This window comes from Nocardia sienata NBRC 100364, from assembly GCF_001613205.1.
GTDB classification, from domain to species: Bacteria; Actinomycetota; Actinomycetes; order Mycobacteriales; family Mycobacteriaceae; genus Nocardia; species Nocardia sienata.
Genome location: NZ_BDBX01000017.1, coordinates 1 through 54895 on the forward strand (window position 1 = coordinate 1; position 54895 = coordinate 54895).

Genomic DNA, 54895 nt, shown 5'->3' on the forward strand with positions numbered 1-54895 from the left:
GGCGCAGGTTCGCGCTCGCGCTCTCCAGCGCCGGGCCGGCCGGGATTCCCAGCAGGGCGGCCAGTCGCGCGGGCGGTAGGCGGCGCAGCAGCGCGCTGGCGATGGGAGTGCGCGCGAGCCGGGAGCTGCCGTTCTGCAGGAAGGCCGGGGCCACCAGGACGACACCCGCGACGCGGTCGGGATGCGCAGTCGCGTATCGGAGGACCGGCACACAGCCCAGGGAATGGCCGACCAGTACCGGCCGGCCGGCTACCGGCGCCATGAGTTCGTCCGGCCACCGATCCGGCACGGCCGGGTGTGGGGCGGACCGGCCCAGGCCGGGGAGGTCGGCGGCGAGGGTGGGAGCGTCGAGCAATGCGCGGACCTCTCGCCAGGCTTCGCTGTCGGTGGGAAGTCCATGCAGCAGGACGTATTCCGGAGTATGTCGCTCGCCGGAGACCCAGAGCCCGTGGTCGAAGCCCGCGGCGGGATCGGCTTCGGTGGCCCCGAATCGGCTGCTCACCAGGTGATCCGCCCACTCCCGCAATACGGTCTCGGTCGGGGGGTGGGCGAGCCCGACGCGCGCGGCCACCGCGTCGGCGGCGGAGGTGTCGTAGCGGTCGGCGGCTATGAAGGCCAGGCGTTCGGCGTCCACCCCGGTCAACCGGCGGGGCAGGCGCGCCACCAGGCCCACGGGGATGGTGAGGCGCGGTGCGCGAACCTGCATATGCCGGGCCAGCAGCCCGATCAGTTCCGGGAGGGGAGGACTGGCCGGGTCGAGCACGGTATAGGAACGGCCGGCGGTATCGGGTTGCCGCGGGAGCAGAGTCAGGAAATCGACGAAGTAGTCCAGGTCCAGGATCGGGAGCAGGGTATCGGCGTCGCCGGGGAGCGCGGGCAGCGTGCCGTGCCACAGGTCGCGGACGAGTTCGGCCAGGCCGATGTACTGACCGGGTCCGATGACGGTGCCGGGATTGGCGACGGTCAGCGGGACCGCGGCAGTCGCGGCCTGTTCCCGCAATACCGCGTCGGCTTCGAATTTCGAGGCACCATAGGCGCCTACGGCGTAGTCGTGCTCGGCGGATTCCGGCACGGTGACCCGGTAACCGGTGATGTGGACGAGCCGGCGCAGCCGGGGGCGGCCGGCGGACCAGCGCAGTACATGGAGGGCGCCGTCGAGGTTCACCGCCCGTGCCTGCGTGGGATCGAGCCCGAAGGAGAAGCGCGCGGCGCAGTTGTACACATCGCGGACGTCGTCCAGTGGTGCCCCGCCCAGGCCGCCGAGGCCGGGATCGGTGATATCGCATTCGACTACGGTGAGTCGCTCCCGGTCGGCATTCCGGTTGTCCAGCCAGGACCGGAGCCGCGCTCCGGTACCGGGACGGACCGCCGCGGCGACGGTGTGGCCCTGCTGTAAGAGCCGGGCGACGAGCGCGCGGCCGATGAATCCCGCTGCCCCGAAGACGACGGTATCGGGAGTACTCATATCCACTTCCTAACTAGACTGGTCTACATATTTTGTGAACAGCGAAAAATGCACTCGATTCAACGGAGGCTCAGAGCAGGGTGCGGGCGACGCGCGCGGCCCGGTCCAGCGGATCGCGGCTGCGGTGGGTCCGGGCGAGGAGTAAGGCGCCCTCCACGAGGGCGAGCAGCGATACCGCGAGATCATCGGCATCGCGATGGCCGGCCGCCCGCAGGATGAGGCGCAGCGCCTCGGTCCAGCGCGTGTACACCTGGGCGCACGCCTGCTGGACGGCGTCGTTGGTGCCCGCGACCTCCAGTGCGACGGTGGCCACCGGGCACCCGTTCTCCCAGCCGGAAGCTTCGAGTCGCTCGCCGAGCAGCGTGATCAATCCGGCGACGGCCTCGGCCGGATCGGTGAGATCGGCCGCGTCGAGTGCTGCATCGATCAGGCCGGATGTCTGTGTGACGGCCGCGGCGACGAGTTCATCCTTGCCGCCCGGGAAGTGGAAATACAGCGAACCACGCGGAGTCCCACTCTCGGACAGGATCTGATTGAGTCCGGTGCCGAAGTAGCCCTGACGCTCGATCGAGGACCTGGTCGCCTCGATCATGCGCTGCCGGGTCTCGGCTCCTTTCGCTCCCATGGGCAAAAAGTAGACCGGTCGTCATAAAAATGTCAAGGCCTCCGGTGGGCGAGGAGTGGCGACGGCGCCGCCGCCGTGCGCCGGTCATCCGACTCCGGGAACGACTCCGTGCGGCTGGATGAGCGGCAGATCGTTGTAGGTGACGATGCCCGGCGCCGCGGCGACCACGGCGGGGATGGCATTGATCACCGGCATGGCGGTCATGATGTGGCCGAGAGTCATGAAATCGGCGATGGTCTCGGCCTGGAAATCCGAGGGCGGCGCGAAACTCACCACGTTCTTCACGGTCGGCCGCCCGTCCACCTGCAGGATCCAGCCGTCCTGGTCGATCTTCCAGTCGGGTTCGAGGGTCTGCCCCTTGCGCCACTGCACCGTCAGTTCCACCAGGGTGCGTCCGGCGACAATCCCTTTCCAGCTCGCGAACACTCCCGCCACGCAACCGGCAGGAATGGTCCACGAACCCAGATCGAGTTCTGTGGTCGTCTGTGCGAACTCCGCGTCGCAGCGCACCTCGTCGAGCTCCACTCCCAGGGCGTCGCCGATCATCCGCACGGCCTCGCCGAAAACCGCGGTGCCCTCGGCCGCCATCGCCGGTAGGCCGGGGCGGTCGATCGGCGCTCCGAAGCTCACCGGGCGTTCGGTCGCGGGGGAGTCGTAGAAGGTGGTGTCCGCGGCCTCGCTGACGGTCACCTTGTCGACGCGGTCGCAGATACCGGCCGACGCGATGGCCAGCAGGTCGATGAATCCGGGGCTGATCCCAGAGCCGAAGATCGTCGATCCGCCACGGCGACAGGCCTCGGCGAGCCGATCGCGACCCGGCCCCTGCCGGTGACCGGTGATGAAGGAGGCGGTGGTGACCACGTCGACGCCGGCCGACAGGATGCGCACCAGCTCTCGTCCACATCGATCCACATGGAGTTGTAGACCACGCGGTCCGGTTTCAGGGCGAGGAGCGCGTCCACATCGCCGGTCGCGGCGATACCCAAGGGTTCGATACCGCACAGTTCGCCGATATCGCGACCCACTTTCGCCGGTGCCCACGCATAGCAGCCGACGAGTTCGAGGGTGGGGTTCGCGACGATGGCGCGGACCGAGCTCTTTCCGACATTACCGGTCGTCCACTGGACGACCCGGTACCGATCACGCTGAGGCACTCGCTCAGGATAGATCCTCATTCTATAAAAAGGAAAGGATCACTCTGATTAACGAGAACTATACTCTCGTCGAGTCGGGTGTAGCAGGTGAGTCTTTCGTTCCCCGGGCGGGCCTCTTCCGTGGGTGGTCGGGGCCCGGTGTACCGGCTCGGGTTCGGCCGCAGGCGCCGAATGCGTAACAGCGAGGTCTCCGTCACAAGCGGATGTCACCGGCGTTGGTCGCGGTGAGGGTGCGTGCGTATCGGTCGCATCGTCGGTGACGGTGCATCCGGGAGTTCGTTCGCACGACGGAAAGTGTTGTCGAGCAATCGATTCGGCGATCCTCACTATCTCGGAACGGACGAGTGTTCCTACCGCCGGACGGGCCCGGACAGCCGGTCCGGTCGGTGCTGTTGTGCGGCTCACTTCGAGCGATGCGCTGTCATCCGATGGTCACGGCGCGGTAATATCGAAACGCTCGCCTACGGCGTGAGCGAGGCGAGTCCGCCCGATCGAAGGTTGGTGAAACCGCATATGTCGGTATCCATGTTCGACGAGACCCTGCCACGTGGCGAGCGGGACGGGGTCGGACTGCGGGTGGGCGCGATCATCGACCGGGGTGGGGAAATCCTGTTACTCGAACTGCCCAGTACCGGACCGATCAGTCCCACCTTGAAACTCCCCGGTGCCACCGTCGAGCCGGGAGAATCGGTGACCGGAGCACTCGTGCGCGGTGTGCAGGAGGAAACGGGGCTGACTGTCACGGATATCCGCCATCACATCGGCGATTTCGACTATCTGTCCCCCGCCGGGAAACCGGTGCGCCGATTGCACTTCGCCGTAGAGGTGGCGGCTACCGGACCGGTGGTGCTGAGTGCGCACGCCGGCTATGAATGGGCGCCGCTCAATGGCGAGTTGCATGTCACCTCCTCGATTCAGAAGATCCTGGACACCTATCGCGAACTGGTCTACCCCTGAGTGTTGTGCGGAGTCGCCGCTACGGTACGGCCGTGATCCGCGGACGGCCGACCTCAGCCGGTCTGTCATCGAAAACATCTGTGCGGTAACGATATTCGAACGCAGTCCGCAGGCTGTCGATTCGTTCCGGAGTCGACGGATCGTCGAAACCCGCCGCGCCGAGGCGGACTGCGAGACCGATACCGCTGGAATCCGCGCTCAGTAGAGATGGCGATATGCCGGTGTTCGACCGCCGTCGAAGGACTTGCTCCGGTCCTTCCGGCGCAGAGGTCGACAACCAGTGTTGCGCCCGCCGCGCGTGACACACAGGGGAGCATATGGGTCGTGCGTTCGGAATCGGGCAGCGCCCGATCGCGGTGGTCCACCGCGCCGGCGAGCACCGCCGTCCGGCAGGTGCCGCAGAAACCCTGGCGACACGAATAGGCGGCGTCCGGAACGACCCGGCCGATCGCGGCGAGCGCGGTCTCCCGTGCGCCCACCCGGACCGTGCGGCCCGTCCGTGCCAGGGTCAGGTCGAATTCCGCGCCGTCGAGCACGGCGGGCGCGGAGAACTGTTCGGTGTGCAGGGAACCGGTGGGATTGCGCTCGAACATGCCGCGCCGGGCCGCGGCCGGCATCGCATTCGTCGTCGGGGCGGACGCGGAGCGAGGCGCTACTCCTCCCGCTTCTCGTGCGGGACGAGTTCGAGCCCGATCACCGCGACCACGATCCCGCTCAGGCAGACGACCTTCGCGAGCGTGACCGCCTCGCCCCCCGTGATCATGGCGTACGACACGGTCAGGGCGGTGCCTACGCCGGTCCAGACGGCGTAGGCGCTGCCGATCGGAATATCACGTACCGCCCGGCCCAGTCCGAGCATGCTCGCCGCGAGTGCGACGAAGAATACGGTCGCGGCCACCGGTTCGGTCAGACCCGCGGATGCGCCGAGCGCGGTCGCCCAGACCGCCTCGCAGACAGCGCTGGCCAGCAGAATGATCCACGCCATGGTCAGCTCACCGCCTTCAGGCCCACCACGGACACGATGAGCAGGGAGAGCAGCAGCACGCGGGCGGTATCGGCGCGCTCGCGACCGGTGACGACGGCCCACCCGACGGTCAGCGTCGCGCCGGTGCCTACCCATACGGCGTAGGCGGTACCGGTCGGCAGGTCGATCATCGCCCAGGCGAGACCGGCCATACTCAGGACCAGCGCCACGGCGAACAGAACAGTGGGTTTCCACCGGCGGAAACCGTGCGAGGCCGACAGCGCGGCGGCCCAGACGGCCTCGAGCACCCCCGACAGCAGCAGGACGACCCAGGACATGACAAACCCTTCCGAGTCAGTCTTGTCGCGATGCGGGTACTGCTCCCTCGTCCGCGAGCCCGATCGCCGGGCTCCGTTGCGGTAACGAACGAGGCGTGCGAGGGATTCCCGGTGGTGACCGGAACCACCACGATCACCCGACGGCTCGCGCCGGCGCGGTCCTGCGCCGCTGTGCCGGGGAACCGTTATCGGCCGCCCGCTGCGCGGTGTTCGCCCGGGTGCGGACGGAAAGCGGTTTCGAGCCGGTACCGGCCGGCCCGGAGCCACGGCCGGTTCCGGGGCGTCCGAGCCGGGTCCGGACGGCGCTGCCGGCGCAGGCGATGACCGCGCCCGCTCCCAGCGCTGTCGTCCAGGTCACGGATTCTCCCAGCAGCAGTGCCGCCCAGCCGAGGGTCAGCACCGGCTGGACCAGTTGGATCTGGCTGACCTGCGCCATAGGGCCGTGCGCGAGCCCGCGATACCACGCCAGGAAGCCGAGGAACATGCTCACCACGCCGAGGTAGGCGAACGACGCCCACTGCGCCGGGGAGCCGGTCGGCGGCTGGGCGGCGATCGCGATACCGCTGAGCGTGACCATCGGCGGCGCGGACAGGACGAGTGCCCAGGAGATGGTCTGCCAGGGTCCGAGTTCGCGGGCCAGCAGTCCACCTTCGGCGTACCCGGCGGCGGCCGCGACGACCGCGCCGAACAGCAGCAGATCCGGCCAGTGCAGACCGCTGAATCCGCCTCCGCCGAACACCGCGAAGCCCACGGCCGCCACCGCTCCCGCGGCCGCGGCGCACCAGAACGCGCGCGGTGGCCGTTCGTCGGTGCGCAGTACTGCCAGAACGGCAGTGGCCGCCGGGAGCAGTGCGATCACCACCGCGCTGTGGCCCGCCGAGGTGGTGGTGAGCGCGAAGGTGGTGAGCAGCGGGAAGCCCGTGACCACACCGGCCGCGACGACGCCGAGCCGGAGCCATTGCCCGCCGCGGGGCAGCGGCGCACGCGTGACCAGCAGTGCCGTCGCGGCCAGGACACCTGCGACCACGGCGCGGGCGCAAGCGACGAACAGCGGGGACATGCCGCCCTCGGCCACGGTGATGCGGGTGAGCGGGACGGTCAGCGAAAATGCCGCGACCCCGAGTAGTCCCCAGGCCGGACCGACCCGATCCGGCGATAGCGGTCCACGGTGCCGATGAGTAGCGCTACTATGTTCCTTCATGTCCGACGATAGCAGCTCCCGGATCGCCGCGGACCTCCGCGCCTGGATCGCTACCGCCCCCGCCGGGGCCAAGCTGCCGTCCACCCGCACGCTCGTGACGCGGTATTCGGCGAGTCCGGTCACCGTCCAGAAAGCGCTGCGGACCCTGGTGGCCCAGGGGCTGGTGGAGAGCCGGCCGGGGGTCGGCACGTTCGTCCAGGCGGTGCGCCCGGCCCGTCCGGCCGACTACGGCTGGCAGACCGCGGCTCTCGGTGCCCCGCGCGCTCGACGCGCCCAGGTGTCCACCGTCCTGCGGACGGTGCCCAATGACCGGATCGCCCTGCATTCGGGTTACCCCGATCGAGAACTGCTGCCGGTCCGCCTGGTCCGTGCCGCGTTCACCCGCGCCGCGCGCAGCGACGCCGCGATCGGCCGCCCGCCGACCGCGGGTTCCCCAGAACTGCAGACCTGGTTCGCCACCGAACTGGCGACGGTGACCCCGGCCGGTGTGCTGCCACCGGCGGCCGGCGATGTGATCGTGTTCGGGGGCAGCCAGAGCGGCCTGAACACGACCTTCCAGTCGCTGGTCGGCCCCGGCCGGCCACTGCTGGTGGAATCACCGACCTACTGGGGTGCGCTGATGGCCGCGGAGCGGGCCGGGGTGCGGGTGGTGCCGGTGCCCAGCGGTCCGCACGGTCCGCGGCCTGCGGAACTGGCTAGCGCGTTCGAACAGACCGGGGCCCGCGCCTTCTACGCGCAACCCCATTTCGCCAATCCCACCGGTGCCCAGTGGGCTCCGGCGACTGCCACGCGGGTACTCGAGGTGGTGCGCGAGTACGGCGCCTTCCTGATCGAGGACGACTGGGCGCACGATTTCGGTATCGACTCGGTGCCGGTCCCGCTGGCCGCGCGCGACGACAGCGGGCATGTGATCTATCTGCGTTCGCTCACCAAGAGCGTCTCCCCGTCGGTCCGGATCGCCGCCGTGGTCGCGCGCGGGCCGGCGCGCGATCGGATCCTCTCCGATGCGCAGGCCGAGTCGATGTACGTGAGCGGGCTGCTGCAGGCGGTCGCCCTCGATGTGGTGTCTCATCCGGGGTGGCGGACACATCTGCGCGGTCTGGGGCAGCGTTTGGCGATCCGCCGCGATCTGTTGCTGACCGCGCTCCGGGAGCACGCCCCCGACGCGGTCCCGGAGGTGGTGCCGCGGGGCGGGCTCAACCTCTGGGTCCGGTTACCCGAACACACCGATCTGGCCCGGCTCGTGCGGGACTGCGAGGACGGGGGCGTGGTCGTGGCTCCGGGCGACGAATGGTTCCCCGCCGAGCCCACGGGCGCCTACCTGCGGATCAACTACTCCGGGCCGAATCCGGGAGCGTTCGCCGACGGTGCCCGCGTCATCGGCCGGGCGCTGGCCCGGCAGCATCCGGGCCGGCGCCCGGCCGGCGGCGCGGACCGGTAGCGGCGGGTAGGTCCGACGGGTTGTCAGGAGTCGGCGAGCTCGTATCCGGCGGCTTCGACTGCCACACGGACATCGGCGAGGTCGAGGTCGCCGGTGCTGGTCACCGTGACGGAGCCGGTGTCGACATCGACCGCGATCCCCGTGACCCCGGGCAGGGGTTCGAGCGCTCCGGCAACGAATGCGGCACAGTGGTCGCACGCCATCCCGAGGACTGTGTAGCGGTGCTCGCTCATGGCCGCACGTCCGGCCGAGGTCGGTCGCCGGTGGTCGCGGTCCGGGTGAGCATATGCGCTTGCCGCATCCGCCCGTCCGGTGCGAAGCGGCCGAAGAAGTAGACCTCGATGGCGAATTCTCTGCCGCGCTGCCGGACGTGGAGGGTGTAGCGGGCGGCGATCCGGTCGTTGTCGGCGACGGCCTCGTGTACGTCGATGTGGCTGTCGGGGCGGTTCTTTCGTATCGGGCGGGTGTGCGCGATCAGCTTGTCGCGATCCATCCGGTGGCCATCGGCGACCTGCACGATGTCGGGGGTGTGGAACCGGTCGACGACGGCTGCCGCGTCTTCGTCGCCGGCCAGCAGATGTTCGTTGAAGGAGGTGAAGAAGTCGGCGATGAATCGCGCGGGATCGGTGCCGGTGAAGGCGGGCATGAGTCTCCTGACGGGTGAGCCGCGTTAACTCTTACAGAGTGTAAGATATAAAGCCGTGATAAATTTGACAAGCTGTAAGAGATAGCGAGGGGATCGATGGCTCGTAAGCAGCGTGCCGACGCCCACCGCAGCAGGGTGGCCATCCTCGACGCGGCCGCGCGCATCCTGAACGAACAGCCCGAGGCAAGCGTCGAAACCATCGCCACGGGTGCGGGAGTGACCCGTCAGACGGTGTACGCCCACTTTCCCTCCCGTGACCGGCTACTGGTGGCGGTCCTCGACAGGCTCACCGAATTGACCGTCGCCGCGATGGACGCCGCCGAGCCGGACGAGGGCCCGGCCGCGGAGGCATTGCTCCGCGTATTCGACGCGGCATCCCGGGAATCCGGGCGCTATCCCACCCTGTTGCAACAAATCAACGGGTTGCCGACCGCCGCCGCGCAGGACCGTGCTCGGCATGCGCCGATCGCCGATCGCATCGAGCGGGTGATCGAGCGTGGACAGGCCACGGGCGAATTCGACAGCCGGCTTCCCGCCGGCTGGCTGGTCGTCGCCGCGATCCACCTCGCCCACGCCGCGAGCGAAGAGCGCGGCAGCGGCCGGATGACCGGCCCGGACGCCGAGTACGCATTCATCACCAGCCTGATGCGTATCTTTTCTCCGGTGATGGGCTCCGGCTCGGGAACGCCGGACGGTCAGGCCTCGGGAATCCGGGCGACATGAGAGCTTTTGCGGGCACTCCGCCATCGGTGGACGAGCGATTCGAGCGCGGGCCCGCTAGCGCGCTGTGCGGCCCGGTCGTGGGCCGGCATCCGGCCGCCCGCCTCCGTCGGGCGCTCACTGCTCGGGTTCGGGTTCCGTTCGGTCGTCCTCGGGATGCTCCCCGGACAGGACCTTCCCCAACCGGACTCTCTCCGGGGAGCGCGTGACGACCTCCTCCAGAATGGCCAGGACCTCCGCCTCGGTGCTGCGGCCGTGATTGTCCGCGCGGATCCGCAGGGCGCGATACACCGCGTCCGGTACATGTCGAACAGATAGCGTCACCATGGTGGGCGTCTTTCGTCGACAGTGGTCGGTGACCAGATTATATTTCGCGGTCCGGCAAACTGCCGATGCCGGTGGCGTCTCGTTCCGATATATGCCGTGCGACGTGCTCGCACGGGGCGGGCCGGGCCCATTCGGCTGGTCATCGTAAAGTATTCGGCCGAAACATGTTCCGGCACAGCGAATATGGCGCAAAATCGAAAATCGTCTGTGTGAAGAGAAAGTCCGGACCGGACGGTTCGGCACGGTGCGCGCTGTTTCACGCGCATCCGGAAAGTGAGGCGGATATGAATCACAAACTCTGGTTGCTCGGCCGGCTCGTCGCGGTGGGCGGGCATATCCTGGGCGAGAAGCTCACCGGGCACCGGGCCCGCACGATCGACGATGTGCCCGCCTCCGGCGCCGCGCTCACCCCCGAGTGGCTGACCGCGGTGCTCTGTCGGGAGACTCCCGGCGCCGAAGTGGTCGCCTTCGACACCACGGGTGGCAGCAGCGGCACCTCCACGCGGGTGGCGATCCGGGTGGAGTACAACGGGGCGGGCCGGGCGGCCGGGCTACCGGAGGCATTGTTCGCCAAGACCACGACCTCGTTGAGTCAGCGCATCCTGCTCGGCGGCGGCAAGATGATCGACGGCGAGACACGGTTCTTCCGCGATTTCCGGCCGAAACTGGAGATCCAGGCCCCGCTCGGCTATTGGGGGGCCTCGGATCCGGCCTCGTGGCGATCGATCGCGCTGATGGAGGATATCGCCGTGACGCGGGGAGCGGTGTTCAGCGAACCCACCGCGGCGATCGGCCGGGCCGAAATGGAGGATCTGGTCCGCAACCTCGCACGGTTGCACGGGACGTTCTGGGAGGATCCCGCCATCGAGGTCCTCAAGACCACCAACGAGGCGTTGCAGGCATATCTCGCGGCCATCGATATGAAGACCCGCTGCGCGGTGGGCCTGGACCGGGCGGCCGAAGTGGTGCCGGAAAGCCTGCACGGACAGGCGGACCGGCTGTGGTCCGGAGTCGAGCGTGCGGTGGATCTGGCCACGAGCGAACTCCCGCATACCCTGCTGCACGGCGACCCGCATATCGGCCAGACCTACCGGACCGCAGAGGGGCGGATGGGTTATGTGGACTGGCAGGTCGTGATGCGCGGCGGCTGGGGGCACGATTTCGCCTATACGGTCAATTCCGGTTGCGAACCGGAGGATCGCCGGGCCTGGGCCGAAGAGCTGCTGCGGGCATATCTGGAGGAATTGGCCGAGGCCGGCGGTGCGGCACCCGATTTCGATACCGCCTGGCTGATCTACCGGCAGCAGTCGATGTTCGCCTACGCGGCATGGGCATTCACCATCGGCCGGGCCGCGTATCAGCCCGAGATGCAATCGAAGGAGACCTGCCTCACACTTTTGCGGCGGATCACCTCGGCCATCGACGACAACCGATCACTGGAGGCGCTCGGCGTCTGATACCCGTTGCGCCGGCCGGGCTCCGGATTCGCCGAGCCCCGGCCGGGTCGCAGTGGTGGAAAAGCCGAGCGAAATCTTCGGACCGGACCGATCGAAAATGTGCGGACTAGTCCAACAAAATGCGAAAAAGTCAGCTGTACAACTTGTTTCGCAATCGATCCGATTCCGTGACCATGTCGTACCATCGCCTGGTTCCGGCTCGAGACAGGAGATTCCTGCAGGAGGAGCCTCGAACCGGGATCGGCCGGTGGAAAACCATCGGCTCCGCAACCGGACGGTATGGAGTTTCGTACTTGACTACCTCGGATTACCGAAGCCACGCCCAGACCCACGTGCACGGGTCGCCGATCGATTCCGATGATCCGCGGATACCGCTGTACCTGCCGGAATTCGCCGCCGATCCGCACCGGTTCTACCGCGAGATGCGGGCTCGGTACGGGTCGCTGGCGCCGGTGGAACTGGCCCCCGGAGTGCCCGCAACCCTGGTGATCGGTTACAACACCGCCCTGCGGGTGCTCAACGATCCGGACCGCTTCCCCGCCGACCCCCGGGTCTGGCAGAAGGATATTCCGGCCGAATGCCCGATCCTGCCGCTGCTGGAGTGGCGGCCGATGGCCAGCCGTTGTGCCGGGCAGGAATTCGTGCGCTATCGGCAGGCGATCACCGCGAGCATGGACGAAGTGGACATGTACGCGATCCACACGGTCGTCGAGAACATCGCGGGCCCGCTGATCAACTCGTTCTGTGAGGACGGCCGGGCGGAGTTGATCCAGCAGTATGTGTTCCCGCTGGCCTTCCAGGTGATCAACTATCTGCTCGGCTGCCCGCCGGAGATCGGTCAGCAGGTCGCGGCCGGGACGGCCGCGCTGCTCGAGGGGGTGGACGCCGAAGCCGGCAGTCGGATGCTGGGCGAGGCCCTGATGAACCTGGTGCTGCTCAAGCGCGAGCAGCCGGGTAGCGATATCACCTCGGTGCTGCTGCAGCATCCGGTGGAGCTGTCCGAGGAGGAGGTGTCCCACCACGTCTCGCAGGTGTACGGCACCGGGATCGAATTCGAGCTGAACCTCATCGTCAACACACTGCTGCTGATCCTCACCGACGAGCGTTTCGGCGGCAGCGTCCTCGGTGGGAACCTCACCTCCCGCGACGCCCTGGACGAGGTGCTGTTCAACGACCCGCCGCTGGCGAATCTGCTGATCACCTATCCGCGGATGCCGATCCTGCTCGACGATGTGTGGCTCCCCGCGCACCAGCCCGTGGTGATCAGCATGGCGGCCTGCAACAACGACCCCGCCATCCGCACCTCGGAGCTGACGGGCAATCGCGCCCACCTGGCATGGGGCCTGGGCCCACACGCCTGCCCCGCCCAGTCCCTGGCCTATATGGTCGCCGAGGGCGCGATCGATCAGTTGCTGGACGCGATACCGGAGATGCGCGCGGACTTCCCCGAGGGCGAGCCGGTCTGGCGGCCGGGCCCCTTCCATCGATCGCTGGCGGGCCTGCCGGTGACATTTCCCCCGCAGGCCCCCTTGCCTGGATACGGGGACACCGCCGCCCGGCCCGCCGTGCGCGCCTGAGCGCCGCGGCCGGCCGCCCTCACCAGGGCCCGAACCCCACGGGGTCCGGGCCCTGTGTCGTGCTCGTCCCGGGTTCACCGGTTCCACGGGCCGATGTACTTGAATCCGGATTCAAGTTTAGGCTACCGTCGGGAGGGCATCGAGCCGCGCCCCGACGATCGGAGTTCTCGTGGAACTGTTCACCTCGACCGAGCGTGCCCGGGAGTATCGGCGCACCCTGCTCGCGTTCATGGACGACAGCGTGTATCCGGCCGAGCCGATCTATGCCCAGCAGATGGCCGCGGCGGGCGATCCGCATCATCACCCGCAGATCCTGGAGGATCTCAAAGCCGAGGCCAAGCAGCGGGGCTTGTGGAATCTGTTCCACCCGCATCCGGAGTGGGGCCCGGGCCTGTCCAATCTGGAGTACGCGCCGCTGGCCGAGATCATGGGCCGCAGTCCGGCGCTGGCGCCCGAGGCGTGTAACTGTTCGGCGCCCGATACCGGCAATATGGAAGTCTTCACCCTCTTCGGCACCGAGGAGCACAAGCAGCGCTGGCTCGAACCGCTGCTGGCGGGCACCATCCGCTCGGCGTTCGCGATGACCGAGCCCGGGGTCGCCAGTTCCGATGCCACCAATGTGGAGATGCGGATGGAACGCGACGGCGACGAGTATGTGCTCAACGGCCGGAAATGGTTCGCCTCCAATGCCATGCACGCCAATTGCAAGGTGCTCATCGTGATGGGCAAGACCGATCCGGACGCTCCCAAGCACCGCCAGCAGTCGATGATGGTGGTGCCGATCGACGCGCCGGGCGTCACCGTCGTACGCAACCTGCCGGTGTTCGGCTATGTCGATCGGGAGGGGCACGCCGAGATCGAGTTCACCGATGTGCGGGTCCCGGTCACGGATGTGCTGAAGGGCGAGGGCGAGGGTTTCGCGATCAGCCAGGCCCGGCTGGGCCCCGGCCGCATCCATCACGCCATGCGCGCGATCGGAATGGCCGAACGCGCGCTGGAACTCATGTGCGCCCGGGCGGATTCGCGGACGACCTTCGGACGCAAGGTCAGCGAACGGGCCAATATCCGGGACTGGATCGCCGAGGCCCGCATCGATATCGAACAGGCACGGCTGCTCACCCTGAAAACCGCCTGGATGATGGATACGGTCGGCAACAAGGAGGCCCGCACCGAGATCGCCGCGATCAAGATCGCCGCGCCGGTGATGGCACTGCGGATCGTCGACCGCGCCATCCAGGTGTACGGCGCGGCGGGCGTGACCGAAGACTTCCCGCTCGCGAGTATGTACGCCCATCTGCGTACTCTGCGGATCGCCGATGGTCCCGACGAGGTGCACAAACTGACGATCGCCCGGGCCGAACTCGGTAAGGCCCGCGCGGCGGCCGAAGCCGCCGGCAGCTAGTGGTTGCCGCCCGGCTCGTGGACATAGCCCGGGCGCTGCGGCTCGTCGCCCGATACGTTGGACATGTCCGGTCGGCGCCCGGCCGTTCTCCCCGGCGCGATCCGGGCGGGCACGAGGAGGCAACCCATGACGGTCGAGACCGGAACCGCGCCGCGGCGGCAGCACATACTGCTGGAACTGGGCTTCGCGACCACGCGGGCCGGCGACGAGCTGCACGGGTCGGCGACGATCACCCCGCAGATGCATGTCCCCGGTACCGAGCGGCTGCGCACCTCGGTGCTGGCCACCTGGACCGATACGGTGACCGGGCTGCTGGCCGCGCTCACCCTGGGGCCGCGAGTGCCGGTCACTCTCGAACTCGATGTGCACCTGTACCGGCCGGCGCCGGGATCCGGCGAGGTCCGGGCAGTGGGGCGCAAGATCAAAGCGGGGCGGTCGGTGTTCGTCGCGGAGGTCGAATGGACCGTCGACGGCGAACCGTTCGCCTTCGGCGGCGGATCGTTCATGGTCTCGCCCGACGCGGACCTGCGCCTGCCCGCCGGGTTGAGCGTCGATATGCCGGTGTCGGACCGGCTGCTCGAGGTGCCGCTCGCCGAACGAGCGGGGTGTGTGCGCCGCGGCCCGGGCACCGCGGTGCTGCCGCGCACCGACGACGGCCTGAACGCCTCGCGCACCGTCAACGGTGGTCTGATCGCTCTCGCGGCGGAGGAGGCCATCCTGTCGCTGGCGCCCGGATCCACCCTGAGCACGCTCGGTCTGCGGTATCTGCAACCCGCCCGGGTGGGGCCGGTGGTCGCCGACGCGACACTGCGGGCCGAGGTCGGACGGGCGACGCTGCGCGATACCGGGAATTCCGATCGGATCACCACGCTGGCGACAAGCCGCCTGTTCCCGGCGTGAACGCGGTACCCGAGCCGATTCGCGCCCGCTGCTACCGGCTCCGGCCTGCCCGCCGGTCCGCGATGACGGCGAGTGCCCGGTGAACGGCCGGCCAGACAGCACCTCCGCGAGCCGGACAACCGGCCCGAAGGCGGCGCCGGACGCCGCGGCGGCCGGTCGACCGACCCGGCCCGCCCCGAAGAGCCGCCGGGGGATCCGCACGCGCGCGGCACTGATCGAGGCGGCTCGCGAGGTTTTCGAAGCCGACGGGTTCGTCGACGCCCGGATCAGCGATATCACCCGGACGGCCGGGGTGGCGTCGGGGTCGTTCTATACCCATTTCGACAGCAAAGAAGAGATTTTCGCCGCAGTCGCCGAGCAGGTCCGGGAGGAGATGCTGCATCCGCACGTCCGGGCGCGCGCCGGTAGCGAGGATCCACGCGACTGGATCGCCGCGGCGAACCGGGAGTACCTGAGATCCTATCGACGTAATGCGCGGCTGATGGCCGTGCTCGAGCAGGTGTCCCGGGTCGACCCGCATTTCGCCGCGCTGCGGGCCGAGCGGGCCTCGGCGTTCATCGATCGCAATGCGGCGTTGATCCGGGATCTGCAGGAGCGCGGTCTGATCACGGCGCGGTTGGACGCACGGGTGACGGCGCTGGCCTTGTCGAGCATGGTGAGCAAGGTGGCGTACCTGGTGTTCGTGGAGGGGGAGGAGATCGATTTCGACACCTTGCTGGAGACTCTCGATTGGATCTGGTGCAGCGCGCTGCAGCTGACCGGATCGGGCGGCGCGGCGACGTAATCCGGTCGAGCCCTGGCCGAAGACTCTGCGGGCCTGCATCATTGGCATGTTCTGCCGGTATACCGCGCAGACGAGCGACCCGGAACCGATAGGGGCAGAGAATGACCGAAACCGGCCGCAAAACGGCGCCCGTGAACCAGACCGTACCCAGCAGCGCCCGGATCTACGATTACGTTCTCGGCGGAAAAGACCATTACCCGGTGGACCGGGACGCCGCCGAGAAAGTGGTGGCGGCGTTTCCCACCGTCCGGGTCGCCGCTCGGCAGAACCGGAACTTCATGCACCGCGCGGTGAACGAGATCACCGCGGCCGGTGTCACCCAGTTCCTGGATATCGGTACCGGAATCCCCACCGAGCCGAATCTGCACCAGGTGGCGCAGGCCGCGCAGCCCGCGGCTCGGGTGGTCTATGTGGACAACGATCCGATCGTGCTCGCCCATGCCCGTGCGTTGCTGGTCGGCACACCCGAAGGTCGCACCACCTACATCGATGCCGACCTCACCGACCCCACGGCGATCCTGTCGGCGCCGCAATTGCGCGAAACGCTCGATCTGGAGCGCCCGGTGGCGCTGAGCCTGGTCGCCGTCCTGCATTTCCTGAACGCCGAACAGGACCCCTACGGTGTGGTCGCGACGCTGGTGGACGCCCTCGCACCCGGTTCGTTCGTGGTCGCCTCCCACATCACCGCCGACCTCGCTCCGGAGACCATGGCGCGTGCGCTCGAGGTGTACCGGCAGAGCGGGGTGTTCGCCCGGTCCCGGAACCGGGACGAATTCGCCCGGTTCTTCGACGGTCTGGAGTTGCTGGAGCCGGGGGTCGTCGTGGCCAACCAGTGGCGTCCGGCGGGTGAGTCACCGGAATGGCTGGATACGCAGGTGAACTGCTGGGCCGGGGTCGCGCGGAAGCGATAGCCCGCCCGGACATCGCGGATCGGCGACCGGACAGGGTCACCGGCACATATCCGGCGCAGGGCAGTCCGTGGTTACTCCGCTCGCGGGGTCGCGGAGAAACCACGGAACCGGCGCAGGTATCCGACGATGCGGCGTAGCGGCACCGCACGGGGCCAATCGTCCGGACGGAAATAGGCGTCGGTGCCGCCGTCCACGAAAACAACGCTGCCGCAGAGGAATTCGGCCGACGGAGACAGCATCATGTAGACCCAGTCGGCGATGTGTTCCGGTTTGCCGAAGCCGCCGGTGGGGACCGGGAACGCGTTGACCGCCTTGGCCTCGGTGGGGGAGGCGAGCTGGCGTTCGAGCAGCGGGGTGAGGATCGCGCCGGGGGCGATGACATTGAGCCGGATACCCGCCCCGGCCCATTCCGGCCGTACGGCACGACGGCGCACCCAGCGGCTGACCGCGATCTTGGAGCCCGCGTACACGAACGGCGCGGCGTGCTTGCCGAAGATCTTCACCGTCCGGACGGCGCGTTCGGTGTCGCCGGCCAGGAACGCCGCCACCGTCCGGCGCGGCACCGCCGGGACCGTGGTGGCGGAATTGCTGCCGAAGGCGACGACCCGTGCGGATCCGGTCGCCGCGAGCGCGGGCCGCCAGCCCTCCAGCAACTCGACCGTGCCGAGATAATTCACCGCGGCGATCACCGGCAAGCGGGCGGGATCGGGTACCGGCCCCAGCCCGGCCGCGAGTACAGCGCCGTCGAGCCGGCCGTCCGCGGCGGTCAGTACCGCGTCTATCGCGCTGCGCCGGCCCGCGGCGGTGGCGAGGTCGGCGACGATATCGGTCTCCTGGATATCCACACCGATCACGCGGTGACCCTCGGCGGTCAGTTTGTCGGCGACCGCCCTGCCCATCCCCGACGCCGCTCCCGTGACCGCGTAGACACCCATCCGAAATCCTCTCCTCCGCCCCGGGACTGCCGTCCCCGGGCCATTCGACGGAGTCTGTCAAAAGTACGGAGTCTGTCAAGCGGCCTGGAGTGATCGGGCGGCGATCGCGACCGGCCGGCGGTGCACGCCTGCGGGTCAGCCGGGCAGGCGCAGATACTCGGGCAGGGTGAGGCAGACGAGGCCGAAGTCGTATCCCTTCTGCACGTACACCTCGGTGCCCACACCGTCGGCCGATACCGAATGCCGACCGGACACCGTCGGCGCCCAATCCGCGGTGTACATGTCGGGGCCGGCCTGTTCGATCGGTCCGAATGTGCCGCCGGGCTGCCCGTTCACCAGGTCCTCCAGTGCGCTGACCCCGTCTCCGCGGATCGTGACCGTGTAGGTGCAGCCCGTGCCGTACTGGACGAAACCGAGACCGAAACCACCGGAAACGCTCACCCCCGACACCGCGGCCGAGGCGCCGGGGGCCGGCCCGAACGCGGTCACAGTTGCGAGAGCGCAGGTGGTGAGAAGAGTGCGTGCGGCGGTCGTCATGGCGCGTGCTCCAGTCGGATCGACGGTGGGTACACGGTGCAGCGTCCTGTAGGTAAGTGCAGCACCCCGCGGTCGCGCGGCACAGGCCCCGTCGATCACGAAGTAGTTCCGGTTGATGCCGGTGCGGGCCGGGAGGCGAGGTCGCCGGGCCCGGCCACCTCACCCACGACGACTGGCACATTCCGGCGGGTGTGTAACACCTGGAGGCCTTCCGGTGAATAACCGTGCGTAAAAGTTACGGCCACCCGGCGATTGCCGGCGGAATGCTGTCCGGGCCGGTGCTGGTGCCACGGTGATATCGCAGAATCGTATAACCGTTGAACGAGACGAGTATCGCGGAATTCTCGCCGTCCTGCACGGTTATTGATCAGCAATTTAAAGGATGGGTTTTCCGTTTAATTCCTGATATGCACGCGAACTCCGAATATCGGTATGGTCCTGTGCGCGAATGAAATCGCAGCCGCCCGGCCCAGGGTCGGTTCACGTGAGAAGGAATTGAACGTAATGAAGTTCGGCACTTTCGCCGCTACCGCACTTCTGTCCGTCGCCGCTGTAGGGATTTCCGCCGGCGTGGTGCACGCCGAACCCGCGGCCGGCGCTCCGGAGATCAAGAGCGAGGGCATCGACCAGGGCGTCGCCTACGAGACCAGCGTCGACCAGAAGACCCAGACGATCACCACCGAGGTACACGACGGGCGGTTCGAACTGACGCCGGACGGCGCCAAAGCTGTGCTCAAGGCCGTCAGCGGTGCCGTAGTGGCCGAAGTGCCGCTGCAGTACGAGATCTCCGGCAGCGAGATGGCGGTGGCCCACGAGATCAGCGCCGACGGCACCACTCTAGAGCTGACCCCGACGGTCACCGCCGAGAACATCGGCGAGATGCGGCCGGTCAGCTCGATGACCCGGCTGACCACCGAATTACAGGAGAACGTTGTCGGTGTCGCGGTGGGCGCGGTACTCGGCGGCCTGCTCGGCGCGCTCATCGGGCTCGGATTCCTCAGCATCATCACCGGTCCGATCGGTCTGGTCGTGGGCGCGGTGGCCGGCGGTTACATCACCGGCGGGCAGCCGTTCGTCGACGCGGTGATGGCCGTGCTGCGCGGCGAACCGTGACCCAGCCGGGCCCGGACGAGGACGGCGGGCGGCCGCCGCTCTCGCAGCAGGACAAACGCGCCCGGGTCGGCGCCACCGCCGCCGCGATAGCCATCGCGGCGGTGGTGACCTCGATTGTGCTGGGAATCGGCGTGGCCGCACTACTGGCCACCGCCGGCAGCGACGATACGGCCGAGGATGTCGCCGCGCCGACTGCCCCCGCGACGACCGCCCTCACCGGCGCTACCGAGACCTCGCCCGCCCCGGTGGCGCCACCGTCGGTGCTGGTGCCCTCGACGGTCCCGCCGACCACCACCGTCTCGGCGGTCGGTATCGCGGGATCGGCCAACAAAGAGGCCAAACAGGCCCCACCGAAGGTCGAGGTCGCGAGCGGGGAGTGCCTGAGCGCGCTGGGGGAGAAGGAGGTGAGCAAGGCCTCCTGCGGTAGCGGGGAATCCCGTTACAAGGTGGCCGCTGTCGGCCCGGCGGGGACCGTGTGTCCCTCGGACGCCGACGCGAGTCACACCATCGGCGAAACGACCCTGTGCCTCGATATCGACTGGGTCGTCGGCAGCTGTGTGGATGTCTCGGGCGACCAGCCGCAACGCACGGAATGCGGGCCGGGCGGGGTGCAGGTGATCAGCATCCTGCCGGATACGGTGAACCCCAACGCGTGCCCGTCGGCCGACCGCGGGTTCGTCTACGACGAACGCCGGTTCGTGGTCTGTATCGGCGATCGATAGACCGGTCCGGTCGCCCGGTGACGGCCGGGCGGCCGGGCTCGGCCGCGGCGATTCCGGCGCTCCGGGCCGGGTTAAGCTGATTCATGGCTCTGTCCCGGCGTCGTTTACTGCAGGCGGGCACCGCTGGTGCGGCCGCGCTCCTGGCCGGCGCGGGTCTCGCGAGCAGCGCTCCGTATCGGGCGCCGCGATGGCTCGGTGACCCCTTCACCCTGGGGGTGGCGTCCGGAGACCCGCTGCCCGACGGGGTCGTGCTGTGGACTCGGCTGGCACCGGACCCGTTCGCGCCCGATTCGCTCGGTGGCACCGCCCGAGCGCCGGTCACCGTCGAGTACGAGGTCGCCGAGGACGAGCATTTCCGCCGTATCGCCGCGCGCGGCAGCGCGCTGGCCACCCGGGCACTGGCCCACAGTGTGCATCCGGAGGTCCGGGGACTGGCCCCGGATCGCTGGTACTACTACCGCTTCCGCGCCGGCGCGGCGATATCCCCGGTGGGCCGTACCCGTACCGCCCCCGCCGCGGGCGCGCCGGTGGCGCGGTTGCGCTTCGCCTTCGCCTCCTGCCAGCACTGGAGTTCCGGCTACTACACCGCCTATCGGCATCTGTGCGAGGAAGACCTCGATTTCGTGGTGCACCTGGGCGATTACATCTACGAGAAGGAGTGGGCGCGCGGCCGCGCGGGCGTCGCGATCCCGGAGACGCTGCGCGCGGAGGCCGCCGATCTCACCGGCTACCGGCTGCGGTACGCGCAGTACAAGGCCGAACCCGAACTGCGTGCCGCGCACGCCGCGTACCCCTGGATCTGCACCTTCGACGATCACGAGATCGACAACAACTGGGCCGGTTTCGATCCGGGCGCCGGGATCGATATCCATCTGCTGCCGGCCCTGTTCCGGCGGCGCCGCGCGGCCGCGTTCCGGGCGATGTACGAACATCTGCCGCTGCGTATCGAACAGCTCCCCGCCGGACCCTACGTCCGGATGCACCGTCGCTACGCCTTCGGTGACCTCGCCGACCTCACCATGCTCGACACGCGCCAGCACCGGACGTCACTGGTCTGCGGTGACGGCGGCAACCTGGTGCTCGACTGCCCGGATCGCTTCGCGGCGGACCGCACCATCCTGGGTGCCCCGCAACGCGATTGGCTGATCGACGGCCTTACTCGCTCCCCGGCCCGCTGGCAGATCCTGGGCAATCAGGTCGCGATGGCGCAGTCCGACCACGACCCGGGCCCGGCGGTCGCGGTGGGCACCGACGCCTGGGACGGCTATGTCGCCGACCGCGATGCGGTACTCGCCGCGGCGGCGGCGCGCGGACGTGCGAACCTGGTGGTGCTCACCGGTGACCGGCACGAGAACTACGTGGTCGATCTGCGGGGGAACTATCGCGACCCGCACTCTCCGGTGGTGGCCACGGAGTTCACCGGGACTTCGATCACCACCGGACGCGACGGTGCCGACCTGCCTCCGCGGGGCCGGACGCTGCTGGCCGCCAACCCCGATATGAAGTTCTTCAACGGCCAGCGGGGTTATGTCCGGGTGGAGGTCGACGAGCGGCTGTGGCGCAGCGATTACCGGGTGGTGCCCTATGTCGGGCGGCCCGGGGCGCCGATCAGCACCCGGGCGACCTATGTCGTGGAGCACGGCAGACCCGGCGCGCAGGCCGGCTGGGACCCCGGGCCCGCCGTGCCCGAGGTATCGGTTCCGGGCCCGGCTCCGGCGGCGGAAGCAGGCCGGTGAGCGGGAAGGGGCCGCGTTCGGGCAGGTTGGCCGAAAGTACCGATTTCGTGTCCGCGGGTATGTGCCCCCGACGGTGATCCAGGCCATAGTCTCGGAAAGATGTCCAGTTCCGCAACGAGCACCGGCACCGGCGCCGGGCCCGGCCAGACCTTCGACTACGACGTCCTCGTCATCGGCTCCGGATTCGGGGGCAGCGTCAGCGCCCTGCGGTTGACCGAGAAGGGATACCGGGTCGGCGTCCTCGAGGCCGGCCGCCGCTTCGCCGACGACGAATTCGCCAAGACGTCCTGGCGTGCCAGGCAGTACCTGTGGGCGCCGTATCTCGGCTGCTTCGGTATCCAGCGGCTCGCGCTGCTGAAGAACACCCTGATCATGGCCGGGGCGGGGGTCGGCGGCGGCTCCCTGGTCTACGCCAACACCCTCTACGAGCCGCCGGAGAAGTTCTTCCGCGACGGCCAGTGGGCGGGTATCACGGACTGGAAAGACGAACTCACGCCCTACTACGACCAGGCCAAACGCATGCTGGGCGTGACCACGAATCCGGCGACCACGCCGACCGACCGGGTTTTCCTGGAGGTCGCCGAGGAGCTGGGCGTCGCCGATTCCTATCAGCGGACGCCGGTCGGCGTCTTCTTCGGCGGTCCTGGGAGCCGGCCCGGCGAAGATGTGCCGGATCCGTATTTCGGCGGCGCCGGGCCCGCCCGCCGCACCTGCACCCACTGCGGCGAATGTATGACGGGCTGTCGTCACAACGCCAAGAACACCCTGGTCAAAAACTATCTGTATCTGGCCGAGCAGGCCGGGGCCACGGTGCACGCGCTGCGCACCGTCACCGATGTGTTACCGCTGCCCGGCGGCGGCTACACGGTGTCGACGGTGACCACCGGGCGCTGGCTGCGCAAGAAACGCGCTACGTTCACCGCCGAGCAGGTGATCTTCTCCGCGGCCTCCCTGGGTACGCAGCGGCTGCTGCACAAACTGCGTGACTCCGGTTCGCTGCCCGATATCTCCGGTCGTCTGGGCTTCCTGTCCCGGACCAACTCCGAGGAACTGCTCGCGATCCGCAGCCGGGACAAGACCAGCGATTTCACCAAGGGGGTGGCGATCACCTCCTCGATCCATCCCGATCACGACACCCATATCGAACCGGTGCGCTACGGCAAGGGCAGCAATGTCATCTCGCTGATGGGCAGTGTCATGGTCGACGAGCAACCAGGTGTGTCCAAACGCCGGCTGTGGCTGCGCGAGATGTGGCGGCACCGTCGTGACCTCCCGCATCTGCACAACCCGCGGGGCTGGTCGGAACAGATGATCGGCCTGCTGGTGATGCAGTCGGTGGACAATTCGATCACGACCTATACCAAACGCGGGCTGTTCGGCCGCAGGATGACCACCCGGCAGGGCGAGGGCGCACCCAACCCGACCTGGATCCCGGCCGGGCACGAGGTGGGCCGCCGGGTCGCCGACAAGATCGACGGTATCGCCGGCGGCGCCACCAGCAGTGTGTTCAATATTCCGATGACCGGTCATTTCATCGGCGGCTGCGTGATCGGCGAGAGCCCGCAGACCGGTGTTGTGGACCCCTACCAGCGGCTCTACGGTTATCCGGGCCTGCACGTAATCGACGGTTCGACCATTTCGGCCAACCTCGGCGTCAATCCCTCCCTCACCATCACCGCGCAGTCCGAACGCGCGGTGGCGATGTGGCCGAACAAGGGCGAGGCCGATCCGCGGCCGCCGCTCGGCGCGCCCTATCGGCGGGTCGCCCCGGTCGCCCCGGCGTCGCCGGTGGTGCCGGAGTCGGCGCCCGCGGCGCTGCGGCTACCGCTGATCGAAGTGAACCATCGGCCCGATCCCGCTGCCGTGGGCGGTGAGGAGTCGCGCTGAGCAGCCGGAACACCGGCTCCTCGGACGGGCGTCGCGAGGGTCTCCGGGGCCGGTTTTCCCGCAGGTGTGAGCGCCTTCACATACGCTGGTGAGTAGCTGATGAGAGGTGCCCGGTGACCCCGTGCCGGTGCCGGCTGCGTTTACCCAGGGAGAATCCCGGGTAACGGATTGAGGTCGATACTCGCCGGAACCCGGTCGCCGGCGGGCGCGACGTCATGGGTCGGCCGGGCCGACACGGACGCGTGCGCCGGAGAGGACTGACCGTGACGGACCAGCAGTCGCAACCAGCACAGGTCGAACCACCGCAACTCAAGAGGTCGGTGGCGGCCTCGGCAATGGGCAATGCCACCGAATGGTTCGACTACGGCGTCTACGCCGCAACCGCCACCTACCTGACCGACGCTTTCTTCCCCGGGGAACTCGGCACCCTCGGCACCATGCTCGGCTTCGCCATCTCCTTCGTCCTGCGGCCGGTCGGTGGCATGGTCTGGGGTCCGCTGGGCGATCGGGTGGGCCGCAAAGTGGTGCTGGCCACCACCATCCTGCTCATGGCCGCCGCCACCGGTCTGATCGGTGTGCTGCCGACCCACGGCCAGGTCGGCGTGCTCGCCCCCATCCTGCTGATCCTGCTCCGCGTGGTGCAGGGTTTCTCGACCGGCGGTGAGTACGGTGGCGCGGCCACCTACCTGGCCGAATGCGCGAGCGACAAGAAGCGTGGCTTCTTCGGCAGCTTCCTGGAGTTCGGCACACTCGGTGGTTTCGTCGGCGGTTCGGCGGTCGTGCTGCTGTGCCAGCTGATCCTCGGTTCGGACGCCATGCATGATTGGGGCTGGCGGATCCCGTTCCTGATCGCCATCCCGCTGGGCGCGATCGGCTGGTACCTGCGGACCAAGCTCGACGAGTCGCCGGTGTTCACCGAGGTCAACGAACAGGAGCATCCCGAAGGCGGGCTGCGGGTGCTGATCACCACCTACAAGCGTGAGCTGCTGACCCTGTCCGGCCTGGTCATCGCGCTGAACGTGGCGAACTACACGCTGCTCACCTACCAGCCGACCTATCTGCAGAACACCATCGGCCTCGGCGAGTCCACCACCACCGCCATGATGCTCATCGGCCAGGTGGCGATGATGGCGTGCGTCCCCTTCTTCGGCCGGTTGTCCGACCGTACCGGGCGACGGCCGCTGTGGTTGTTCTCGCTGGTCGGCCTGGCGGTGCTGGCCGTGCCGATGTACTGGCTGATGGGCGTGGGCACCGGCTGGGCGATTGTGGGCTTCGTCGTGCTGGGCCTGCTGTACGTTCCGCAGCTGTCCACCATCAGCGCGACCTTCCCGGCCATCTTCCCGACCCATGTGCGCTACGCCGGGTTCGCCCTGGCCTACAACGTGTCCACGGCCGCGTTCGGTGGTACCGCTCCGCTGGTGAACGAGGCGGTGATCGAAGCCACCGGTTGGAGTCTGTTCCCCGCCCTCTATATGGTGGCCGCCGCGCTGATCGGTCTCGTGGCATGGTATTTCCTGCGGGAGACCGCCGGGACGTCGTTGCGCGGCACCGAAGTGCCCGATGCCGCCGAACCCGACCCGCCGGCCACCGAAGAGAAGCAAATCGTCGCGTGATCCATCGGAAGGGCCGACCCTGTTATGAGTGATGTCCGCAACCCGCCCATCGCCGAGGTCGTCAACTCGGCGCTGGAACAGACCATCCCGGTGGCGCACCGGATGGGGGTGCACGCCGAGGAGGTGCGCCGCGGGTACGCCGCCGCCACGGTGCCCGTCGAGGGCAACGGCAATCATTTCGGTGTCATGTACGCCGGGGTGCTGTTCACCGTGGGCGAGATCCTGGGCGGCGCCATCGCGGTGGCCAGTTTCGATACCACGCGGTTCTATCCGCTGGTGAAGGACCTGCGGATCGTGTTCCGGAAACCGGCGACCACGGCGGTCCGTGCCCAGGCCACTCTGGACGACGCGGAGATCGACCGGATCGCGGCGGAGGCCGCGGCCAACGGTAAAGCGGATTTCACGCTACGGGCGGTCCTCAGCGATACCGAGGGTGTGGTCGTCGCCGAAACCGAAGGGCTGTACCAGCTGCGCGCCCACCGGTGAGCGCGCCGCCGCGGCGCTTCGCGGCGATATCGGCCCGGCCTTCCCGTACGGGGGAGCCGGGCCGCGGCCGGTCCGACGTCAGTGGCCGGCCGAACCGGTCGGCGTCGGCGGGACCATCCGCCAGGGGCCGCAGTTCTCGGTTTTGAAACCCGCGTCGGTCGGTTTCACGGTGACCCGGATCGGGCCCAGCTTCGTGTAATTGTTCTCGATGATGTAATGCATATTCGTGTTGTCGCCCTCGACCAGCCGCAGCCGCCGCCAGTCGCAGCTCCGGGTGGGATCGGCGGGCCCGGACGATTCCCACGTTCCGGGCCGGATATCGACGCCGACCCGGTAGACGCCGTCGTGCGATATGTGATCCGCGGGCTCGGCCGCCGCGATACCGCCGCCCAGCACGGTCGCCGCCGACAACACCGCACCGGCGATCAGAAACGTGCCTGCACGCATTCGTTCTCCTCGGTATCTCTTTGTTTCTCGATACAGTGAGATCCTCCCGATCTCCCCCGGCACGTCTACCAGAGTCGCGCTATCGATTTCGAAGAATCGCGATATTCCCGGGAATTCGCGGGAAATACTTTTCGAAACAGGGGGCCTCGACCTCGTGCGCCGAAGGCGCGCCAATACTATTGCCCGGTGGCTGAGCGCATACCCGTGGTGATCGTGGCCGGATTCCTCGGCGCCGGAAAGACCACCCTGCTCAACGACCTGTTGCGCAACAACCGGGGCACCCGGATCGGGGTGGTGGTCAACGATTTCGGTGCGGTGAACATCGACGCGATGCTGGTGGCGGGCCAGGTCGACGCCATGGTGTCGCTGGGCAACGGTTGTGTGTGCTGCGCGGTGGATGTCTCCGAGCTCGACGAGCTGTTCACCCGGTTGACCGATCCCCGCGCCGGTATCGATGTGATCGTGGTGGAGGCCAGCGGACTGGCCGAACCGCGCAATCTGGTGCGCATGGTGGTGGGCAGCGAGAACTCCCGGATCCGCTACGGCGGACTGCTCGAGGTGGTGGACGCGGGGGAGTTCGCCGGGAGCCGGGCCCGGCATCCGGAACTGGCGAGTCATCTGCGCCTGGCCGATCTGGTGGTGGTGAACAAGGCCGACCGGATCGATGCGGCGCAACTGGACCGGTTGCGCGCCGAGATCATGGAACTGACCGGTGGCGCACCGGTGTACGCGACCACGCGCGGGCGGATCGATCCCGGATTGCTGTTCGATCCGCGCCGCCGTGGCGAACCCCGCATCGGCGAGCAGTTGAGTCTCGACGAACTGCTGCGCGAGGAGCACGCGCACGACGAGCACGACGGTGACCACCGGCATCTGCACGACGACTACACCAGTGTGACGTTCACCGAGACCGCGGCACTGCATCCGCGCAGGATGGTCGATTTCCTGGAGAAACCACCCGCCGGGCTGTTCCGGGCGAAAGGTTTCGTCACCTTCGCCACGCCGGGACCCGGCCGTTTCCTGTTGCACCTGGTCGGCCGGGCGATCACGCTGGAGCCGGCCGGCCGGACCACCCGCGGCGCCGGAACGGAACTGGTGCTCATCGGCACCGGTCTGGATACCGACGCGGTGCTGGAAGGGCTGCGGGCGACCGTCCACGGCGGACCCGGCACGCCGGCCGACCAGGAGATGCTGGCGGTCTGGCGCTACGTCCCCGATATCGCGTCCGCGGCGGCCGACGACGACTACCCGCAGGCGTTGACCCATTCGGAGAGCCCGTCGGCGAACAGCTGACGTTTCCAGATCGGCACTTCGTGTTTGATCCGGTCCACCAGTGTCGAGCACGCCGCGAATGCCTCGGCGCGATGCGGTGCGGCCACCGCCGTCACGATCGCCAGATCACCCACCACCAGATCGCCGACGCGGTGCACGGCAGCCACCGGCAGGCCGCTCGATCGGGCGACCGAGGCGCAGCACTCGCGCAGGAAGCGGAGCGCTTGCGGATGCGCCGAGTACTCCAGCGCCGAAACCGCCTGTCCGCCGTCGTGATCGCGGACCACGCCGGTGAACAACACGACCGCCCCATAGTGCGATCCGCGGACGGCCGCGTCGACCACCGCGGGATCCAAAGGCCGGTCGCTGATCTCGGCGAGCCGGACTGCGCCGAGGGCCGCGGGGTTCTCGCGGCCGGGGGTTCCCAGGGACAGATCAGGCATGCGCGCTCTCGTTTCCGCTATTCGTCTCCCGCGGCGCACCGGGGTGCTCCCGCGCCCTGTCGTGATCGTGCGCGCCGCCGCCGGCCACCTGCGCGAGCAGATGCGTGAGCAGCGGTTCCAGTACCGCGATACCGTCTTTCACCCCGCCCGGGGAACCGGGCAGATTCACCACCACCGAACGGCCGGCCAGACCCGCGACGCCGCGACTGAGCGCCGCGAGCGGGAACTTCGCCGTACCGCGCTGCCGGATCGCCTCGGCGACACCGGGCAGTTCCCGGTCCAGGACGGCCGCGGTCGCCTCAGGGGTGTGGTCGGTGGGGGAGGCGCCGGTACCGCCGGTGGTCACCACCAGGTCGGGGCTGGTGCGCAGCGCGTCGGCCAGACCGTCGGAGATGTCGGCGTCGGCGTAGACGAGGGGTCCGCGCACGGTGTATCCGAGATCGCGCAGCCACGACACCAGCCGCGGTCCGGTGGTGTCGGTACGGGTTCCGGCCGCCGCGCCGGTGGAGGCCACGAGCACCACCGCGGTGCCGCTGATATCGCTTCGGGGAGTGGCCGCATGCGTTTCCGGTTCGGAGTGCGGCACCGGACGTGGGGTGGCGCCGGTAGCGGCCGGTGCCTGCGCGCGGGTCCAGTGGCCGCGTTTTCCGCCCTCTTTGCTGAGCAGGCGCACGCCGTTCAGCTCTGCCGCCGGGTCCACCGCTTTCACCATGTCGTGCAGGGTGAGACCGGCCACGGCCACCGCGGTCAGCGCTTCCATCTCCACCCCGGTGGGGCCGGTGGTTTTGGCGGTGGCCTCGATGGTGATGGTGGAGTCGGTGAAACCGAATTCGACCTTCACCGAGGACAGCGCGAGCTGATGGCACAGCGGGATCAGTTCGGCGGTCTTCTTGGCGCCCGCGATCCCGGCCAGCCGGGCGGTCGCGAGAACATCGGCCTTCGGCATATCGTCGGCGCGCACCAGCGCCACCACCTCGGCGGTGGTGCGCAATTCGCCCCCGGCGACGGCGATCCGCGCGGTATCGGCCTTGGCGCTCACATCCACCATGCGGGCGCGGCCTTCGGCATCCACATGTGACAACTCGCTCATAGTTCCCACACTCGCACAGTCGCGCCGGGCGCGAGTTCGGTCACCGCGGCCGGAATATCGATCAGCACATCGGCCGCCGCCATACTCGCGACGAGATGGGAACCGGGTCCGGAAACCACCTCCACGGCGTGCGGCCGCGTCCCGTTACGGACCAGCCGCCCGCGCAGGAACTGGCGGCGGCCCTCGGGGGAACGGCGCACCGCGCCCAGCAGCGGAAGTTCGTATTCGGGTACCGGGTCCAGCCCGGAGAGGCGCCGCAGGATCGGCCGGGCCAGCACCTCGAACGACACCACCGCGCTCACCGGGTTCCCCGGGAAACTCAGCACCGGCACCCCGTCCACGACCGTGAGGCCCTGAGGGCCGCCCGGCTGCATCGCCACCGAGCCGAACTCGCCCCCGAGCGGGATGAGAACCTCCCGGACGACCTCGAAATCGCCCTTGGACACCCCGCCCGTGGTGATCACCAGATCGGCGGCGGCGGTCGCGGAGTACAGCAGCTGCCGGAACTCCGCGGGTTCGTCACCGCAGTGCTCGACACCGGCCACCGCGACACCGTTGGCGGTGAGCGCGGCCGCCAGTGCGATGCCGTTGGAGTTGTAGATCTGCCCCGGTCGCAGCTCGGCGCCGGCGGGCACCAACTCGTTCCCGGTGCTGATGACGACCGCCCGCAGCGGTGTGAAGACCGGGACCCCGCCCACGCCCGCCGCGGCCAGCGCCGCGATATGACGCGGGGCCAGCACGGTCGCGGCCGGGACCAGTTCGGCACCCGCCCGGATATCGCTGCCGGGCTCCCGGACGAATTCGCCGGCCGAGCGGCCGCGGGTGATCCGTACCGAGTGCTCGTCGGCGGTCGTATCCTCCACCGGGACCACGCTGTCGGCGCCGGCCGGGAGCGGCGCCCCGGTCATCACCTTGCGCGCGGTCCCCGGTGCCAGCGTGACACCGCCGGGATCACCGGCGGCGATCACGCCGGTCAGCGGCAGGGTCACCGGGGTGACCGCGACATCCTGCGAGCGCACGGCGTAGCCGTCCATGGCGGAGTTGCGGAAAACGGGCAGATCGATCGGCGCCTGCTGATCCCGGGCCAGCCGGCGACCGAGCGCCGCGGCCACCGGGACGTCCTCCACCGGCCGGGCGGCAAGCGGCCGCAACAGCTGTTCGATGGCGTCGCGGTAATCGTCCGCCGACCGGACCGGACGACTGGCGGGCCGAGAGATCATAGGCCCAGACTAGCCGCGCGCGCCGGACGGTCATCGCCTGTCGGGGCCTGCGGCGATGCTCGGCTCGGGCGCCCGAGACCGGCCGGATGACGCGGTGTCTCGATATCTCTGCGGACCCGGCGTACATAATGGAGGTGTGACGCTGGTCGAAATGGGGATTCCCACCGTGCGGTCCGGGCGCCCCTCTCTCGATGGACGTCCGGAAACGCCGCTGCTGGTGGATCGATTCGGCCGGATCGCGCGGGATCTGCGGGTGTCCATCACGGAGAAGTGCTCGCTGCGCTGTACCTACTGCATGCCCGAGGAAGGGCTGCCGGCCATCCCGCCCGCGGAATTGCTCACGGCGGCCGAGATCGTTCGCCTGGTCACGCTGGCCGTTCGCGAACTGGGTGTGCGCGAGGTGCGGTTCACCGGCGGCGAACCGCTGATGCGCCGCGATCTGGAGGAGATCGTGGCCGGTTGTCACGCGGCGGTACCGGAGGTGCCCCTGGCCATGACCTCCAACGGGGTCGGCCTGCAGCATCGCGCTGCCGGGCTGGCCGCCGCCGGGCTGAGTCGGGTCAATATCTCCCTCGATACCGTGGACCGGGCCGATTTCGCCCGGTTGACCCGCCGCGACCGGCTGGATTCGGCGATGTCGGGTATCCGTGCCGCCGTCGCGGCCGGGCTGGCGCCGGTGAAGCTGAACGCGGTCCTCATGCGGCAGACCCTGCACGGTGCCACGGATCTGCTGCGCTGGTGCCTGGACGAAGGGTGCGAACTGCGGTTCATCGAGGAGATGCCGCTGGACGCCGACCACGAGTGGGCGCGGGCCAATATGGTGACCGCCGCCGAACTGCTCGAGGTGCTGGGCGCCCGGTTCCGGCTCACCGCCGTCGGCCGCGAGGATCCGGCCGCACCCGCGGAGTCCTGGCTGGTCGACGGGGGCCCCGCGACCGTCGGCATCATCGCCTCGGTGACCCGTAAATTCTGCGATACCTGTGACCGCACCCGGCTCACCGCCGACGGTATGCTGCGGTCCTGCCTGTTCAGTGATCAGGAGTTCGATCTGCGCGCGAGTCTGCGGGCCGGGGCGAGCGATGAGGAACTCGCGCAGCTGTGGCGCGGTGCGATGTGGCAGAAATGGGCGGGTCACGGTATCGATGCCGAGGATTTCGTCCCCCCGGAACGCACGATGGGAGCAATAGGTGGTTGAGGTCCGCTACTTCGCCGCCGTCGCCGACGCGGTCGGTAAGGACGCCGAGACCCTGGACCTGCCGCCCGGCGCCACGATCGCCGACCTCCGTTCCCGGCTGAGCGCGGTCTACGGTCCGGATCTGGACAAGATGCTCGGTGTCTGCGCCTACCTGATGGGTGACGAGCTGACCCGCGACAGCGGTGCGACACTGACCTCGCGTGTCGATGTCATGCCACCCTTCGCGGGCGGCTGATCCGAGGCACGACAGGACGAAAGCTGTTTCGTGGTGCGGTGTTGCGGCCCGGACTCCCGGTCGTCGAATGGTCGCGCCGCGACGGTCCGACTCGGTGCCGGGGCGACTCGCCGCGCTCAGCGCCACCAATCGTCGAGCGGACTCACCGGCACCGTGCGCTTGTGCCGGGTGGTGCGGAAGATCGTTTCGATACGCTTCGCGACCTCGTCGGTGACGTCCTTGCCCTCGAGGTAGTCGTCGATCTCGCTGTAGCGCAGGCCGAGTGCTTCCTCGTCGGGCAGCGCCGGGCGATCGTCCTCCAGATCCGCGGTCGGCACCTTGGACGACAGTCGGGAGGGTGCGCCCAGTTCTTCGAGCAGTGCGGCACCCTGCCGTTTGGTCAAGCCGGCCAGGGGGGTCACGTCCACGCCGCCGTCACCGTATTTGGTGAAGAACCCGGTGACCGCTTCGGCGGCGTGATCGGTCCCGATCACCAGCAGGTTCTCCTGGCCTGCGATGGCGTACTGGATCACCATCCGCTCGCGGGCCTTGATGTTGCCGCGCACGAAATCCCGTAGTTTGCCGACCTTGAGCGCCGAGGCCACCTCCGCCGCCACGGCGTTGGCACCCGGCCGGACGTTCACGACCACCGATTCGTCGGGCGCGACGAAGGTCATGGCGACGCGGGCGTCGGCTTCGTCGGATTGAACGCCGTAGGGTAGCCGCACCGCGACGAATCGGACCTCGTGACCTTCGGCGCGCAGCTCTTCGGCGGCCAATTGGCACAGCCGTCCGGCGAGGGCGCTGTCCTGGCCCCCGCTGATGCCGAGTACGAAACCCTTCGCCGGTGTGGCGCGCAGATAGTCCTTCAGGAAATCGACGCGGCGCCGAACCTCGTCCTTCGGTTCGATGTTCGGCCGCACACCCAGTTCGGAGATGATCTGTTCACGCAGGTTTCCCATGCCGGACCACTCTACTGCTCGGTGGAAACGGCCACGCGACGAACAAGGGCTTCCCAGTTGTCGCCGATCTGCTCGCGTGTGTAACCGAGCGCGCGCAGCTGATGCAGGACCAGCGCGGCCCCGAGCCCGGCCAGCAGGGAGTCGGCCAGCAGTGCGGGATCGCCCGGGGTGCCCGCCTCGCGCAGCAGCATCGTCACATGGGTTTTCAGTACGAGGTAGGGCCGGCTGCCGAAATGGTCTTCGGAGGAGCCGAGTTCGGCCGCGCGATACAGTTCTCCCGCCACTTCGAGATCCCGTAGCCGGGCCCGCCCGAACGCGACGAGCCGCTCCACCGGGGGCGCGCCCGGCCCCAGCGGCGGTGGGCCGAAGATGAATGCCTCCTGCGCCTGGGTCTCGGAATGGTCCAGCAGCGCGTACATCAGGCCGGTGCGGTTGCCGAAGCGCCGGAAGACCGTGCCTTTGCCGACCCCGGCGCGCTTGGCGAGCGCGTCCATGGTGAGTGCGTCCACGCCGTGGTCGCGCACCAGTTCCTGTGCGGCGTCGAGCAGCCGGCGCCGGTTGCGCGCGGCATCGGCGCGTTCGGCGGGTTCGGCGGTACCGGGTAGTTCGGGTCCCACCGGCTGCGGGCGGGCGCGCGGCGCGAGCTGCTCGGCGGGCACCGGCGCGGTGGTGCGGTGCGGTTCACCCGGAGGTCCGGATTCGGTGGAGTCCGGACTGAGTGTGTCGTAGTTCACGGCGCGGTGGGTCCCTCCGGAGGAATGTAGCGGACCGTGGTCCGGTTGGGTCTGGGCAGTGGGATCGTCACACAACTAGTACCGCAGGAGTGAACATGAGCCAGACCCGTATCGTCGCCCTCGTCGGCAGCCTTCGCGACGCCTCGGTCAGCCGGCAGGTCGCCGAGGCGGCGGCCTCCACCGCGCCCGCGGGCGCCGAGGTCTCCATCTACGAAGGTATCGGTGATATCCCGTTCTACAACGAAGATATCGATATCGCGGGTTCGGTACCGGCCGCCGCCCAGGCGCTGCGCGACGCGGTCGCGGCGAGCGACGGTCTGCTGTTGGTCACCCCGGAATATAACGGCACCCTGCCGGCGGTACTGAAGAATGCGATCGATTGGCTGTCGCGGCCCTACGGCGCGGGCGCTATCAGCGGTAAGCCGGTGGCCGTGCTCAGCGGTTCGATCAGCCCCAACGCCGCCCGGTGGGCGCACGCCGACGCGGTCAAGTCCGTGGGTATCGCCGGTGGGAAGGTCGTCGAGGAAGCGCATCTGCACTATGCCGGTTGGGGTGAGCGCTTCGCTGCCGGGCATCCGCGTGAGGATGCCGAGGCGCAGCGCGAACTGACCGAGTCGGTGAAGGTTCTGGTCACCGCGGCCAGCGGGGAACTCGTCTCCGCCTGATAACGACGCATCGAGGGCCGCTCCGTCCGAGGACGGGGCGGCCCTCGCGTTTCCGATCGGTCGGTTTCCTACGGGACTCGAGGGCCTGCTGGGACTCGTAGCGACTGGTGTGGCGGGCGTAGTCTCCTGGGTTTGCTGAAAGAGAGCTGGTCCGGTCGGTTTGTGATCTGGACCACGGTGAATGCGGCGTGTCGAGTTGTTGTCCTGCGGCTTACAGCGGTGAAATCACATGGTTGTGACTCGCAACATCTCGTGTTGTTTCTTTCTGTCGGCCACTAGGTGTAGTGTCATCGATGCCTGGAGGCGGCGGCGCAATCGGCCCGCCGGCACCGGGTGGAACCGGCCCGGACATGGCGTTTCAGGGTCGGTCCTCGGAGTTTGCGCAGATCATCCGATCGTGCCGACACACCGCACAACACAGACGGGTCACCGGCTGGATAAGGCATGCGGTGGGCTCGGCCCGGAGGGCGGCGGACCGTCACCACGAAGGACCGCGAACACCGCACAGAGGCACAGGAGAGAGGGACTCGAATGATCACCGTGTACACCAAGCCCGCTTGCGTGCAGTGCAACGCCACCTACAAGGCCCTCGACAAGGCCGGGGTGGAATACGAGGTCGTCGATATCTCCACCGATGCCGATGCCCGCGACTACGTGATGGCCCTCGGTTACCTGCAGGCCCCCGTCGTCGTCTCCGGTGACGAGCACTGGTCCGGTTTCCGGCCCGACCGCATCAAGGCGCTGGCCACCGTCGCCGCCTGAGTGCGTCAGCCCGGCGGCGGCAGCGCAGCGTGACCACAAAGGGCCCGCGCTCCGGCGTGACGGACACAGCCTGAGTGTGTCAGGCCCGGTGAGCGGCAGCGCAGTGTAACCACAAAGGGCCCGCGCTCAGGTGCGATGGGCACAGCCCGAGCCGGCAGCGCGCCCGACCAGGTCGGGGGAACAGGGGAGGTGAGATGTCCGAATCGCATACGCTGGTCTATTTCTCCAGTGCGTCGGAGAACACCCACCGGTTCGTCGAGAAGCTGGATATCCCGGCACTCCGGATCCCCCTGCACACCACCGGCTCGTTGCGGGTCGACGAACCCTACGTGCTGATCGTCCCCACCTACGGGGGCGGTCGGCACGTACTCGGTTCGACACGTTCCGACAAGGAATTCGTCCCGCGCCAGGTCGCCAAGTTCCTCAACGATCCGCACAACCGCGCCCTGTTGCGCGGCGTAATCGCGGCCGGGAACACGAACTTCGGCGACACCTTCTGCTTCGCAGGTGATGTCATCTCGCGTAAATGCGGGGTGCCCTACCTGTACCGCTTCGAACTCATGGGAACCGCCGAGGACGTCGACCGCGTCCGTGAGGGATTGGGATTGTTTTGGCAGCAACAACGACAGCACCAGCAGGTATGACCGCCCGCCTGGAGCAGCCCCCGCAGCGCGCCGGCGAACCCGGTGAGGTCCTGGACTACCACGCCCTCAACGCGATGCTGAACCTGTACGGTCCGAACGGCGAGATCCAGTTCGACAAGGATCGCGAGGCCGCGCACCAGTACTTCCTGCAGCACGTCAACCAGAACACCGTCTTCTTCCACAACCTCGACGAGAAGCTCGACTACCTCGTCGAGGAGAACTACTACGAGTCCGAGGTGCTCGAGCAGTACAGCCGGGCCTTCGTGAAGAAGCTGTTCCAGCAGGCCTACGCCAAGAAGTTCCGGTTCCCCACCTTCCTCGGCGCGTTCAAGTACTACACCTCCTACACGCTGAAAACCTTCGACGGAAAGCGTTACCTGGAGCGATTCGAGGACCGGGTGTGCATGGTCGCGCTGACCCTGGCCGCGGGCGACGAGGTACTCGCGAGCAAGCTGGTCGAAGAGATCATCGACGGCCGTTTCCAGCCGGCCACCCCGACCTTCCTCAACTCCGGGAAAAAGCAGCGCGGCGAGCCCGTGTCGTGCTTTCTTCTTCGCATAGAGGACAATATGGAGTCCATCGGGCGCTCCATCAACTCCGCGCTGCAGCTGTCCAAGCGCGGCGGCGGGGTCGCGCTGCTGCTCAGCAATATCCGTGAGCACGGGGCCCCGATCAAGAAGATCGAGAACCAGTCCTCGGGCGTCATCCCGATCATGAAACTGCTCGAGGATTCCTTCTCCTACGCCAACCAGCTCGGTGCGCGCCAGGGCGCGGGCGCGGTGTACCTGCACGCCCACCACCCCGATATCTACCGCTTCCTCGACACCAAGCGGGAGAACGCGGACGAGAAGATTCGCATCAAAACGCTCTCGCTGGGCGTGGTGATCCCGGACATCACCTTCGAACTGGCCAAGAAGAACGAGGACATGTACCTGTTCTCGCCCTATGACGTAGAACGTATCTACGGCAAGCCGTTCGCCGATGTCGACGTCACCGAGAAGTACTACGAGATGGTCGACGACAAGCGGATCCGCAAGTCCAAGATCAAGGCGCGCGAGTTCTTCCAGACCATCGCCGAGCTGCAGTTCGAATCCGGTTACCCCTACATCATGTTCGAGGACACGGTGAACCGGGCCAACCCGATCGCCGGCAAGATCACCCACTCCAACCTGTGCTCGGAGATCCTGCAGGTCTCCACCCCGTCGATCTACAACGACGACCTCACCTACGCGCAGGTGGGCAAGGACATCTCCTGCAACCTGGGATCGCTCAATATCGCCAAGGCGATGGATTCCCCGGATTTCGCGCGCACCATCGAGGTCGCCATCCGGGCCCTGACCGCCGTCTCCGATCAGACCCATATCCACTCGGTGCCCTCGATCGAACAGGGCAACAACTCCTCGCATGCCATCGGCCTCGGCCAGATGAACCTGCACGGCTACCTGGCCCGCGAGCACATCTACTACGGGTCCGACGAAGGCCTGGATTTCACGAACATCTACTTCTACACCGTCGTCTACCACGCCCTGCGGGCCTCGAATCTGCTCGCGCGGGAACGGGGTACGTACTTCGGCGGGTTCCCCGAATCCAAGTACGCCTCCGGGGAGTACTTCGACAAGTACACCGACCAGGTGTGGGAACCGAAGACCGAACGGGTGGCCCGGTTGTTCGCCGACGCCGGTATCCGCATCCCCACCCAGGACGACTGGCGGGAACTGAAGGCCGCGGTCATGGAACACGGCCTCTACAACCAGAACCTGCAGGCCGTCCCGCCGACCGGGTCGATCTCCTACATCAACCACTCCACCAGTTCCATCCATCCGGTGGCGTCGAAGATCGAGATCCGCAAGGAAGGCAAGATCGGCCGCGTCTACTACCCGGCCCCGTACATGACCAACGAGAACCTGGACTATTACCAGGACGCGTACGAGATCGGCTACGAGAAGATCATCGACACCTACGCCGCGGCCACCCAGCACGTGGACCAGGGCCTGTCGCTGACGCTGTTCTTCAAGGACACGGCCACCACCCGCGACCTGAACAAGGCCCAGATCTACGCCTGGCGCAAGGGCATCAAAACCCTCTACTACATCCGCCTGCGGCAGATGGCGCTGGAGGGCACCGAGGTCGAGGGCTGCGTGAGCTGCATGCTCTGAGAGCCTGGGTCACCCATCCTGCGGTCGCGACATCGGTACCACCTTCGTAGCGGAAGCGTGGTGCCGATGGTCGTTATCGCATGTGGTTGCCGCCACAGCCGTAACACTGTTGGGATAGAGCGGCGGTATCCGGGTGTACCGAGATATGGACGGCACACCCGGAGCGAAGGCGCGGGTGCGGCTCAGTCGGTCAGTGCCGGGAGGACTTCGCGCTCGAAAAGTTCGATACCGCTGGTGTCGTAGGCCGCTTCGGGGAAGTTGAAGATGGCGTAGCCCAGCCCGCGATCACGGACGGCGGACAATTTCTCCACGATCTGTTCCGGGGTGCCGACCGCCGCACCGCCGTTGTTCAGGTTGTCGACGTAGGCGCGGGCCTTCTCCGCGCCCAGGACCGGGGCGATCCGGGCGACATGCTCGGACTTGCGCTGTTCGACCTCGGCCTCGGTGGCGCCGATGGCGACATTGAAGTTGGCGCTGCGCACGATGGCGTCGAAATCGGTGCCGACATCGGCGCAGTGCGCCCGCAGAATCTCCGATTTGTGGGTGAACTCCTCGGGGCTGTTACCGGCGAAGTTCGTGTAGTTCGCGTATTTCGCGGCGATACGCAGGGTTTTCTTCTCGCCGCCGCCCGCGATCCACAGCGGCAGGCCACCCTCCTGGGCGGGTAGCGGGCGCACGATCGCGCCGTCCACCTGGTAGTAGCGGCCGTCGAGGGTGGCCGTGCCGGTTCGCCAGGCCTGACGGAGGGTCTGGACCCCTTCGTCGAGCCGGCCGAGGCGTTCGCCGGCGGTGGGGAAACCGTATCCGTAGGCACGCCATTCGTGTTCGTACCAGCCGCCGCCGATACCCATTTCGGTGCGGCCGCCGGAGATCAGGTCCACCGTCGCCGCGACCTTGGCGAGGTAGGCGGGGTTGCGGTAACTGATCGCCGTACACATCTGGCCCAGCCGCACGCGGGTGGTGGTGGCGGCGAAGGCGGACATGAGGGTCCAGGCCTCGTGGGTGGCTTCCTCGCTCGGCTCCGGAACGGTGTGGAAATGGTCGTACACCCACAGCGACTCCCACACCGGATTCGCATCGGCGCGGGCCGCCAGGCCCCGCATCACCTCCCAGTGGGTAGCGGGATCGAGACCGACCAGGTCGAGACGCCACCCCTGCGGGATGAAGATTCCGAAGCGCACAGCACTCTCCTCCGATGTCGGGCCCGGGGGCCACCGTGAGATATCTCGGGTTCCACTCTGGCGAGATCTCGGCAACCGGGCAACGTTTGTACGCTGCCCGCGTCGAATCGCCGGCGGATGCGGCATCGCCTACGCAGAAAATCCGCGCGCAGAGGGCGTTCGGTCCCGATTCCGGTGCTTGACTGCGACGTAGCGTCACACCGGAAGCTGGTGCCATGAGGATCAGCGAAATGGCTGCGGCCGCCGGAACGACTCCCCGCGCCGTCCGTCACTATCACCGGCTCGGCCTGCTTCCCGAACCGGTCCGCCCCGACAACGGCTACCGCGACTACGGACTGGCGGAGCTGGCGCGACTCATGCGTATCCGCTGGCTCGCCGACAACGGGTTGCCGCTGGGCGCGGTGGCCGCCGTGCTCGAGGCCGAGCGCGGCGCATCGGATACCGATGATCTCCGGGCCGATCTGGCGGCCCTGCACGACGAGATCTCCCACCGCATCGCCCAGCTCGTCCGCAAGAAGGAAGGGCTCGGCCGGATGCTGGCCGCCGTCGACGCGGGCCGGACGCTCACCGCGCTACCCGCGGAACTCGCCGACGCGCTCGACGCCGCCCGCGAGCGAGCCGACGACCTGGAACGCGCCGCACTCGACCGGGAGCGGGATCTGCTGGAGATCATCGCCATCTCCGGCGACACCCCGGACGAGATGTTCGGCTGGTTCGCGCGCGCGTTCTCCGATACCTCGGCCAGGGAGAGCTACCGCCGGATGCTGCGCGGCTGGGAGCGGTTGAGCGGCCGGGCGGTGGAACAGGCCGGGGAGTTGATCGAACAGGTGGCGCATGAGCTCGTCGTCGGACTGCGTGCCGCCGACTTCGAATCACTGCGGGCTTCCGTAGCTCACGGTGGCACCGGCGCGCCCGATCTGTCGCTGCCGGCACTCGTGCCCGATCCAGCCCAGCGCCGGGCGGTACTGCGGGCGATCGAACTGCTCACCGGCGCGGACGATCGACCATGACCGGGCGCACAACCAGGTTCCTGCGGAACCAGGGCCGGGCCTACCGCGCGGTCTGGTTGTGGATGCGCCGGCGCACCGATTGCGACGGCCGAGAACGCGCGCCGTTGGCCGGTACGCAGGGCGCGCTGGCGATGCCACTGGCCTTTCTGGCGGCGACCTTGCTGGAGATGACGGTGCTGCACATCCTGATCCCGTGGGCATGGTTGAGTGTTCTGCTGGGCGTGCTGTCGCTGTGGTCGTTGCTGCTGCTGTTCGCGATGTTCGTCGCGGATATCGCCTACCCGCACTACGCCACCGACCGGGCGCTGGTGCTGCGCCGCGGCGGCCGTGAGATCGCGACCATCGCGTTCGACCGGATCGCGGCCGTCGCCGCACATCGCCGCTACAACCACACCGGAACAGCCCTCGACGGCGACCGCCTGTTCCTCGCCGGACCGGACGGCACCACCGTCGATATGACGCTTTTCGAGCCGGTCGATATCCGCGTGGACTCACCGCTGCCCAGCGGCCGGATCTCCGCCGCGGTGACCCGGATCAGCCTGTTTCTCGACGATCCTGAGCAACTTTCCGGCGTTCGGACACGCCCGGGAGTGTGAAACGCCGTGTGACGAACCTTTCGATGCGGACTTCCCGTGGTCAGGATGTATTCTGATCAAGAATGCGTTCGCATTCATAGACTGTTTTCCGGATCGGGCGTGTACCCACGCGCGCGGCGGCGACCTAAGAGGAGGTGGTGTTGCAATGCGCAGCGAACCTCCCAGTCGAAGGCCGCGCGGCGTCGTCCGCCCGCGTTTCCGCTTGCAGTAACTGTCGGCGGAGCGGCCCGGCTCGGCGCCTCGCGGTGTGACTTTCCTTCGAAATCACTCGCAACTCACTGCTGTGCCGAGGACTTCTCATGTCGCAGACCGATCTCATCGAAGTGCCGACGACGCTGTCGGAATCCCTCCAGGACGTGGTCGAGAGCCACCGCGTCGATGCCGCGCTGCACTGGCTGGACAATCATCCGCCGCACGTCATCGCCGACGAACTCGCCCGGATGAATGCCGTCGAGGCCGGGGTCGCGTTCCGTTTGCTGGACAAGGACCTGGCGCTGGCGGTGTTCGAGGAACTCGAACCCGTCGACCAGCAGCAGATCCTGCAGGGTTTGCGGGAGAAGAGTTTTCGCGAACTCGTCGAGGGTATGGCGCCCGACGACCGGGCCCGCATGCTGCGCGAGGCGCCGGCGAAGGTGGCGAAGAAAGCCCTCGCCGGGCTGAGCCCCCGCGAACGCCGGATGACCGCCGCGCTGCTCGGCTACCCCGAGGGGTCGGTCGGCCGGTACATGACGCCCGAGGTCGTCGCCATCCCCGGCACCCTCACCGTCGCCGACGCCCTGCGCACGGTCCGGCTCAAGGGCGGTAACGCCGAAACGGTCTACACCCTGCCCGTGGTCGACGCGGGCCGCCGCCTGCAGGGCATCGTGGAGCTGCGCGAACTCGTGCTCACCGGCCCCGACACCATGGTCGCCGATCTCGTTGTCACCGAACCGGCGTTCGTCCGCGCCACCGATTCGGCAGAGAAGGCCGCGCGGCTCATGCGCGAGACCAACGACATCAACCTTCCCGTGGTGGACAGCGAGGACCGGCTCGTCGGACTGCTCACCATCGACGACGCAGTCGAGGTCATCGAGGCCGCCGACAGCGAGGACGTCGCCAAACAGGCCGGTTCGGCACCCTGGGAAGGCCACTACATGGCCGCCGGGGTGTTCCAGCTCGCCCGTTACCGGGCGCTGTGGCTGATGCTGCTGCTGGTCGCGGCCACACTGACCGTGAGTGTGACCGGTTTCTTCGAGGCCACCCTCGAACAGGCCGCGCAGCTGGCGCTGTTCATTCCGCTGCTCATCGGAGCCGGCGGCAATGCAGGAGCCCAGGCCGCGACAGCGTGTGTGCGTGCGGTCGCGGTCGGCGAGGTGCGCGGCAGTGACCTGTTCAAGGTCATCTGGCGGGAGTGCCGGGTGGGCCTGGTCCTCGGGACCATGCTCGCCGTGGTCGGTGTGATCATCGGCGGACTGTTCGTCGGCCCCCGGGTCGCGGTGGTCGTCGGGGTCACGCTGGTGCTCATCTGTGCCTGGGCCGCCACGATCGGCGGCACCATGCCGTTGCTGGCCAAACGGCTGCGGATCGACCCGGCGGTGGTGTCGGCGCCCATGGTCACGACGCTGGTCGACGCGACCGGGCTGATCATCTACTTCACCACCGCGAAACTGGTGCTGGGAATCTGAGCGGGGCAGCGTCGGGTCGAGTTCGGCGCTCGGCGCGGCCCGGCCTGTGCCATGGGAGTGATGGTTCGCGGTGTGCTTGTTCGTCGGCGGCGCGGTCGAGGCTCGTGCGGAGAATCGAAGGCCTATTCGCCGCAGAATCTGCGGCGAATAAGCGTAGTATCGCCAGCTGGCGGCGCTCTGACGCCCGGCGGACGCGGGTGGGTATGGGCTCATCGGACAGGGTGACGCGGCTCGCTGAAGCGGTGAGTGCGTGGGCAACCCTCAAACCAACTCGGTGACCGGCCGGATGAGCAGTTCGGTGATTCGAGTCGGGCCACACTCCGAAATCTCTGTCACGGTAGGCGGTCGCCGGCGTGAGCCGCCCCAGGAAGAACCCGGCTCCGCCGCAGGTGGCGCTGCCCCCGTCACCACCACAGACGACGGCCGCTGGATGCCGGGTGGGTCAACAAGCATTGGACCCAGTTCTGGCATGACGAGGAGATCGGTCGGCGGCGCGGAACCCAGGTCACGGTGCGTCCGGCCACCCCGGCCGAGTTCACCCGCCATTTCGGCAGCCGACCGGATCTGGCCTGGGGCCGGTTTGCGCAGGAGCGCGCCGAGGCCTGGTGAGCGTGGGCTTCGGTGCAGGCGGAGGTGGGTTGCGCTCATAGCCCGGTCCGTTCGCGCGGGTTCGTGATCCGCAGCGTCAGCAGATGCGGATGGTTGGCGTCGTCGAGGGCGAGAGCGGCGGTCCACAGGGACGCGTCGATGGATTCGGGTAGGCGCCAATCCCGGGGTGCGACAGCGGGGTATCGCAGGAGTATCGGGTCGGTGCCGCAGTGGCGGGGGCGGACCGCCCACCATTGACGGCCGGTGGCATCGATGGTGGCGGCGGCGAGGACATCCGCCCCGGCGGGCAGTCGCGCGGCGGCGGTACGGACAGGTGCCGGGATATGCCGGGCGGCGGCACGGGCATCCAGTTGGTCGGCGAAGACGAGGAAGACGAAACCGAGTCCGAACATGCCGGGGCCGAGGGCGGCGCGCACCCGGGCGGCCGCCACATGGATCGGATTCGGATCCGTGGCGCCTCGGCTCGGATCGACCTCGGCGCATTCGGCGTGGATCGTCGCGCCGTCGAAGCGGAATCCGAACAGTACGGGCAGCGATCCGGCGGGTACGGTCGGCAGGAAGTGCGCGGTGATCTCGGCGACCGACTCGTCGTCGGGGTAGCGGATAGCGCTCATCCGAGCAGTCCCCTCGCGACGGTATGTGTCCAGAACTGGTGGCGGATCGCATCCCACAGGCGGGTGTATTCGGGGAACCGTTCCCGCATATCCGCGAGGTCGGCGCAGGCGCGGGCGGGCAGCGGTACGGCCGCGCCCGCCGTATTGCGCACCTCCAGGATCTGGATCGCCCCGCGATCGAGCCGCCACGCGGCCAGCCGGCCGTCGCATTCGGTGTGGTGCGTCGGTGCGTGCGTCTCGGCGGTGCCGAAGGACGCGGGGAAAGCGTCTTTGCGACAACGACTTCCGTATCTCTCGGACATGCGACTATGTTGCTGCAGGTCACAGACCCGGCGTAGGTCGGCGCGAGGCCGTCACGGGATCGATCGGAAGTCGCAGCACGTTTCCCGGTGCCTGCCTACGATTGTTCTCGTACTGAGAAACGCCGGGCGATTCGTTGAGAAACAGGGGAGGCACGATGCCGAGCAAGGCGGATCTCAGCGGCACCACACTGCCGCGGCGGCAACTGGGGAGAGCGTTGCGCGACGCGCGCCACGCACGCGGTTCGACGCTGGAACAGGTGGCCCGGGAGACCGAGTTCAGCCGGGCGACCTTGAGCCGGATCGAGCTGGGACAGTACGAGCGGATCAAGGTCCGGGAGGTCGAATACCTCTGCCGTTACTTCGATCTGCCGGAAGACCGCACTCAGTATCTGATGGCCATTGCCGCGGAATCGAATACCAAGGTCTGGTGGCAGCACTATCGACATTTCCTGCACGAAGGATTCAGCTCCTACCTCGAACTGGAGTCCTATGCAATAGAATTCCGGTTCTTCCAACCACTTGTTATCCCCGGCCTGCTCCAGACTGCGGACTATGCCAGAGCCGTCTATCGGGCGTCCGCACCGGACGATCCGGATTCGGAGGTCGACAGCTGGGTCGAAATGCGCATGCAGCGTCGTACTCGAATCATGCAGCGGCGTTGGAAGGCTCGACTCGAGTTCATATTGCACGAGAGTGTGCTGCACACGGTGGTCGGGTCCAAACCGAAGATGGCTGCTCAGTGCCGCTGCATTGCCGATGTGAGCACCCAGGAGAACATTGCGATCCGGGTGGTCCCATTCGAGGCCGGTCTTCCCACCGGCCACGTCGTTCCGCCATTTATCGTCCTTGACTTTCCGGATACCGAGCCGTCCGTAGTCCACTCCGAGGGTGCGATCGGCTCGATGACTTTCGAGGACACCGTTGATGTGGATCGATTTCGGTCCCTGTACGAAACGATTCGGTCCGCAACGTATGACGAAGTCGTCTCGCGGGACCGAATCCGGAAAATAGCAAGGAGATACGAGCAATCATGATCGGGTATGCCGGGGATGAGTGGTTCAAGTCCTCCCATAGCGGGACCCAGGGTGACTGTGTCGAAGTCGCTTGGCTGGGCTCGGGGCGGGTCGGCGTGCGGGATTCCAAGAACCCGGCCGGTCCCGCGCTGGACTTCGCACCGGAGGACTGGGATGCCTTCATTGCCCGCATGAGTGGAGCCTGAAATGATCCCCGGCGTCTCAGGATGCCGGGAACCGGGCGTCGACATGAGCGCACCTGGCAGTGTGCTTGTACGCGTGCGCCCACCTCGCATCGGTGGCTAACGGCTCGTGGTGTGGCACCGCGGAATAGTCGTGCGACGTTGTCAGATGTTCTCGATCCGGAACAACACACAGCGGCCCGCCAGGGCGGCGAACTCATCGGGGTCGTCGCCGGTCACCACCCCGGATTTGATCATGACCGGTACGCCGGTGGGTACGAGTCGCGGGAACTCCCGGAGCACCGGCTCGCTCTCCACCGCCGGAACCTCTACCAGGCGCACGGTCCGCGTCTTCCGTTTCGTCTTCAATTCGACGGTCTCCGCGGCCTGCACATTCTTCACCCAATCGGCACCGGGAATACCACCCAGAACGTATTCGGCGCCGTTGAATTCGAACGGGGTCACCGGTGTGGTGCGTGGCTTTCCCGAGGTCCGCCCGGGCACCGTGAGCAGAGTCACGGGTAGGGAAACTCCGACCCGGCCGACGGCGACCATCAATTGATTCATCGGCTTCAGCCAGCGGGGGATCTGGACACGGTTGTCATCTGCCATTCGCACACCTCTTTGTACCCGTGGTTCGATGAGCACGTCACCTTCCCGGTGACGACGAGCCGTCCGGCGCCGGCTCCCTGCCGCGGCGTGCAGCTGCTCGGAAGCCGGGGAGAGTGGGTCAGATCGTGTGGGTGCTCAGGCCGCCGGAGATGGTGAGGGCTTCACCGTTGTAGCGGCCGCCGGAGTCGGAGACCAGTAGCAGGATCAATTCGGAGACCTCCTCCGGCTGGATCAGCCCGCCCCCGGCCTCGAACATCGCCATGGCGTCCTCGCGGGTGGGGTTCTCGTGGTCGGGCATCAGTTCGCGGTAGGTGGCGGGGTTCATGATCATGTCGGTCTGCACTCCCGAGGGCAGTACCGCGTTCACGGTGATGCCGTGTTCGGCGACCTCTTCGGCCAGTGATTTCACCAGGCCGACCACACCCCATTTCGCGGCGGCGTAGTGGCCGGATCTGCGGGCGCCCATGCGGGCGACGATGGAGGCGGTGGCGACGATGCGACCGGAGCCGCGCTCGATCATATGCGGGACTACGGCACGGAAGCTGTGGTAGACGCCGGTCAGGTTGACGTCGATCATGTCCTGCCAGGTCTGTTCGGACATTTCGGCGATCAGGGCGTTGGATGCGATGCCCGCGTTGGCCAGCAGGATGTCGATCCGGCCGAATTCGTCGAGGGCGCGGTCGGCGACGGCGTAGAGCTGTTCCTGATCACGAACATCGGCGGTGACCGGGACGCAGCGGCGGCCGGTGTCGCCGACGAGTTTCACCGTTTCGGCGAGGTCGTCTTCGGAACCGAGCGCGTAGGGCACGCTCGCGATCGGCGCGGCGATATCGCACAGCACGATATCGGCGCCGGCCGCGGCCAGTGCCACCGCATGCGAACGGCCTTGTCCCCGCGCGCCGCCGGTGACGACAGCGACCTGTCCGTCCAACTTCCCCATGCTTGCTCCCTCCTCGGCTCCTCGCACCCATCCTCACATTGCCGGTCCGCGTTACGGGCCGGTTCGGGCCGCCGCCACCCCGTCATGTCCAGCGCTACCGACGTCGGACGCACCCCGAACGACCGGTAGATGTGTCCGGGGGATCGTCCTCGGCGGCGATACCCGGCCCGAATTCGGAATGGTCCTCGATCTGTAGGCCGACCGGCCCGCCGCACCGATCGACGACACGGCGCGGCGGGTGCGCTCAACGGTCAGCGGCTTTCGGGCCGGCTGCGTCCGAGGAAGGCGGCCAGGCGTTCCGTCGGCCCGGCCGCGGCGGGCGGCTCGACGCGCGGGCCGAACGGTGAGCCGGGGCCGCGGAAGGCGTCGCTCAGCGCCCGCTCGGCGATGGCCTGCGCCTTGGCCACGAGTGCCGGATCGGCTTCGGCGGGCCGGCCGATTGATACGGCCAGGTCCCAGCCGTGCGCGACGGTTTCCATGAGGTACCCGCCGACGGCGAGCCCGCCGGGGGCCTCGCCCCAGGGCGCGATGAGCGTGCGGGTCAGCAGCGCGTCGTCGGACCACCGGTCGAGAGCGGCGCTCGACCGTTTCAGGTAGTCCTCCCCGGGCCGGTTCCCATCGATATCGGCTCGGGCGGGGAGCAGGCGCGGGTCGGCGCCGGTAGCGGTCGCCACCAATTTGGCCGGGTGACAGGAGAGGTGCTCGAGCAGCGCGCGGACATCGAAGTCCGGGCAGGGGGTGGGGGCGTTCCACTGGTCGGGGCGGACCGCGGCCATGAGACCGGCCACCCACTCCTGCGCGGCGGCGAGGTCCGATCGGAAATCCGGTATCTGGGTCATGGGAGTAGTCTCGGGCATACAAGGTGACATCTGGTGTCACCTTTTCGTGGGATTCTGAAGAAGTGCGCGCGGACCGGTTGCTCCAGATCGTTCAACTGCTACGGCGGTACGGGCGGATGAGTGCCGCCGAACTGGCCCAACGCCTCGAAGTCACCAAACGGACGGTGCTGCGCGATATGGAGTCGCTGTCCGCCGCCGGGATCCCGGTGTACGCCGAACGCGGCCGCGGTGGTGGATTCGCGCTGGTGCCCGGGTTCGAACCGGACGCCGAGCAACTCACCGCCGAAGAGGCGCGGGCGCTCTTCGTCGCGGGCGGGCGGGGTACGGCCGAGGCGCTCGGCCTGGGGAACTCGTTCTGTCGTGCCCTGCACAAGCTGTCCACCGCTCTTCCCGACGATCAGCACCGCCTGGTCACGCATGTGCGGGATCGGATCGTCCTCGACACCGGCGGATGGCACCGCGACCCGGCGGTGCTGGACGCCCTGGCCGCGGTGCAGGCCGCGGTGCTCGACGATGAGCGGATCCGGATCCGCTACCAGTCGAGAAAGGCCGATGCTCCGGGCGACCGGACCGTCGATCCATGGGGGCTGCTCCAAGTCGGCACGACCTGGTATCTCGTCGCCGCCCATCGCGGCCGGCCGCGCAGCTACCGGGTCTCCCGGATCAGTGCCGTACGCCGGCTCGGTGAGCCCGCCCGGCGTCCGCCGGATCTCGATCTACACCAGGTGTGGCGGCAGATGCGCGACGACTTCCGTGGGGCGCCCGCCACCGAGATCGTGCTGCGCGTGCACCGGCCGCGATTACCGCTGGTGTTGCGGTCGCTGGCGGTGACCGCGCTCGGCGACCCCGAACCCGTCCCCGACGAGCCGGATGCGCACCGACTGCGGGTACGCAGTGTGGAAGGGGCCGCGGCCATGCTGGTGGGTTTCGGTGCCGAGGTCGATGTCCTGGCCCCGGCGCAGTTGCGGGATCGGATCATCGCGATCGCGCAGGCCGCGAGCGAGCACCACCGGGCGGCGTCGCGGCGGTCGGATCCGGCCGAAGCGGAACTTCTGTGATGCGGGCAAAAATGTCGTTGACTCTCCATCTACTGGAAGGTTCAGGCTGGTTCCCGTGAGTGACCACGATGCACTGTTCACCATCGGTGAGTTGGCACGCCGCACCGGACTTTCGGTGCGGACCATCCGGTTCTGGTCGGACTCCGGAGTCGTGCCGGCGACCGTCCGGTCGCCGTCGGGCTACCGGCTCTACGACACCGAGGCGGTGGCCCGGCTCGACCTGGTGCGTACGCTGCGCGAACTGGGTCTGGACCTACCGACTGTGCAGAAGGTGTTGCGGCGGCAGGCCACCGTGGCCGAGGTCGCCGCATCGCATGCCCGCGCCTTGGACGCCGAGATCCGCACCCTGCGAATCCGGCGCGCGGTGCTGCGTTCGGTCGCTCATCGGGGAAGCACGACCGAGGAGATGAGAATTATGCACAAGATGGCCGAACTGTCCGCTGCCGAACGCCAACGGCTGATCGACGACTTCGTGGACGCCATGTTCGACGGGATAGCCGACGATGCGCCGGGAGCGGATATCGCGCACGGGATGCGGATGCTGCCTGCCGAACTCCCCGACGACCCGAGCCCGGAACAGGTGGATGCCTGGATCGAATTGGCCGAACTGGTCACTGACGTCGACTTCCAGGCGCGCTGCCGCCGGATGGCGGTGACCGGCGCGACCGGCGACGCCGGACCCGAGACCGCGGTCGACCCGGGCCGGGTGTCCGAGCATGCCCTGCGCGCGCTCGCCGAAGGCGTAGCGCCCGGATCCGGCCGTGGCAGAGAGGTGCTGGAACAGATCGTCGACGCCGGTCTGCCTGCGGCGGAACGCCGGCGGCTGGCCGATCGGACGGAGGTGTTCACCGACCGCCGGGTCGAACGGTACTGGGAACTGCTGGGCATCCTCAACGGCTGGCCGCGCCGGGAACCCCTGGTACCGGCCTGGGAGTGGTTCATCGAGGCGCTGCGCGCCCACGCCTGATCCGCGTCTCCGGTGCGGCGCCACCCGCGCCGCACCGGAGACGCCTTCTGCCACAGGCCACCATGAGATCGCCGAATCCACGCGCGGGCGCGGCGCGCCTCCGTCTCCGCCTCGGTGGCGTCCGCCGGTTCATTCCGCTTCGAGCCTGGCCCGAACCTTCTCGATATGGTCGGCCAACTCGGCCTCGTCGATGATCCTCCGGGCGATCAACGAATGCGCCAGTGCGACGAGCTGATTCTCCGGAAAGGGCAGCGCCGGATAGACCTCCCCGGTGAGACGGTCCTCCTCGTCCCGCCGAGCGAGCAGCGGTAGCGCCGCTCCTTCTCGGTCGAGGGCGTCGCATATCCCGTCCAGACTCGATTTCCACGGTGGAGACGGATTCTCGACGCCGTATTTGCCGGCCATCCGTGACCACACCTGCCCCCGGGCGATCATCTCTTCCAGCAACTGCACTCTGACCCGCGTGACGTCGTTGTCCACTGGCATCTGTTGTCCTCCGGTCGGTCAATAGTTCTGCGCCGGGTGCACCGCGGTGTGCACAGGGCGTTCCACGTCCGCGGTTCGTCCGGGCTTGGGAAGGGCGACACCGATCAAGCAGTCACGCGTCACGATCTGCGTGAGCTGCTCCTCGGTCCATCCTTCCGTGCCGTCCGGGCGTACCGGCAGCACCATGAACCGATGCTTGGAATTGGAGTCCTCGACTCGGATCCGGACGTCTTCGGTGAGGTAGAGGCCGAATTCGGCGAGAACCTGGCGCGGCCAGCGGACGAGCCGGCGGCGGTAGTTCGGCGTCCGATACCACTCGGGCGAATTGCCGAGCAGCGGCCGGGGATAGCAGGAACACAGGCTGCAGCAGATCACGTGATGCAGGGTCGGCGTGTCCTCGAGTACGTGCAGCGCGGTGAAATCGCTGGGCGTTCCGAAGCCGGTCGGTTTCAGCCAATCGATACCGACCTCATGGCATGCCGTGACGGCGTCATCCAAGGCGAGCTGCTTGAAATCTGGGTCGGACCACGCCTTGGCGACGAACCGGGCACCCGGCGCCGGGCCGAGTTGCTCGAAATACTCGGTGTAGCGGCGGTGGTCCTCGGCGGTGAACAGCCCCTTCTCGATCGCGAGCTCGCGGAGTGCGATCTCGAGCACCTCGAAATCGGTGACCTCCTCCACCATCGGCGCGGCGTGCCGGGGAGCTTCGGTGTCCTCGCCTTCGTTCGATATCCCGCTCATCGCGTTCCTCTCGCTGAGGTGTAACCCGGTCTAGGAGATCGCCTGGAGCCAGGGCTCCGATATTTCCGCCTGCAAGGTGTCGCCGGGGGGCCCCTGGTACGGATCCCACAGATCTGTCATATCGAAGCGCACGATGTAGAACCATTCCGGGCGCCGGTCCTCACGGTCGAACGCCTCGTCCTCCGGTATCGGGCTCTCATAGGACACTTTGACGACCGTTCCCGGTTTGCCGCGCAAATACTCCTGGGTGCGGGTGTAGAAGATGGTCGGAAGGTCACGCACCAGTACCCGGTCGCCGACCCCGAATCGGGGAGTGTCCGCCTGCCCGGCAAAACATTGGGGATCGCCTTGGCCGACTGCGTCACGGTGATGAATATTGCGCGCCACCTCGGTACCTTCTCCGGTGCTGCGGGGCGCGGCCTCCAAGGGGCCGGAGCCGCCCGCGCTGCGCTCCCGGACCTCATGGCTTCGTTCGAGCAGTTCACGCAGCGTGATATGCCGTTTGTCGATGAGGCAGCGAGCGACGGCCAGCACCCAGCGGCCGTAGTAGGGAAAACCGAGATACTGCATACGTCCGACGTCGACATTTCCCAGCCTGCGGCGTTCCTCGGAAGTCCAGATGCCCCGCCAGCCCAGCACCTCGCAGGTGATGAACGTATTGAGCTCCCAGACCTCCTCTTCCTTTTCTTCGAAAACAGCCGGCGCATCCGGTTCCCCGCCCACATCGTGCGGGGTTTTCATGAATGCCCGGAAAAGCCCGTGATCGATCTGATCGGGGTAGGGCCAGTCGCGGAGCTGGTGTAGCGCGACGCGCAGCTGACTGACGTAGTCGTCCATGACCGAATTTGCCATGTTCGCCATCTCCCTGGAGTGGGTTGGTCGCCATCAACCCTAACGGGGGTCGGTCGGACACTCCGGTTTCGAAACCATCAAATCTGTGACTCGGTTCCGGTGGCGCCGCCCTGCCGATACTCCGGTTCGATATACGAAATCGGGCCGGTGCCGACAAGACGGGCGGTCCGGTTCCTGGTGTCCGGTGCGGTGGGCCCCGGCTGCGGTGGGCCCCGCGCGGGGCGGTTTCGGAAGGAGCTCCGCCCGGACCCGTGCCGGTGGGTCACGTATGACACATCCCGCCGGCCGCCGGGCGTGGAGCCGAAGGACGACGGTGGCTCGCGGCGGCGTCATCGCCCCGGCGGAATTGCGCCGCGGGATAGTCCTGATCGGTGTCCATTGTTGTCGGCATTGCTCCGTATCGAGTCGTCGGCGCGCAATGATTCGCGTATCGTCGGATGCCGGGGTGGGCACTGCGCATCGAAAGACAGGATGCGGATGCTCTCGGTGGAGGGGGGGATACGTGCCCTTTTGGTCCAGGTGGCGCGGTGAGTAGCATTTCTTCGCTTTTCGGTCGGCTGGCCGAACGGCTCATTCGCGCGAAAAAAACCGGGGCCGAGGTGCTGTCCCAGCCGCCTGCTGATGTGGCGACTGTCCTCCGTAAGGGCGCCAATCGCATCGAACAGGCGAGTGGAACACCCGTGAACGTCGCCGCGTCCTCGCCCGGCCCGCCGATTCCGCCTCCGCCGGCGTATCCGCCGCCACCGCCCTTCCCTCCCGGACACGCGGATCCTCCTGTGCGGGGGAGTGCACCGGTGAATGCGCCCGAGCAGGGAAAGCCGCCCGGGCAGGCGGCGCCGGACCCGGATGTCCCGGCTACGCCTGCGGCGGCCGACCATATGGACACCCCGATGCCTCCGTGGGCCGTCGAGAACGCGCTGACCAACCTCTCGCCCGGCAGCGGGGACAGATTGAACAATTTCGGCGAAGGGACCGGCTTCAGCGGCGTGTACAACCCACCGACGGGCAGAATCCTCGCCTATCCGAGCGGTGACGCGCGAAGGCTCGACAGCGACGGACGCCCGGCCAATCTCGTGTCCAGGTACGGCGGGCACGGTGATGTCGAAGACATACTCTGCGATCTCACCGGCGCGCGTCGAGGGGAGAATCTCGGATTCGTCGCCCTGCTCCGTAGCGACGGTTCACTGGGTTGCCGTTGGACTTCCGGGTCTGTCAACGGCGAGAATCCGAGCTTCGAAGGTTCCAAGGTGCCGGAGCGCATGCGGCCGGCAGTGATGAAAGCGCTACGTGAAGCAACCGGCCGGAAAGTGGAGTCCGACGTATGAACGAGATGACGATCAATGGATTGCCGTTGCCGGCCGCGCTGTCCGCGGCGATCACGGAGCAGCGGTGGATTGTCCCGGCGGATGCGGCGGCGCTCGAGCGCGTATTCACCGAAAGACCGGAAGAGCCCAACTTCTACACATTCGAGTACATGCAATTCGAGAACAGCAAATGGCCGGCACTCGCCGCGCGCAGTCCCCGGCTGTGCGGGACCCCGGACGAGTCGACCCCGCCGGGGGATATCGACCCGGAGCTTTCGGTCCTCATCGGCGACCTCGGGTACGACATGCCCTTCGCCCTGGACTACCGGACATCCATGACCGAGCCACGGGTGCTGTATGCCTCCCCGGAGTCCGGACGCTGGGTCACCGTCGCCACCCGCATCGAGGAATTGCTCGCCGAACTCGGACTGTGAAAAGCGTTCGTCGGTCACCCGAGAAGATGCGACGGCTCGACACGGATACCGGTTCGGTTCGCTGAGCCGTCCGGCGTGGCCGGCGCTCGACCACAGGTCAGAACTCCCAGTCCTCGTCTTCGGTATTGACCGCCTTGCCGATGACATAGCTGGAGCCCGAACCCGAGAAGAAGTCGTGGTTCTCGTCGGCATTGGGGGACAGGGCCGACAGAATGGCCGGGTTGACCTCGGTCTCGTCCTTCGGGAACAGGCCCTCGTAGCCCAGGTTCATCAGGGCTTTGTTGGCGTTGTAGCGGAGGAACTTCTTGACGTCCTCGGTCAGGCCGACCTCGTCGTAGAGGTCCTGGGTGTAGTCGACCTCGTTGTCGTAGAGCTCGAACAGCAGCTCGAAGGTGTAGTTCTTCAGGTCGTCGCGTTCGGCCTGGGTGACCTGCTCGAGTCCGCGCTGGTACTTGTAGCCGATGTAGTAGCCGTGCACCGCCTCGTCACGGATGATCAGGCGGATCATATCGGCGGTGTTGGTGAGCTTGGCGCGTGAGGACCAGTGCATCGGCAGGTAGAAGCCGGAATAGAACAGGAAGCTCTCCAGCAGGGTGGAGGCGACCTTGCGCTTGAGCGGGTCGTCGCCGCGGTAGTACTCGAGGACGATCTCGGCTTTGCGCTGCAGGTTGCGGTTCTCCTCCGACCACCGGAAGGCGTCGTCGATCTCGCGGGTCGAGCACAGGGTGGAGAAGATCGAGCTGTAGCTCTTGGCGTGCACCGACTCCATGAACGCGATGTTGGTGAGTACCGCTTCTTCGTGCGGGGTCAGCGCGTCGGGGATCAGGCTGACCGCGCCGACGGTGCCCTGGATGGTGTCCAGCAGAGTGAGGCCGGTGAACACCCGCATGGTGAGTTGTTTCTCGTCGGCGGTGAGGGTGTTCCAGGAGGGGATGTCATTGGACACCGGGACCTTCTCGGGCAGCCAGAAGTTACCGGTGAGCCGATCCCAGACCTCGGCGTCCTTCTCATCGGGTACCCGATTCCAGTTGATGGCCGAAACCCGATCGATGAGCTTCATGCTGCTTCCACACCCTTCCCAACGAATCCGACGACTTCCCTGCGCGTGCCGTAACACTACCCCTTGGGGGTCGAATCACCGAGCGCCACCACAACTTGTGTTTCGCACGCCGAATGCGCTAGGAAGCGGGAGGTTTCGGCGCGCGTGGACCGCAAGCGCCGAGCGTACTTCAGTCGTCGGTCGGCGGTTTGTGGTGGCCGTCGGATCCGTTGTCGCCCGAGGACGACGGCGACATGGCGAGACCGAAGGCCAGCCCGAAGCCGATACCCAACCCGACTCCGAGCGCCACATTGTTCAGCACCACCAAGCCGAGCGGGATCCCGATCGCCAATCCTATGACGATCCCGATACTCAGCCGGCTCGCGAGTGAGCGATCACCCTCAGTGTTGCCGCCCATAGTTCGACGGTACGCCGGTTAGTGGCGCTCACCTGCGGAAACAGGGTCTCGGAACGATTGACGTCCGGTTGCGGACCGGTGGCTCGGCCGCCGGACGGGACCGGTCGGCGAATAGCGCTTCCCGATCAGCCGGCCGGAGTGCCGTCGCGCGGCTCTGCGCCGGGTCCGTTGCCGGAGGACGTTCCCCCGCCGGGATGTGGGCCCGCGGGCGGAGCACCGCCGGGGCCCGCGCCGCCCGCGGGTGGGTTCGGCCCGTCGGAGCCGTCGCCGGGGTAGGGGCCGGCCGTCTCCCGCGGGGCCGCGGCGACCGCGGTGGTGCTCGCGGCGGCGGC

Annotated in this window: 59 protein-coding genes, 2 pseudogenes and 1 riboswitch (1 of these 62 cut by a window edge); of the genes and pseudogenes, 31 read left to right on the plus strand and 30 right to left on the minus strand. The window is 67.8% G+C overall.

Translation table 11 applies throughout. The annotated features are described in order from the left end of the window. The 3 genes and pseudogenes from NS4_RS11270 to NS4_RS11280 all read right to left on the minus strand — a co-directional run. The coding region (locus NS4_RS11270) for an alpha/beta fold hydrolase (protein ID WP_157106003.1) at positions 1–1465 on the minus strand (1465 nt) is incomplete at its 3' end. A 70-nt stretch (positions 1466–1535) separates the two neighbouring features. Then, positions 1536–2090 (minus strand): TetR/AcrR family transcriptional regulator, encoded by a 555-nt coding sequence (locus NS4_RS11275; RefSeq protein ID WP_063059482.1) that lies wholly within the window; start codon positions 2088–2090, stop codon positions 1536–1538. An 84-nt stretch (positions 2091–2174) separates the two neighbouring features. Then, positions 2175–3265: pseudogene (locus NS4_RS11280) on the minus strand (NAD(P)H-dependent amine dehydrogenase family protein). 480 nt (positions 3266–3745) lie between these two features. Here NS4_RS11280 and NS4_RS11285 point away from each other — a divergent pair. Next, on the plus strand, positions 3746–4201 hold the full coding sequence (locus NS4_RS11285) for an NUDIX domain-containing protein (RefSeq protein WP_169811751.1): 456 nt from the start codon (positions 3746–3748) through the stop codon (positions 4199–4201). Positions 4202–4467: 266 nt separating this feature from the next. On the opposite strand, the pseudogene NS4_RS33345 reads toward NS4_RS11285, so the two are convergent. The 4 genes and pseudogenes from NS4_RS33345 to NS4_RS11305 form a co-directional block, all read right to left on the minus strand. Further along, positions 4468–4791 (minus strand): annotated as a pseudogene (locus tag NS4_RS33345) (2Fe-2S iron-sulfur cluster-binding protein); the annotation flags it as partial. Between the two features lie 62 nt (positions 4792–4853). Beyond that, the gene (locus NS4_RS11295; protein ID WP_063059485.1) at positions 4854–5186 is read right to left on the minus strand and encodes a DMT family transporter; all 333 of its coding nucleotides are present in this window, start codon (positions 5184–5186) and stop codon (positions 4854–4856) included. A gap of 2 nt (positions 5187–5188) precedes the next feature. Next, the gene (locus NS4_RS11300) at positions 5189–5503 is read right to left on the minus strand and encodes a DMT family transporter (protein WP_063059486.1); all 315 of its coding nucleotides are present in this window, start codon (positions 5501–5503) and stop codon (positions 5189–5191) included. A gap of 10 nt (positions 5504–5513) precedes the next feature. Further along, positions 5514–5580, minus strand: a riboswitch (guanidine-III (ykkC-III) riboswitch). 56 nt (positions 5581–5636) lie between these two features. Next, complete coding sequence (locus tag NS4_RS11305) at positions 5637–6704, minus strand: DMT family transporter (protein ID WP_084487121.1); 1068 nt, start codon at positions 6702–6704, stop codon at positions 5637–5639. On the opposite strand from NS4_RS11305, the gene NS4_RS11310 reads away from it, so the two are divergent. Continuing rightward, entirely contained in the window at positions 6703–8145 is a 1443-nt protein-coding gene (locus NS4_RS11310) for an aminotransferase-like domain-containing protein (protein WP_063059487.1), read from the plus strand. The genes NS4_RS11305 and NS4_RS11310 overlap by 2 nt on opposite strands. A 23-nt stretch (positions 8146–8168) precedes the next feature. Here NS4_RS11310 and NS4_RS11315 read toward each other — a convergent pair whose 3' ends face one another. Together NS4_RS11315 and NS4_RS11320 are read right to left on the minus strand one after the other, a co-directional pair. Then, a complete protein-coding gene (locus NS4_RS11315; protein ID WP_063059488.1) occupies positions 8169–8378 on the minus strand; it encodes a heavy-metal-associated domain-containing protein in 210 nt (69 codons plus the stop codon). Further along, positions 8375–8791 (minus strand): nuclear transport factor 2 family protein, encoded by a 417-nt coding sequence (locus NS4_RS11320; RefSeq protein ID WP_063059489.1) that lies wholly within the window; start codon positions 8789–8791, stop codon positions 8375–8377. Before NS4_RS11320 ends, NS4_RS11315 begins: the two co-directional genes overlap by 4 nt. A gap of 96 nt (positions 8792–8887) precedes the next feature. Between NS4_RS11320 and NS4_RS11325 the strand changes: the two genes are divergently transcribed. Further along, positions 8888–9514 (plus strand): TetR/AcrR family transcriptional regulator, encoded by a 627-nt coding sequence (locus NS4_RS11325; protein ID WP_063059490.1) that lies wholly within the window; start codon positions 8888–8890, stop codon positions 9512–9514. 114 nt (positions 9515–9628) lie between these two features. Here NS4_RS11325 and NS4_RS32155 read toward each other — a convergent pair whose 3' ends face one another. Then, on the minus strand, positions 9629–9838 hold the full coding sequence (locus tag NS4_RS32155; RefSeq protein WP_157106004.1) for a FitA-like ribbon-helix-helix domain-containing protein: 210 nt from the start codon (positions 9836–9838) through the stop codon (positions 9629–9631). Between the two features lie 284 nt (positions 9839–10122). Here NS4_RS32155 and NS4_RS11330 point away from each other — a divergent pair, with 284 nt between their 5' ends. From NS4_RS11330 to NS4_RS11355, 6 genes are all read left to right on the plus strand, one after another. Next, positions 10123–11295, plus strand: a complete 1173-nt coding sequence (locus NS4_RS11330) for an aminoglycoside phosphotransferase family protein (RefSeq protein ID WP_063059529.1) — start codon at positions 10123–10125, stop codon at positions 11293–11295. Positions 11296–11588: 293 nt separating this feature from the next. After that, entirely contained in the window at positions 11589–12872 is a 1284-nt protein-coding gene (locus NS4_RS11335) for a cytochrome P450 family protein (RefSeq protein WP_063059491.1), read from the plus strand. A 175-nt stretch (positions 12873–13047) separates the two neighbouring features. Continuing rightward, complete coding sequence (locus tag NS4_RS11340; protein ID WP_439955777.1) at positions 13048–14274, plus strand: acyl-CoA dehydrogenase family protein; 1227 nt, start codon at positions 13048–13050, stop codon at positions 14272–14274. Between the two features lie 126 nt (positions 14275–14400). Further along, positions 14401–15174 (plus strand): PaaI family thioesterase, encoded by a 774-nt coding sequence (locus NS4_RS11345; RefSeq protein ID WP_063059492.1) that lies wholly within the window; start codon positions 14401–14403, stop codon positions 15172–15174. A gap of 79 nt (positions 15175–15253) precedes the next feature. After that, positions 15254–15958, plus strand: a complete 705-nt coding sequence (locus NS4_RS11350; protein ID WP_245665290.1) for a TetR/AcrR family transcriptional regulator — start codon at positions 15254–15256, stop codon at positions 15956–15958. Between the two features lie 101 nt (positions 15959–16059). Continuing rightward, on the plus strand, positions 16060–16869 hold the full coding sequence (locus NS4_RS11355; protein ID WP_063059493.1) for an SAM-dependent methyltransferase: 810 nt from the start codon (positions 16060–16062) through the stop codon (positions 16867–16869). A gap of 71 nt (positions 16870–16940) precedes the next feature. Here NS4_RS11355 and NS4_RS11360 read toward each other — a convergent pair whose 3' ends face one another. Together NS4_RS11360 and NS4_RS11365 are read right to left on the minus strand one after the other, a co-directional pair. Continuing rightward, positions 16941–17804 (minus strand): SDR family oxidoreductase, encoded by an 864-nt coding sequence (locus NS4_RS11360; protein WP_063059494.1) that lies wholly within the window; start codon positions 17802–17804, stop codon positions 16941–16943. Between the two features lie 135 nt (positions 17805–17939). Then, positions 17940–18341 carry a hypothetical protein gene (locus NS4_RS11365; RefSeq protein WP_063059495.1) on the minus strand — a complete coding sequence of 134 codons (402 nt, stop codon included), beginning with the start codon at positions 18339–18341 and terminating at the stop codon, positions 17940–17942. Positions 18342–18845: 504 nt separating this feature from the next. Here NS4_RS11365 and NS4_RS11370 point away from each other — a divergent pair. From NS4_RS11370 to NS4_RS11395, 6 genes are all read left to right on the plus strand, one after another. Then, positions 18846–19454 carry a DUF8020 domain-containing protein gene (locus tag NS4_RS11370; RefSeq protein WP_063059496.1) on the plus strand — a complete coding sequence of 203 codons (609 nt, stop codon included), beginning with the start codon at positions 18846–18848 and terminating at the stop codon, positions 19452–19454. Next, a complete protein-coding gene (locus NS4_RS11375; RefSeq protein ID WP_063059497.1) occupies positions 19451–20176 on the plus strand; it encodes an LppU/SCO3897 family protein in 726 nt (241 codons plus the stop codon). Before NS4_RS11370 ends, NS4_RS11375 begins: the two co-directional genes overlap by 4 nt. Before the next feature lie 83 nt (positions 20177–20259). Then, positions 20260–21912, plus strand: coding sequence for an alkaline phosphatase D family protein (locus NS4_RS11380; protein WP_084487123.1), 1653 nt, complete (start codon positions 20260–20262; stop codon positions 21910–21912). Positions 21913–22011: 99 nt separating this feature from the next. Then, entirely contained in the window at positions 22012–23799 is a 1788-nt protein-coding gene (locus tag NS4_RS11385) for a GMC family oxidoreductase N-terminal domain-containing protein (RefSeq protein ID WP_063059498.1), read from the plus strand. A gap of 263 nt (positions 23800–24062) precedes the next feature. Next, positions 24063–25412 carry an MFS transporter gene (locus NS4_RS11390; RefSeq protein WP_439955776.1) on the plus strand — a complete coding sequence of 450 codons (1350 nt, stop codon included), beginning with the start codon at positions 24063–24065 and terminating at the stop codon, positions 25410–25412. A 24-nt stretch (positions 25413–25436) separates the two neighbouring features. Further along, positions 25437–25898 (plus strand): PaaI family thioesterase, encoded by a 462-nt coding sequence (locus NS4_RS11395; protein ID WP_063059500.1) that lies wholly within the window; start codon positions 25437–25439, stop codon positions 25896–25898. Between the two features lie 78 nt (positions 25899–25976). On the opposite strand, the gene NS4_RS11400 is transcribed toward NS4_RS11395, so the two are convergent. Then, positions 25977–26345 carry an Rv1352/Rv1906c domain-containing protein gene (locus NS4_RS11400; RefSeq protein ID WP_063059501.1) on the minus strand — a complete coding sequence of 123 codons (369 nt, stop codon included), beginning with the start codon at positions 26343–26345 and terminating at the stop codon, positions 25977–25979. 186 nt (positions 26346–26531) lie between these two features. Here NS4_RS11400 and NS4_RS11405 point away from each other — a divergent pair, with 186 nt between their 5' ends. Further along, positions 26532–27638: a CobW family GTP-binding protein gene (locus NS4_RS11405; RefSeq protein WP_157106005.1), complete on the plus strand. Its 1107-nt coding sequence runs from the start codon at positions 26532–26534 to the stop codon at positions 27636–27638. Here the strand turns inward: NS4_RS11405 and NS4_RS11410 are convergent. Genes NS4_RS11410 through NS4_RS11420 form a run of 3 tightly spaced genes read right to left on the minus strand, consistent with a single transcriptional unit; the run spans position 27590 to position 30370 of the window. Beyond that, on the minus strand, positions 27590–28060 hold the full coding sequence (locus tag NS4_RS11410) for a molybdenum cofactor biosynthesis protein MoaE (protein WP_084487125.1): 471 nt from the start codon (positions 28058–28060) through the stop codon (positions 27590–27592). The two genes, NS4_RS11405 and NS4_RS11410, sit on opposite strands and share 49 nt — an antisense overlap. Then, positions 28053–29150 carry a bifunctional molybdenum cofactor biosynthesis protein MoaC/MoaB gene (gene moaCB / locus NS4_RS11415; protein WP_084487126.1) on the minus strand — a complete coding sequence of 366 codons (1098 nt, stop codon included), beginning with the start codon at positions 29148–29150 and terminating at the stop codon, positions 28053–28055. Before moaCB ends, NS4_RS11410 begins: the two co-directional genes overlap by 8 nt. Next, entirely contained in the window at positions 29147–30370 is a 1224-nt protein-coding gene (locus tag NS4_RS11420; protein WP_063059502.1) for a molybdopterin molybdotransferase MoeA, read from the minus strand. The genes moaCB and NS4_RS11420 overlap by 4 nt, the downstream gene beginning before the upstream one ends. A 136-nt stretch (positions 30371–30506) precedes the next feature. On the opposite strand from NS4_RS11420, the gene moaA reads away from it, so the two are divergent. Next, positions 30507–31565 (plus strand): GTP 3',8-cyclase MoaA, encoded by a 1059-nt coding sequence (gene moaA / locus NS4_RS11425; RefSeq protein ID WP_063059503.1) that lies wholly within the window; start codon positions 30507–30509, stop codon positions 31563–31565. Next, positions 31558–31800: a MoaD/ThiS family protein gene (locus NS4_RS11430; protein ID WP_063059504.1), complete on the plus strand. Its 243-nt coding sequence runs from the start codon at positions 31558–31560 to the stop codon at positions 31798–31800. Before moaA ends, NS4_RS11430 begins: the two co-directional genes overlap by 8 nt. A 116-nt stretch (positions 31801–31916) precedes the next feature. Here the strand turns inward: NS4_RS11430 and nadE are convergent, their stop codons facing one another. Both nadE and NS4_RS11440 read right to left on the minus strand, forming a co-directional pair. Further along, entirely contained in the window at positions 31917–32741 is an 825-nt protein-coding gene (gene nadE, locus NS4_RS11435) for an NAD(+) synthase (RefSeq protein WP_063059505.1), read from the minus strand. An 11-nt stretch (positions 32742–32752) separates the two neighbouring features. Further along, positions 32753–33358: a TetR/AcrR family transcriptional regulator gene (locus tag NS4_RS11440; protein ID WP_063059533.1), complete on the minus strand. Its 606-nt coding sequence runs from the start codon at positions 33356–33358 to the stop codon at positions 32753–32755. Positions 33359–33570: 212 nt separating this feature from the next. On the opposite strand from NS4_RS11440, the gene NS4_RS11445 reads away from it, so the two are divergent. The 4 genes from NS4_RS11445 (at position 33571) to nrdE (ending at position 37702) form a co-directional block, all read left to right on the plus strand. Continuing rightward, the gene (locus NS4_RS11445) at positions 33571–34140 is read left to right on the plus strand and encodes an NAD(P)H-dependent oxidoreductase (RefSeq protein WP_063059534.1); all 570 of its coding nucleotides are present in this window, start codon (positions 33571–33573) and stop codon (positions 34138–34140) included. 531 nt (positions 34141–34671) lie between these two features. Further along, the gene (nrdH, locus tag NS4_RS11450) at positions 34672–34902 is read left to right on the plus strand and encodes a glutaredoxin-like protein NrdH (protein WP_039826068.1); all 231 of its coding nucleotides are present in this window, start codon (positions 34672–34674) and stop codon (positions 34900–34902) included. 194 nt (positions 34903–35096) lie between these two features. Then, positions 35097–35546: a class Ib ribonucleoside-diphosphate reductase assembly flavoprotein NrdI gene (gene nrdI, locus NS4_RS11455; protein ID WP_063059506.1), complete on the plus strand. Its 450-nt coding sequence runs from the start codon at positions 35097–35099 to the stop codon at positions 35544–35546. Further along, positions 35543–37702: a class 1b ribonucleoside-diphosphate reductase subunit alpha gene (nrdE, locus tag NS4_RS11460; protein WP_063059507.1), complete on the plus strand. Its 2160-nt coding sequence runs from the start codon at positions 35543–35545 to the stop codon at positions 37700–37702. The genes nrdI and nrdE overlap by 4 nt, the downstream gene beginning before the upstream one ends. 182 nt (positions 37703–37884) lie before the next feature. Here the strand turns inward: nrdE and NS4_RS11465 are convergent, their stop codons facing one another. After that, positions 37885–38883 (minus strand): LLM class F420-dependent oxidoreductase, encoded by a 999-nt coding sequence (locus NS4_RS11465; RefSeq protein ID WP_063059508.1) that lies wholly within the window; start codon positions 38881–38883, stop codon positions 37885–37887. A 215-nt stretch (positions 38884–39098) separates the two neighbouring features. On the opposite strand from NS4_RS11465, the gene NS4_RS11470 reads away from it, so the two are divergent. The 3 genes from NS4_RS11470 (at position 39099) to mgtE (ending at position 42153) form a co-directional block, all read left to right on the plus strand. Beyond that, positions 39099–39893: a MerR family transcriptional regulator gene (locus NS4_RS11470; protein ID WP_084487127.1), complete on the plus strand. Its 795-nt coding sequence runs from the start codon at positions 39099–39101 to the stop codon at positions 39891–39893. Continuing rightward, positions 39890–40489, plus strand: a complete 600-nt coding sequence (locus NS4_RS11475) for a hypothetical protein (RefSeq protein WP_063059510.1) — start codon at positions 39890–39892, stop codon at positions 40487–40489. Before NS4_RS11470 ends, NS4_RS11475 begins: the two co-directional genes overlap by 4 nt. A gap of 299 nt (positions 40490–40788) precedes the next feature. Continuing rightward, the gene (gene mgtE, locus NS4_RS11480) at positions 40789–42153 is read left to right on the plus strand and encodes a magnesium transporter (RefSeq protein WP_063059511.1); all 1365 of its coding nucleotides are present in this window, start codon (positions 40789–40791) and stop codon (positions 42151–42153) included. A gap of 644 nt (positions 42154–42797) precedes the next feature. Here mgtE and NS4_RS11485 read toward each other — a convergent pair. Together NS4_RS11485 and NS4_RS11490 are read right to left on the minus strand one after the other, a co-directional pair. Continuing rightward, entirely contained in the window at positions 42798–43376 is a 579-nt protein-coding gene (locus tag NS4_RS11485; protein ID WP_063059512.1) for a hypothetical protein, read from the minus strand. Further along, positions 43373–43678: a hypothetical protein gene (locus NS4_RS11490; RefSeq protein ID WP_063059513.1), complete on the minus strand. Its 306-nt coding sequence runs from the start codon at positions 43676–43678 to the stop codon at positions 43373–43375. The genes NS4_RS11485 and NS4_RS11490 overlap by 4 nt, the downstream gene beginning before the upstream one ends. A 155-nt stretch (positions 43679–43833) precedes the next feature. On the opposite strand from NS4_RS11490, the gene NS4_RS11495 reads away from it, so the two are divergent. Together NS4_RS11495 and NS4_RS11500 are read left to right on the plus strand one after the other, a co-directional pair. Continuing rightward, positions 43834–44712, plus strand: a complete 879-nt coding sequence (locus NS4_RS11495; RefSeq protein ID WP_063059514.1) for a helix-turn-helix domain-containing protein — start codon at positions 43834–43836, stop codon at positions 44710–44712. Then, positions 44709–44897 (plus strand): DUF397 domain-containing protein, encoded by a 189-nt coding sequence (locus NS4_RS11500; RefSeq protein WP_063059515.1) that lies wholly within the window; start codon positions 44709–44711, stop codon positions 44895–44897. Before NS4_RS11495 ends, NS4_RS11500 begins: the two co-directional genes overlap by 4 nt. Before the next feature lie 141 nt (positions 44898–45038). Here NS4_RS11500 and NS4_RS11505 read toward each other — a convergent pair whose 3' ends face one another. From NS4_RS11505 to NS4_RS11515, 3 genes are all read right to left on the minus strand, one after another. After that, a complete protein-coding gene (locus NS4_RS11505; protein WP_063059516.1) occupies positions 45039–45485 on the minus strand; it encodes a nitroreductase family deazaflavin-dependent oxidoreductase in 447 nt (148 codons plus the stop codon). Between the two features lie 118 nt (positions 45486–45603). Continuing rightward, a complete protein-coding gene (locus NS4_RS11510; RefSeq protein WP_063059517.1) occupies positions 45604–46425 on the minus strand; it encodes a mycofactocin-coupled SDR family oxidoreductase in 822 nt (273 codons plus the stop codon). A 251-nt stretch (positions 46426–46676) separates the two neighbouring features. Beyond that, entirely contained in the window at positions 46677–47264 is a 588-nt protein-coding gene (locus NS4_RS11515) for a TIGR03086 family metal-binding protein (protein WP_169811752.1), read from the minus strand. Positions 47265–47287: 23 nt separating this feature from the next. Between NS4_RS11515 and NS4_RS11520 the strand changes: the two genes are divergently transcribed. Beyond that, positions 47288–48322 (plus strand): helix-turn-helix transcriptional regulator, encoded by a 1035-nt coding sequence (locus tag NS4_RS11520; RefSeq protein ID WP_157106006.1) that lies wholly within the window; start codon positions 47288–47290, stop codon positions 48320–48322. 55 nt (positions 48323–48377) lie between these two features. Beyond that, positions 48378–49289 (plus strand): helix-turn-helix domain-containing protein, encoded by a 912-nt coding sequence (locus tag NS4_RS11525; RefSeq protein WP_063059520.1) that lies wholly within the window; start codon positions 48378–48380, stop codon positions 49287–49289. 129 nt (positions 49290–49418) lie between these two features. On the opposite strand, the gene NS4_RS11530 is transcribed toward NS4_RS11525, so the two are convergent. From NS4_RS11530 to NS4_RS11540, 3 genes are read right to left on the minus strand one after another with little or no spacing between them, the layout of a single operon-like run. Further along, complete coding sequence (locus NS4_RS11530; RefSeq protein ID WP_063059521.1) at positions 49419–49775, minus strand: hypothetical protein; 357 nt, start codon at positions 49773–49775, stop codon at positions 49419–49421. An 18-nt stretch (positions 49776–49793) separates the two neighbouring features. Then, entirely contained in the window at positions 49794–50516 is a 723-nt protein-coding gene (gene scnC / locus NS4_RS11535) for a thiocyanate hydrolase subunit gamma (protein ID WP_063059522.1), read from the minus strand. A 30-nt stretch (positions 50517–50546) separates the two neighbouring features. Beyond that, positions 50547–51368 (minus strand): SH3-like domain-containing protein, encoded by an 822-nt coding sequence (locus NS4_RS11540; RefSeq protein WP_157106007.1) that lies wholly within the window; start codon positions 51366–51368, stop codon positions 50547–50549. Positions 51369–52162: 794 nt separating this feature from the next. On the opposite strand from NS4_RS11540, the gene NS4_RS11545 reads away from it, so the two are divergent. Next, entirely contained in the window at positions 52163–52693 is a 531-nt protein-coding gene (locus NS4_RS11545; protein ID WP_157106008.1) for a hypothetical protein, read from the plus strand. Next, positions 52690–53106 (plus strand): hypothetical protein, encoded by a 417-nt coding sequence (locus tag NS4_RS11550; protein ID WP_063059525.1) that lies wholly within the window; start codon positions 52690–52692, stop codon positions 53104–53106. Before NS4_RS11545 ends, NS4_RS11550 begins: the two co-directional genes overlap by 4 nt. Positions 53107–53203: 97 nt before the next feature. Here NS4_RS11550 and nrdF read toward each other — a convergent pair whose 3' ends face one another. The 3 genes from nrdF to NS4_RS11565 all read right to left on the minus strand — a co-directional run. Beyond that, the gene (gene nrdF / locus NS4_RS11555) at positions 53204–54166 is read right to left on the minus strand and encodes a class 1b ribonucleoside-diphosphate reductase subunit beta (RefSeq protein WP_039826023.1); all 963 of its coding nucleotides are present in this window, start codon (positions 54164–54166) and stop codon (positions 53204–53206) included. 169 nt (positions 54167–54335) lie between these two features. Then, positions 54336–54563: a hypothetical protein gene (locus tag NS4_RS11560; protein WP_063059526.1), complete on the minus strand. Its 228-nt coding sequence runs from the start codon at positions 54561–54563 to the stop codon at positions 54336–54338. Between the two features lie 125 nt (positions 54564–54688). Beyond that, positions 54689–54895: the 3' portion of a hypothetical protein gene (locus NS4_RS11565; protein WP_063059527.1), read on the minus strand. It continues 183 nt past the right edge of the window; only the last 207 of its 390 coding nucleotides appear in the window; its start codon lies off the right edge, out of view; the stop codon is at positions 54689–54691.

Bases quoted from the DNA above. Each gene is read 5' to 3' on its own strand.
- NS4_RS11295 (WP_063059485.1), bottom strand. From the start codon at position 5,186: ATGGCGTGGATCATTCTGCTGGCCAGCGCTGTCTGCGAGGCGGTCTGG.
- nadE (WP_063059505.1), bottom strand. From the start codon at position 32,741: ATGGGAAACCTGCGTGAACAGATCATCTCCGAACTGGGTGTGCGGCCG.
- NS4_RS11345 (WP_063059492.1), top strand. From the start codon at position 14,401: ATGACGGTCGAGACCGGAACCGCGCCGCGGCGGCAGCACATACTGCTG.
- NS4_RS32155 (WP_157106004.1), bottom strand. From the start codon at position 9,838: ATGGTGACGCTATCTGTTCGACATGTACCGGACGCGGTGTATCGCGCC.
- NS4_RS11470 (WP_084487127.1), top strand. From the start codon at position 39,099: ATGAGGATCAGCGAAATGGCTGCGGCCGCCGGAACGACTCCCCGCGCC.
- nrdF (WP_039826023.1), bottom strand. From the start codon at position 54,166: ATGAAGCTCATCGATCGGGTTTCGGCCATCAACTGGAATCGGGTACCC.
- NS4_RS11365 (WP_063059495.1), bottom strand. From the start codon at position 18,341: ATGACGACCGCCGCACGCACTCTTCTCACCACCTGCGCTCTCGCAACT.
- NS4_RS11370 (WP_063059496.1), top strand. From the start codon at position 18,846: ATGAAGTTCGGCACTTTCGCCGCTACCGCACTTCTGTCCGTCGCCGCT.
- NS4_RS11485 (WP_063059512.1), bottom strand. From the start codon at position 43,376: ATGAGCGCTATCCGCTACCCCGACGACGAGTCGGTCGCCGAGATCACC.
- NS4_RS11330 (WP_063059529.1), top strand. From the start codon at position 10,123: ATGAATCACAAACTCTGGTTGCTCGGCCGGCTCGTCGCGGTGGGCGGG.
- NS4_RS11300 (WP_063059486.1), bottom strand. From the start codon at position 5,503: ATGTCCTGGGTCGTCCTGCTGCTGTCGGGGGTGCTCGAGGCCGTCTGG.
- NS4_RS11310 (WP_063059487.1), top strand. From the start codon at position 6,703: ATGTCCGACGATAGCAGCTCCCGGATCGCCGCGGACCTCCGCGCCTGG.
- NS4_RS11395 (WP_063059500.1), top strand. From the start codon at position 25,437: ATGAGTGATGTCCGCAACCCGCCCATCGCCGAGGTCGTCAACTCGGCG.
- NS4_RS11540 (WP_157106007.1), bottom strand. From the start codon at position 51,368: ATGGCAAATTCGGTCATGGACGACTACGTCAGTCAGCTGCGCGTCGCG.
- NS4_RS11315 (WP_063059488.1), bottom strand. From the start codon at position 8,378: ATGAGCGAGCACCGCTACACAGTCCTCGGGATGGCGTGCGACCACTGT.
- scnC (WP_063059522.1), bottom strand. From the start codon at position 50,516: ATGAGCGGGATATCGAACGAAGGCGAGGACACCGAAGCTCCCCGGCAC.
- NS4_RS11420 (WP_063059502.1), bottom strand. From the start codon at position 30,370: ATGATCTCTCGGCCCGCCAGTCGTCCGGTCCGGTCGGCGGACGATTAC.
- nrdI (WP_063059506.1), top strand. From the start codon at position 35,097: ATGTCCGAATCGCATACGCTGGTCTATTTCTCCAGTGCGTCGGAGAAC.
- NS4_RS11550 (WP_063059525.1), top strand. From the start codon at position 52,690: ATGAACGAGATGACGATCAATGGATTGCCGTTGCCGGCCGCGCTGTCC.
- NS4_RS11400 (WP_063059501.1), bottom strand. From the start codon at position 26,345: ATGCGTGCAGGCACGTTTCTGATCGCCGGTGCGGTGTTGTCGGCGGCG.
- NS4_RS11515 (WP_169811752.1), bottom strand. From the start codon at position 47,264: ATGACCCAGATACCGGATTTCCGATCGGACCTCGCCGCCGCGCAGGAG.
- NS4_RS11320 (WP_063059489.1), bottom strand. From the start codon at position 8,791: ATGCCCGCCTTCACCGGCACCGATCCCGCGCGATTCATCGCCGACTTC.
- NS4_RS11560 (WP_063059526.1), bottom strand. From the start codon at position 54,563: ATGGGCGGCAACACTGAGGGTGATCGCTCACTCGCGAGCCGGCTGAGT.
- moaCB (WP_084487126.1), bottom strand. From the start codon at position 29,150: ATGAGCGAGTTGTCACATGTGGATGCCGAAGGCCGCGCCCGCATGGTG.
- NS4_RS11410 (WP_084487125.1), bottom strand. From the start codon at position 28,060: ATGCCTGATCTGTCCCTGGGAACCCCCGGCCGCGAGAACCCCGCGGCC.
- NS4_RS11360 (WP_063059494.1), bottom strand. From the start codon at position 17,804: ATGGGTGTCTACGCGGTCACGGGAGCGGCGTCGGGGATGGGCAGGGCG.
- NS4_RS11380 (WP_084487123.1), top strand. From the start codon at position 20,260: ATGGCTCTGTCCCGGCGTCGTTTACTGCAGGCGGGCACCGCTGGTGCG.
- nrdE (WP_063059507.1), top strand. From the start codon at position 35,543: ATGACCGCCCGCCTGGAGCAGCCCCCGCAGCGCGCCGGCGAACCCGGT.
- NS4_RS11490 (WP_063059513.1), bottom strand. From the start codon at position 43,678: ATGTCCGAGAGATACGGAAGTCGTTGTCGCAAAGACGCTTTCCCCGCG.
- NS4_RS11510 (WP_063059517.1), bottom strand. From the start codon at position 46,425: ATGGGGAAGTTGGACGGACAGGTCGCTGTCGTCACCGGCGGCGCGCGG.
- mgtE (WP_063059511.1), top strand. From the start codon at position 40,789: ATGTCGCAGACCGATCTCATCGAAGTGCCGACGACGCTGTCGGAATCC.
- NS4_RS11495 (WP_063059514.1), top strand. From the start codon at position 43,834: ATGCCGAGCAAGGCGGATCTCAGCGGCACCACACTGCCGCGGCGGCAA.
- NS4_RS11530 (WP_063059521.1), bottom strand. From the start codon at position 49,775: ATGCCAGTGGACAACGACGTCACGCGGGTCAGAGTGCAGTTGCTGGAA.
- NS4_RS11475 (WP_063059510.1), top strand. From the start codon at position 39,890: ATGACCGGGCGCACAACCAGGTTCCTGCGGAACCAGGGCCGGGCCTAC.
- NS4_RS11325 (WP_063059490.1), top strand. From the start codon at position 8,888: ATGGCTCGTAAGCAGCGTGCCGACGCCCACCGCAGCAGGGTGGCCATC.
- NS4_RS11500 (WP_063059515.1), top strand. From the start codon at position 44,709: ATGATCGGGTATGCCGGGGATGAGTGGTTCAAGTCCTCCCATAGCGGG.
- NS4_RS11385 (WP_063059498.1), top strand. From the start codon at position 22,012: ATGTCCAGTTCCGCAACGAGCACCGGCACCGGCGCCGGGCCCGGCCAG.
- NS4_RS11505 (WP_063059516.1), bottom strand. From the start codon at position 45,485: ATGGCAGATGACAACCGTGTCCAGATCCCCCGCTGGCTGAAGCCGATG.
- NS4_RS11305 (WP_084487121.1), bottom strand. From the start codon at position 6,704: ATGAAGGAACATAGTAGCGCTACTCATCGGCACCGTGGACCGCTATCG.
- NS4_RS11275 (WP_063059482.1), bottom strand. From the start codon at position 2,090: ATGGGAGCGAAAGGAGCCGAGACCCGGCAGCGCATGATCGAGGCGACC.
- nrdH (WP_039826068.1), top strand. From the start codon at position 34,672: ATGATCACCGTGTACACCAAGCCCGCTTGCGTGCAGTGCAACGCCACC.
- NS4_RS11355 (WP_063059493.1), top strand. From the start codon at position 16,060: ATGACCGAAACCGGCCGCAAAACGGCGCCCGTGAACCAGACCGTACCC.
- NS4_RS11445 (WP_063059534.1), top strand. From the start codon at position 33,571: ATGAGCCAGACCCGTATCGTCGCCCTCGTCGGCAGCCTTCGCGACGCC.